This is a genomic window from Chroococcidiopsis sp. [FACHB-1243], assembly GCF_014696895.1.
In the GTDB taxonomy this organism is placed as follows: Bacteria; Cyanobacteriota; Cyanobacteriia; order Cyanobacteriales; family Chroococcidiopsidaceae; genus Chroococcidiopsis.
Map to the genome: position 1 here is coordinate 1 of NZ_JACJQX010000041.1, position 57671 is coordinate 57671.

At 42.2% G+C, this 57671-nt stretch carries 47 protein-coding genes and 1 pseudogene (1 of these 48 running past the window's edge); 15 read left to right on the top strand and 33 right to left on the bottom strand.

Annotated elements, in window-relative coordinates; all coding sequences use genetic code 11:
• The 3 genes and pseudogenes from H6G17_RS34815 to glgB form a co-directional block, all read left to right on the top strand.
• Positions 1-144, top strand: a pseudogene (locus tag H6G17_RS34815) (photosystem II q(b) protein); the annotation flags it as partial.
• 177 nt (positions 145-321) lie between these two features.
• On the top strand, positions 322-654 hold the full coding sequence (locus H6G17_RS25165) for a hypothetical protein (protein WP_192161320.1): 333 nt from the start codon (positions 322-324) through the stop codon (positions 652-654).
• Positions 655-940: 286 nt separating this feature from the next.
• Positions 941-3229, top strand: coding sequence for a 1,4-alpha-glucan branching enzyme (gene glgB, locus H6G17_RS25170; RefSeq protein WP_192161364.1), 2289 nt, complete (start codon positions 941-943; stop codon positions 3227-3229).
• An 89-nt stretch (positions 3230-3318) separates the two neighbouring features.
• On the opposite strand, the gene H6G17_RS25175 is transcribed toward glgB, so the two are convergent.
• From H6G17_RS25175 to H6G17_RS25215, 9 genes are all read right to left on the bottom strand, one after another.
• The gene (locus H6G17_RS25175) at positions 3319-3954 is read right to left on the bottom strand and encodes a prepilin-type N-terminal cleavage/methylation domain-containing protein (protein WP_192161321.1); all 636 of its coding nucleotides are present in this window, start codon (positions 3952-3954) and stop codon (positions 3319-3321) included.
• Positions 3955-3966: 12 nt separating this feature from the next.
• Positions 3967-4911, bottom strand: a complete 945-nt coding sequence (gene hpsC, locus H6G17_RS25180) for a hormogonium polysaccharide secretion pseudopilin HpsC (protein WP_347276470.1) — start codon at positions 4909-4911, stop codon at positions 3967-3969.
• Positions 4912-5097: 186 nt separating this feature from the next.
• Positions 5098-5886 (bottom strand): hormogonium polysaccharide secretion pseudopilin HpsB, encoded by a 789-nt coding sequence (gene hpsB, locus H6G17_RS25185; protein ID WP_192161323.1) that lies wholly within the window; start codon positions 5884-5886, stop codon positions 5098-5100.
• A gap of 39 nt (positions 5887-5925) precedes the next feature.
• Positions 5926-11034, bottom strand: a complete 5109-nt coding sequence (hpsA, locus tag H6G17_RS25190) for a hormogonium polysaccharide biosynthesis protein HpsA (protein ID WP_192161324.1) — start codon at positions 11032-11034, stop codon at positions 5926-5928.
• 329 nt (positions 11035-11363) lie between these two features.
• On the bottom strand, positions 11364-11906 hold the full coding sequence (locus H6G17_RS25195) for a type II secretion system protein (RefSeq protein WP_192161325.1): 543 nt from the start codon (positions 11904-11906) through the stop codon (positions 11364-11366).
• A gap of 39 nt (positions 11907-11945) precedes the next feature.
• Entirely contained in the window at positions 11946-12932 is a 987-nt protein-coding gene (locus H6G17_RS25200) for a prepilin-type N-terminal cleavage/methylation domain-containing protein (protein WP_192161326.1), read from the bottom strand.
• A gap of 86 nt (positions 12933-13018) precedes the next feature.
• Positions 13019-13720, bottom strand: a complete 702-nt coding sequence (locus H6G17_RS25205; RefSeq protein WP_199316991.1) for a prepilin-type N-terminal cleavage/methylation domain-containing protein — start codon at positions 13718-13720, stop codon at positions 13019-13021.
• Positions 13721-13746: 26 nt separating this feature from the next.
• Entirely contained in the window at positions 13747-18411 is a 4665-nt protein-coding gene (gene hpsA / locus H6G17_RS25210) for a hormogonium polysaccharide biosynthesis protein HpsA (RefSeq protein ID WP_192161327.1), read from the bottom strand.
• A 336-nt stretch (positions 18412-18747) separates the two neighbouring features.
• A complete protein-coding gene (locus H6G17_RS25215) occupies positions 18748-18909 on the bottom strand; it encodes a hypothetical protein (RefSeq protein WP_192161328.1) in 162 nt (53 codons plus the stop codon).
• Between the two features lie 50 nt (positions 18910-18959).
• Between H6G17_RS25215 and H6G17_RS25220 the strand changes: the two genes are divergently transcribed.
• Together H6G17_RS25220 and H6G17_RS25225 are read left to right on the top strand one after the other, a co-directional pair.
• Entirely contained in the window at positions 18960-19208 is a 249-nt protein-coding gene (locus H6G17_RS25220) for a hypothetical protein (protein WP_192161329.1), read from the top strand.
• A gap of 11 nt (positions 19209-19219) precedes the next feature.
• Entirely contained in the window at positions 19220-19615 is a 396-nt protein-coding gene (locus H6G17_RS25225; protein ID WP_192161330.1) for a PIN domain-containing protein, read from the top strand.
• 16 nt (positions 19616-19631) lie between these two features.
• Here H6G17_RS25225 and hoxU read toward each other — a convergent pair whose 3' ends face one another.
• The 8 genes from hoxU to H6G17_RS33595 all read right to left on the bottom strand — a co-directional run bounded on the left by hoxU (position 19632) and on the right by H6G17_RS33595 (position 27850).
• A complete protein-coding gene (gene hoxU, locus H6G17_RS25230; RefSeq protein WP_192161331.1) occupies positions 19632-20348 on the bottom strand; it encodes a bidirectional hydrogenase complex protein HoxU in 717 nt (238 codons plus the stop codon).
• Positions 20349-20455: 107 nt separating this feature from the next.
• On the bottom strand, positions 20456-21271 hold the full coding sequence (locus tag H6G17_RS25235; protein WP_192161332.1) for a DUF6544 family protein: 816 nt from the start codon (positions 21269-21271) through the stop codon (positions 20456-20458).
• Positions 21261-22892 carry an NADH-quinone oxidoreductase subunit NuoF gene (nuoF, locus tag H6G17_RS25240; RefSeq protein ID WP_192161333.1) on the bottom strand — a complete coding sequence of 544 codons (1632 nt, stop codon included), beginning with the start codon at positions 22890-22892 and terminating at the stop codon, positions 21261-21263. The genes H6G17_RS25235 and nuoF overlap by 11 nt, the downstream gene beginning before the upstream one ends.
• Before the next feature lie 99 nt (positions 22893-22991).
• Positions 22992-23519 (bottom strand): bidirectional hydrogenase complex protein HoxE, encoded by a 528-nt coding sequence (gene hoxE, locus H6G17_RS25245; protein WP_192161334.1) that lies wholly within the window; start codon positions 23517-23519, stop codon positions 22992-22994.
• Positions 23520-23542: 23 nt separating this feature from the next.
• Positions 23543-23743 carry a DUF2949 domain-containing protein gene (locus H6G17_RS25250; RefSeq protein WP_039717462.1) on the bottom strand — a complete coding sequence of 67 codons (201 nt, stop codon included), beginning with the start codon at positions 23741-23743 and terminating at the stop codon, positions 23543-23545.
• Between the two features lie 60 nt (positions 23744-23803).
• Positions 23804-26326 (bottom strand): phosphoenolpyruvate synthase, encoded by a 2523-nt coding sequence (gene ppsA / locus H6G17_RS25255; protein WP_192161335.1) that lies wholly within the window; start codon positions 26324-26326, stop codon positions 23804-23806.
• 228 nt (positions 26327-26554) lie between these two features.
• Complete coding sequence (locus tag H6G17_RS25260; protein ID WP_192161336.1) at positions 26555-27433, bottom strand: Tab2/Atab2 family RNA-binding protein; 879 nt, start codon at positions 27431-27433, stop codon at positions 26555-26557.
• A 3-nt stretch (positions 27434-27436) separates the two neighbouring features.
• Entirely contained in the window at positions 27437-27850 is a 414-nt protein-coding gene (locus tag H6G17_RS33595; protein ID WP_242038588.1) for a hypothetical protein, read from the bottom strand.
• On the opposite strand from H6G17_RS33595, the gene H6G17_RS25265 reads away from it, so the two are divergent.
• The gene (locus tag H6G17_RS25265) at positions 27807-29120 is read left to right on the top strand and encodes a glycosyl hydrolase family 57 (RefSeq protein WP_242038589.1); all 1314 of its coding nucleotides are present in this window, start codon (positions 27807-27809) and stop codon (positions 29118-29120) included. The genes H6G17_RS33595 and H6G17_RS25265 overlap by 44 nt on opposite strands.
• Here the strand turns inward: H6G17_RS25265 and H6G17_RS25270 are convergent.
• Positions 29022-29771 carry a hypothetical protein gene (locus H6G17_RS25270; RefSeq protein ID WP_192161338.1) on the bottom strand — a complete coding sequence of 250 codons (750 nt, stop codon included), beginning with the start codon at positions 29769-29771 and terminating at the stop codon, positions 29022-29024. The genes H6G17_RS25265 and H6G17_RS25270 overlap by 99 nt on opposite strands.
• A 394-nt stretch (positions 29772-30165) precedes the next feature.
• On the opposite strand from H6G17_RS25270, the gene H6G17_RS25275 reads away from it, so the two are divergent.
• Positions 30166-31404, top strand: coding sequence for a glycoside hydrolase family 10 protein (locus H6G17_RS25275; RefSeq protein ID WP_192161339.1), 1239 nt, complete (start codon positions 30166-30168; stop codon positions 31402-31404).
• A gap of 80 nt (positions 31405-31484) precedes the next feature.
• On the opposite strand, the gene H6G17_RS25280 is transcribed toward H6G17_RS25275, so the two are convergent.
• Both H6G17_RS25280 and H6G17_RS25285 read right to left on the bottom strand, forming a co-directional pair.
• On the bottom strand, positions 31485-31952 hold the full coding sequence (locus tag H6G17_RS25280) for a nucleoside 2-deoxyribosyltransferase (RefSeq protein WP_192161340.1): 468 nt from the start codon (positions 31950-31952) through the stop codon (positions 31485-31487).
• Between the two features lie 16 nt (positions 31953-31968).
• Positions 31969-32307 (bottom strand): hypothetical protein, encoded by a 339-nt coding sequence (locus H6G17_RS25285; protein ID WP_199316992.1) that lies wholly within the window; start codon positions 32305-32307, stop codon positions 31969-31971.
• Positions 32308-32450: 143 nt separating this feature from the next.
• On the opposite strand from H6G17_RS25285, the gene H6G17_RS25290 reads away from it, so the two are divergent.
• The 4 genes from H6G17_RS25290 to H6G17_RS25305 all read left to right on the top strand — a co-directional run bounded on the left by H6G17_RS25290 (position 32451) and on the right by H6G17_RS25305 (position 38183).
• Positions 32451-33470 (top strand): aldo/keto reductase, encoded by a 1020-nt coding sequence (locus tag H6G17_RS25290; RefSeq protein WP_192161341.1) that lies wholly within the window; start codon positions 32451-32453, stop codon positions 33468-33470.
• 72 nt (positions 33471-33542) lie between these two features.
• Positions 33543-33932: a nuclear transport factor 2 family protein gene (locus H6G17_RS25295; protein ID WP_192161342.1), complete on the top strand. Its 390-nt coding sequence runs from the start codon at positions 33543-33545 to the stop codon at positions 33930-33932.
• 559 nt (positions 33933-34491) lie between these two features.
• Positions 34492-35781 carry a hypothetical protein gene (locus tag H6G17_RS25300; protein WP_192161343.1) on the top strand — a complete coding sequence of 430 codons (1290 nt, stop codon included), beginning with the start codon at positions 34492-34494 and terminating at the stop codon, positions 35779-35781.
• A gap of 185 nt (positions 35782-35966) precedes the next feature.
• The gene (locus H6G17_RS25305; RefSeq protein ID WP_192161344.1) at positions 35967-38183 is read left to right on the top strand and encodes a polysaccharide biosynthesis tyrosine autokinase; all 2217 of its coding nucleotides are present in this window, start codon (positions 35967-35969) and stop codon (positions 38181-38183) included.
• A gap of 32 nt (positions 38184-38215) precedes the next feature.
• On the opposite strand, the gene H6G17_RS25310 is transcribed toward H6G17_RS25305, so the two are convergent.
• The 6 genes from H6G17_RS25310 to H6G17_RS25335 all read right to left on the bottom strand — a co-directional run bounded on the left by H6G17_RS25310 (position 38216) and on the right by H6G17_RS25335 (position 44254).
• Entirely contained in the window at positions 38216-39361 is a 1146-nt protein-coding gene (locus tag H6G17_RS25310; RefSeq protein ID WP_192161345.1) for an aminotransferase class I/II-fold pyridoxal phosphate-dependent enzyme, read from the bottom strand.
• A gap of 309 nt (positions 39362-39670) precedes the next feature.
• A complete protein-coding gene (locus H6G17_RS25315; protein ID WP_192161346.1) occupies positions 39671-40432 on the bottom strand; it encodes a class I SAM-dependent methyltransferase in 762 nt (253 codons plus the stop codon).
• Positions 40433-40457: 25 nt separating this feature from the next.
• Positions 40458-41537 carry a GNAT family N-acetyltransferase gene (locus H6G17_RS25320; RefSeq protein WP_192161347.1) on the bottom strand — a complete coding sequence of 360 codons (1080 nt, stop codon included), beginning with the start codon at positions 41535-41537 and terminating at the stop codon, positions 40458-40460.
• An 18-nt stretch (positions 41538-41555) separates the two neighbouring features.
• Positions 41556-42632, bottom strand: a complete 1077-nt coding sequence (locus H6G17_RS25325) for a GNAT family N-acetyltransferase (protein ID WP_192161348.1) — start codon at positions 42630-42632, stop codon at positions 41556-41558.
• A 65-nt stretch (positions 42633-42697) separates the two neighbouring features.
• Positions 42698-43588: a phytanoyl-CoA dioxygenase family protein gene (locus tag H6G17_RS25330; RefSeq protein WP_192161349.1), complete on the bottom strand. Its 891-nt coding sequence runs from the start codon at positions 43586-43588 to the stop codon at positions 42698-42700.
• Between the two features lie 30 nt (positions 43589-43618).
• Complete coding sequence (locus H6G17_RS25335) at positions 43619-44254, bottom strand: sugar transferase (protein ID WP_192161350.1); 636 nt, start codon at positions 44252-44254, stop codon at positions 43619-43621.
• Between the two features lie 162 nt (positions 44255-44416).
• Between H6G17_RS25335 and H6G17_RS25340 the strand changes: the two genes are divergently transcribed.
• Positions 44417-45430, top strand: coding sequence for an NAD-dependent epimerase/dehydratase family protein (locus H6G17_RS25340; RefSeq protein WP_192161351.1), 1014 nt, complete (start codon positions 44417-44419; stop codon positions 45428-45430).
• Positions 45431-45497: 67 nt separating this feature from the next.
• Complete coding sequence (locus H6G17_RS25345; protein ID WP_347276471.1) at positions 45498-46502, top strand: glycosyltransferase family 4 protein; 1005 nt, start codon at positions 45498-45500, stop codon at positions 46500-46502.
• On the opposite strand, the gene H6G17_RS25350 is transcribed toward H6G17_RS25345, so the two are convergent.
• The gene (locus H6G17_RS25350) at positions 46486-47652 is read right to left on the bottom strand and encodes a glycosyltransferase family 4 protein (RefSeq protein ID WP_192161353.1); all 1167 of its coding nucleotides are present in this window, start codon (positions 47650-47652) and stop codon (positions 46486-46488) included. The two genes, H6G17_RS25345 and H6G17_RS25350, sit on opposite strands and share 17 nt — an antisense overlap.
• An 88-nt stretch (positions 47653-47740) precedes the next feature.
• A complete protein-coding gene (locus H6G17_RS25355) occupies positions 47741-48673 on the bottom strand; it encodes an SDR family NAD(P)-dependent oxidoreductase (RefSeq protein ID WP_192161354.1) in 933 nt (310 codons plus the stop codon).
• Positions 48674-49973: 1300 nt separating this feature from the next.
• On the opposite strand from H6G17_RS25355, the gene H6G17_RS25360 reads away from it, so the two are divergent.
• Entirely contained in the window at positions 49974-51206 is a 1233-nt protein-coding gene (locus H6G17_RS25360; RefSeq protein WP_192161355.1) for a hypothetical protein, read from the top strand.
• A gap of 45 nt (positions 51207-51251) precedes the next feature.
• On the opposite strand, the gene H6G17_RS25365 is transcribed toward H6G17_RS25360, so the two are convergent.
• The 5 genes from H6G17_RS25365 to H6G17_RS25385 all read right to left on the bottom strand — a co-directional run bounded on the left by H6G17_RS25365 (position 51252) and on the right by H6G17_RS25385 (position 57309).
• Positions 51252-52313, bottom strand: coding sequence for an IS4 family transposase (locus H6G17_RS25365; protein ID WP_192161356.1), 1062 nt, complete (start codon positions 52311-52313; stop codon positions 51252-51254).
• A gap of 198 nt (positions 52314-52511) precedes the next feature.
• The gene (locus H6G17_RS25370; RefSeq protein ID WP_192161357.1) at positions 52512-53450 is read right to left on the bottom strand and encodes a glycosyltransferase family A protein; all 939 of its coding nucleotides are present in this window, start codon (positions 53448-53450) and stop codon (positions 52512-52514) included.
• Positions 53451-53589: 139 nt separating this feature from the next.
• Entirely contained in the window at positions 53590-54786 is a 1197-nt protein-coding gene (locus tag H6G17_RS25375; RefSeq protein ID WP_192161358.1) for an O-antigen ligase family protein, read from the bottom strand.
• A 49-nt stretch (positions 54787-54835) separates the two neighbouring features.
• Positions 54836-55987, bottom strand: coding sequence for a glycosyltransferase family 1 protein (locus tag H6G17_RS25380; protein ID WP_192161359.1), 1152 nt, complete (start codon positions 55985-55987; stop codon positions 54836-54838).
• Positions 55984-57309 carry an oligosaccharide flippase family protein gene (locus H6G17_RS25385; protein ID WP_192161360.1) on the bottom strand — a complete coding sequence of 442 codons (1326 nt, stop codon included), beginning with the start codon at positions 57307-57309 and terminating at the stop codon, positions 55984-55986. Before H6G17_RS25385 ends, H6G17_RS25380 begins: the two co-directional genes overlap by 4 nt.
• Positions 57310-57564: 255 nt before the next feature.
• Between H6G17_RS25385 and H6G17_RS25390 the strand changes: the two genes are divergently transcribed.
• Positions 57565-57671, top strand: partial view of a hypothetical protein gene (locus tag H6G17_RS25390; protein WP_192161361.1) — the 5' portion only. It continues 46 nt past the right edge of the window; only the first 107 of its 153 coding nucleotides appear in the window; the start codon lies at positions 57565-57567; the stop codon falls past the right edge of the window.

The window sequence follows — 57671 nt, forward strand, 5'->3', positions numbered from 1 at the left end:
GTTGACTCTCAAGGACATGCGATTGGCACATGGGCAGACATCCTCAACCGCGCTAACCTGGGTATGGAAGTAATGCACGAGCGCAATGCTCACAACTTCCCCCTCGACTTAGCTGCTGTCGAAGCTCCTTCCCTCAATGGCTAATTCGCCCTTCTAACGAAAAAGCGCCTCCCCGAAAAGGGGGGCGCTTTTTGCATTACATATACTCTCTTACCACATAAGTAATAAATACCTGCATATGTATTGCTTAGGTGTAGTGCTTAGGAGGGCAGACAAAATGCTATAAATACTCTGGTAGCAGTTTAGGGAGAAAGAGAGAGTATGGGGCTTTTGCCAGCTGGCAAACGTCAGGAGATAACTCAATTTTTAGGTGTTGGCATCGTGTTTTTTACAATCTCTGCGATCGCCCACTCTGCCTTAGCTTTACCACCACCTGAAGATACACCAGAAGAAGTCTTGCGGACGGAAATCTTTCTCACAGCGCGATCGCCTGTGGATGGCAAATCTCTAACTGCTGCCCAATACGCTCAATTACAAGCTAAATTACAAACCCGTCCCGCACCACCCACATTGAACTCTCAAGTCCGAGAAATCGTTTTTCTACTCCAACTGCGAAAGGCAATTCGGACTTTTTTACCTTTTTTGCCTATTTGAGGGAGTAGGGAGCAGGGAGCAGGGAGCAGCGAACATTTATCAGTAGAGAGTGGCTGGTGGCTGGTGGCTAGTGACTAGTGACTAGTGACTAGAATTGCTCCCTTTACCGCTCTGCTTCCTTATCTCCCTTGTCCTCTCTGCTCCCCAAAGTCTTACCTATGGTTGAGACAAAATCTGACTAAATACCGTTGCTTTGCTTGCTCATTTGCAAATAAATGTAAAGAGTGTGTATAAGTATGACGAGAGGAGTTTAGTAAATTTATTCCAGGTAGGTAGCTGCATGTCTATGACCACCATTGCACCAGAACAGGTAGATCGAATTATTTGGAACCAGCATCAAGATCCTTTTGAAGTGCTAGGCGCTCATTCCGTGGAACATGAAGGCAAAACCGTCTGGGCAGTGCGAGCATACTTACCAAATGCGAGTGCGGCGTGGGTGGTACTGCCAGAGGAAAGAAAAGAATTTCCGATGGAGACAGTGCATCATCCTCACTTTTTTGAATGCACGCTCGATCTTCCCGAACTAGCAAACTATCAGTTGCGGATTTTGGAGGGAGAACGCGAGCGTGTGATTTACGACCCCTACGCCTTTCGCTCTCCCCGCTTAACAGATTTTGATCTGCATCTATTTGCGGAAGGCAATCACCACCGCATTTATGAAAAACTAGGAGCGCACGCAACAGAAATTAACGGTGTCCAAGGCGTTTATTTCGCTGTTTGGGCTCCGAACGCGCGCAACGTGTCAGTTATTGGGGATTTTAATCATTGGGACGGACGCAAGCACCAGATGCGCAAAGGTGCTACAGGAGTATGGGAAATATTTATTCCCGAACTCAAAGTCGGCGATCGCTATAAATATGAAATAAAAAATAACGATGGTCACATCTACGAAAAGTCTGACCCTTATGGCTATCAGCAAGAACCCCGACCCAAAACCGCATCCATTGTCACAGACTTAGACGCTTATAAATGGAGCGATTTGGCATGGATGGAAAAACGCCGCCATACCGACCCCCTAACGCAGCCAATTTCCGTTTATGAAGTCCATCTAGGTTCGTGGTTGCACGCCTCCTCTGCCGAACCCCCCAAGTTGCCTAATGGGGAGACAGAACCCGTCGTCATTGTCTCGGAACTCAAACCGGGGGCGCGTTTTCTCACCTACCGAGAACTTGGCGATCGCCTGATTCCCTACGTAAAAGATTTAGGATACACCCATATTGAATTATTACCAATTGCAGAGCATCCCTTTGACGGCTCTTGGGGATATCAAGTCACTGGCTATTATGCTTGTACGTCCCGCTATGGCACGCCAGAAGACTTCATGTATTTTGTTGACCAATGCCACCAAAACGGTATTGGGGTAATTGTTGATTGGGTTCCAGGTCATTTTCCTAAAGATGGACACGGGTTAGCATTCTTTGATGGGACTCACCTCTACGAACACGCCGATCCGCGCAAGGGAGAACACAAAGAATGGGGAACTTTAGTATTCAACTACAACCGCAACGAAGTAAGAAACTTCTTGGTTGCCAATGCCTTGTTCTGGTTTGATAAGTATCACATCGACGGAATTCGGGTAGATGCCGTTGCCTCAATGCTTTACCTAAACTATTGCCGCAAAGAAGGGGAATGGTTGCCAAATCAGTATGGTGGCACGGAAAATTTAGAGGCAGCAGAGTTCCTGCGACAAACAAATCACGTTATTTTTAGTTATTTTCCTGGTATCGTCTCCATCGCGGAAGAATCTACCGCTTGGCCTATGGTATCTTGGCCAACGTATATGGGCGGATTAGGCTTTAATCTCAAGTGGAACATGGGCTGGATGCACGATATGCTGGATTACTTCAGCATGGACCCTTGGTTCCGCCAGTTCCACCAAAATAACATCACTTTCAGCATGTGGTATCACCACAGCGAAAATTACATGTTGGCTCTATCCCACGATGAAGTCGTACATGGCAAAAGTAATATCATCGGCAAAATGCCAGGGGATAGGTGGCAGAAATTCGCCAACGTCCGCTGCTTGTTTACCTTCATGTTCGTTCACCCCGGCAAAAAAACCATGTTTATGAGCATGGAGTTTGGACAGTGGAGCGAGTGGAACGTCTGGGGTGACTTAGAGTGGCAGTTGTTGCAATATGAATCACACCAACAGCTCAAGCAGTTTTTCAAAGATCTAAACCACACATATCGCTCTGAACCAGCTTTGTACAGCCAAGATTTTGCTGAAGCGGGGTTTGAGTGGATCGATTGCAGCGACAATCGCCATAGCGTAGTTGCGTTAATTCGTCGCGCCAAAGATTCAGAAGATTTTGCGATCGCAGTTTGTAACTTTACTCCTCAACCGCATTCTCACTACAGAATTGGCGTACCCGAACCAGGGTTTTACCAAGAGTTATTTAATAGCGATTCCCGCGAGTACGGCGGTAGCAACATGGGTAACTTAGGTGGCAAATGGACGGATGAATGGCAATACCACAATCATCCCTATTCCATCGATCTCTGTTTACCTCCCTTGGGCGTGCTAATTTTGAAGCTCAATCGGGAAAAAACAGCAGAGGCGATGGGTAAGTAAAAAGTCAAAAGTAAAAAGTCAAAAGTTAAAACTCATGGCAACTAACGATCGATTACCACAAATGACAAATGACAATTGAAAAATGACGTTTAATTCAGACAATTTTCATCGCTAGCCGATCGGATTGTACCCAGAAGAGTGGAGACTTTCACACAACTCCAGCGCTGTCCGCCGTTACGAGTGGCGATCGCAATTTTTCCTAACGGACTATTTGCTTCTCCGCGATAGTTAAATTGCATTCGCCATAAATTATGAGTTGGATCGAATTCTAAAGTCGTGCCATCGGGATCGTTGGCATTCACAATTGGATCGACGATGCGAACCGCTGCATCTAAGTTTTGCCAAGTTACAGCAGTCAGGTTTGTACTTGCTGGCAGAACGATCCACTGTGCTACGCCGTTATGTTCGCGAAAGCTGACTTGCCATATTACTTTATCTCGCCTAGCATTACTTTGTGCTGCCTGTAAAGAGCGCAAAATTTGGTCTTGAGCAACACTCAAACGGCGACCGTCAACAAAAGCCACCCAACTAGGAGCCGCGATCGCGCTTAAAACTCCGATAATAATGACTACAACGATGAGTTCGATCAGGGTAAATCCTCGATTCCCCCTCTCTCCCCTATCTTCAATGGAGATTCTAAGAGGAACGCGATCTGTAGGGGCGCGCAGCTGTGCGCCCCTACGAAAAATCGATGGGTGTAAAATTGACTTGGTAATTTTATTCATAACAAATTGCCACTAAAAGTTAGAGCTAGTCGTACCGCGACTTTTTACTTGTATGTTTAAACTAGGAAAATAACTAGCCTGAGTGTCACTATAAACAGCATTTTGCTCCAAACGTATTAACGCACTTCCTCTCAAATAAACTTGAGCTAAATTGCGTGATGCATCTACACAAGCATAAAAACTATTTATTTGTAAAGGATTAGCAAGTTGAGTATTATCAGGAACGAGTTGAGCATCAGAAGAAATATTTTGACAATCTAACTGTTTTGGCGTGCGATCGCTCGGACTTGGATCGACATAATCTACTAAAACTTCAATCGGATTTACTTGAGAATTGTAAGCTGTATCTGCCTTTTCCCAAGCATTCATTTTTTCCTTAAGAGTTCCCGCTTGAGAAAGATTAAATAATTGAAAACCAGGAGCGGGATTTGTCAGATAATTTCGCGAATTGCTAGTATCTCTAATCCCATCTTGTAATTCGAGTCTACCAATTCTTGCCGCTCCAGACCAAGCAGGATTATTATCTTTAATCAAGTAATAAATGACTAAAGAATAAACAAAATAATCTCTTTGACTACAAGCATCAGTTCTAGGCAACTTAGTCAAGCACCCAACTGTAGTTGTCACTCCATCTATATTAGTCACAGGACGATCTTGAGCTAAAAAAGTAGGCTTCCAAAACACAAGTACGGGGACTTTATCTCTTTCTCTAGCATGAGGTAATTGGTCTGCGATCGCCTGTATGCCATCAGCATCATAAATATAAATAGCTTCCTGTAAATCCCTAGAAATATAATCAAGTGCCAACTGTATTTCTTGTTCGCTACTAGACTTTGCCTGTTCTCTCCGCTCAGAAGTCAACATATTCGTCATAAAAGACAACAGCGAACTCAAAACAATCGAAGAAATAACAATCGACACCAAAAGCTCAATCAAGGTAAAACCATTGCAACCCAATCCTCTTCTTTTCTTTTGTTTTCTTTCTTTGCGCCTCTGCGCCTTTGCGCGACAAAAATCCAAAAATCTATGAATCATACATACAAAATAAAAGAGGAAATCTTTTAACTTTCGTACGGGCGGGTTTACCAGAAATATTTGTTGGAAGCAGAGATACTTCGTGAACCCGCCCCTACAACTTTCAACTCACTCACACCCAAGGCGATCGCAAAAATCATTAATACTTGATTCATTTGCAGCAATTTCTGTAGCTGTTTCAACCAATGGTGTTTTGAAATTACCCAACCCCCCCGAAAAAGTCAACTGCGTCCTTTGAGTATTAGCATCACTCGCAACCAAAGGTGACAGATCGCTAAAACCAGCAGCACGATAAACCCGAATCCCCAATATATAAGCTTTATCCATAGATCGATCCTCAGAACTGGCGCTGCGAAAAGCCTGAATCACCAAATCTTGTCCGCTATCGCTACTACAACCGCCACCATCTAAATCGAAACAATATAAACTTGATGTCGTATTATTCCAGCAATAAGAATTACCAACTGTAACATTCGTACAACGCAAACCACCAGAAGTAGAAGGAGGAGCTGTAGCAACAAATTGTTCGCGTTGAGAATTAAAATTTTTGTTACTATCGACTTCATTTAAGATAACTATATGCTGTGGTGGTGCAATCGTTCCCGCCTTAACTCCAGCAATATAGGTTTTTGTTGCTTGAGTTGCTAATTCTATTCGCCTTGCTTGCAGCCGATTACCAACAGCAAGGACAAACACAGGCGCGATCGCGGTCATCAAAATTGATAGGATAGCGATCGCGATTAAAGCCTCTAGGATAGTGAAGCCTGATGAAGCGGGAGTCGTAGGGGCGCACAGCTGTGCGCCCGTACTAGAGTCGGGAGTCGGGAATTGGAAACGACTTTTGACGTTTAAGTTTTGACTTTTGACTTTTGCATTAACTCGTCTTTTCTTATTCATCTCCCTTATCCCCCTTGTCCCACTTGTCCCCCTTGTCTCCTAATTCAAGTTTGCCGGATAATCGGGTGTATCGTTTTGACAAGTTGCCGGACGCTGAGTTTTATCTGAAATCGCATATTGAGTGTAGGTAGCCGTAATTTTACCAGTGCGATCGCTAGCTATGGCTGCACACAACAAAGTTTGTACCCAAGGATCGTCCCGACTGACTTCTCTAAGGAGTTCGCTAGGCTGGCTTGTCGATGGAGTCGTAAACTCTTGAGCGAATAAGTCTGAAGATTGGGATAATAAGGCAACATCAAACTGCCAGTGTCGTTCTGGTTCGCTGTAATATGGTGGCGTTCCTGTCGGTAAATCGTTATTAGCGCCACCAGTGGGATATTTATTAATGGCGTAGTCAAACCAGCTAAGATTATCGGTTGCCGTAGCCAATTCAGTAGCCGTGTCGCGACGGATCGGCATAAATGGCGCTGTAGCGTAGGCACTCCGCCGCATTTGAATAAAATTACCGTCGATTTTGACGATTCTGTTTTCCCAGTTTTCTAGAAGACGGACGAAGTTAGGCAATCCCGCTGAATCTTCTTGAGGACGACTTGGACTATTACCAGCCATAAATACAGCATTAAAAGTTGTATCTTCTGCGGCTGTTTGCAACCAGTTGGTAGCGTAACGATCTGGGTTTCCTCGATCTAGGGTTTCACTAGGAGAACCATCGGGACTGTGAATTTGTAAAACTGGTACTAATAGCGGTCGATTACCAGAAATTTCTTTAATGAATAGCGGGTTATTCGGACTATACGATTCACCTTCAGTTGGATTGACAGGGTTAGTTGTTGTTTTAAACCATAATGCATTAGGTACTTGCCGAGGTAATTCATCTGGTCTAGCGTTATTATTTCCATCAACATAGCGAAACTGTTTTACATTTCCTTGAGAATCTATTCCTAAAGGAGTTAGTTGGTTAGCATTGATTTGGTTATTTTGTTGGTTATTTTGTTGTTGGTTGTTTTGTCGATCGCTCTGTTGGTTGTTTTGTTGGTTACCTGGATTACTCTGTTGATTGTTTGAATTATTTTGTTGATTATTCTGTTGGTTGCCTGGATTACTTTGTTGGTTGTTTTGCCGATCGCTTGAATTATTCTGTTGATTATTCTGATTACTATTTTGATTTTGGTTTTGATTATTTAAGTTATCGTCTCGCTGAAAAGCCACTCGCCGAGGATAGCGCCGATCTTCTGGTTGTAAAGCAGGTAAGGCAGTAGTACCTGCCCCAAGTCGATCGGGTTTGTATCCCCCATTGGGTGGGCTACTTAGAGTTATAGCACTATTGATTTCGTTATTATTCAATTTTCTGTCACCGTCTTGGTCATACCCAATCTTCCAATCACCCTCTTGACAGGTTTCAACAGGTATCTTTTGACAAATTTCCATGACGTATTCAGGAAAGTTTGTACGCCGCTGTATAGGTGTGACTCCATTAGTTAAATAGGAACCTACATAACTATTGTCAGAATTTTTCTGATTTGGATATGGATTACCGCTACTATTTGTATCCCACCAATCAGAACTCGTAACAAAGCTGTTATCCCAAAAGCCATTATTCTTCCGGTTTTGAGACACCTTTTCGCGTTCTGTCGTAGCCTGCTGAGGATTATCTGGCGTAGTTTGTTGAGAGATAGGAAGGGCTGTATTATTGTTGAGATCGTAGTCTCCCTGATTGCGGAAACCATCTCTAAAAGAATTGGATAGCAGCGTTACAGTATCAGCAATAATAGTAGAAGATCGCCACGTATCGCCATCGCGATCGGGACATCCTGCTTTTCCAGGGCGACAGGCAAAATTTGGATTGAGATTTCCTAATCTACGAGTATAAAAATTACTCCAATTAGACCAATCTAATGTTTCTTGAAACTCTTCTAATTTTTTACTTAATGGGGTTTGATGTAGGTTGAAATCGCCTTTGATATATACAGGGAGATCGGAAACTAAAATCAATCCTTTTTCTTCCGGGCGATATCTATTATCAATATCTCGCGATAAGTCACTCCCATTAATTAAACGAATCCCATTCGGGCGACGGGTAGGGTCGAGTTTGAAATCTGTAGGACTGAGTAGCTGACTTTCAAGCCGCGCGATCGCAGATGTATCGATTGAACTTTGTACTCTAATTGAGCTGCCAGTGCTATTGGAATTATCATCAATTGCCGATAAATCATCGCGTAAGGCATCGTCACGACTGGCGTAAACTATTCCACTATTTGGTAATAAGTAATCGCTGTCAATTTGACTTGGATTGATTTTTTTACGAGTCAGCCCTAAGACTTTTTCTTTCTCTGGATCGCTATATGTTTCTTGAATTTCTCCCGTACTCAGATTGATGTCTGTCACCCTAATTTCTAATGGTTGACGCTGTTCTATATCTAAGTCGTAGCGGGGATTGCGATCGCTGTTGAGTGTAGAACTTGAAGGATTGTCTTCATCGCGGCTAATTGCTTTAATTTCTCTACTATCTAAGAAGGAAGCTTCTTGAATCGCGCCGTGGGGAATAATTGGATTATTATTGACTGGTATAATCGTTCCGTCTAAGATTTTTAAAGCACAAATTGCTGTATCAAGCGCGGCGTTATCTGATATACTTAGCGGTTTCTCGGGGTCTTCCAGCGTAACGTTAGCAGTTAATTTTTTGAGAGCATTTTGTAGTGATTGATTGACAATGCGCCCGTTAGGAAACATTATCTTTGCTTGCGATCTTAGTTCTGGTAAGTATATTCCGATCTCTCTAATCCTATCGTTATTGTTAGTATAAGGAGCTTCATAAACTATGCCATTATTTGACCTACCATTAAGGTCATTGTTATAAGGTAAAGGATTGCCACCTGCGCCCCAGGGATAACCGTTATTAGTGCCAAACTTACCATTTTTGGCTGTAGTTTCATCTGTAGGATCGTAATAACTGCTAACACAAGCAATTGGTATTTGATCGACACCCGTACTTTGGGTATAGTGATAAACTGCTGTCGCACGCATTCGCAGATTGGGAGGATTTGCTTGCTTTGGATCTTTTATCTGTTCGTCACCACCTGTCATCGGCATCATGTCAGACCAAACCAGGGTATATTTATCTATAGGTTGACCTGCAATTCTCAACCGATTATCAGGAGTAGGAAGATCTGCTCCAGAGTCTAGTTTACGGTTTGATAGATCGGGTAAAAAAGAATCGACTTGTAAAGCTGGAATGCGAGAGTTATTATCTTTGCGATCGCGGTAAATTCCCGCTCCTGTAATAATCCGTAACCCTCCGGTATTTGTGGCGGTTTGTCGTTCCCAAAATCCACCGCGTTCTGCAATTTCGCTAGTATCAAATGGCTGTACTTGGGTGCTACGATAGCGCGGCTTATCGTTAGGAGTCGTCCAGTTTATACCAGCAATTAATTGTCGATCGCGGGGTGCTGTAACATAGTTATTGCCATCTTTCCAATATGCAGGTAAGTTATTTCCTACCCGAATGCGATCGCCTAAATATCTCTCAGTTCCATCTAGCTGTTGTGCGGGAGATGTTGCTTCTAATTGGCGCGTTCTGAGTAACAATCTCGTATTATTATCTGTTGGTTCTCGCCATTCGGCAGGCGGTTCGATTGTATTTAAATTGGCAAAAATATTGTCTTGGGTGTAATCATCTAAAATGTCGTTATTTGACTCTAGAACTTCTGCATAAGGGACGCGCCGAGTTCGATGACGCAGATATCTTTCTAATTCTTCTGAGAGGACAATATATGTATTTAAGCTAGAATTTTCTTGTAAGCGTTGGCTAAAGCGATTTTTTACCTCATCAGGATATCTGTTAATTGCTAGAACTGTCTTAATTTCCGGTGGTTCTAATTCAGCACAATCTCGTCCAGCCTCGATACAAAATTCTAATGCTGCTTGTTTCATCAAGGCAAGACGTTGGTTAAACGCATCATCAGAATAGGCAATTTCTTCTCCGCCCGTTTCCTCTGTAGATTTATTATTACTGCCAATTTGAGCGGTGTTATTGCTTGGATTGTTACTATATAAATCGACAGTCACGACATTGCGATCGCTTGTATCGGTAACGCTACCATTACCAACATTACCCCCAACCGTAATTTTGCCGTTTTCTGGTTGATAGAAACAGGAATCTTGACTATCGACTTGATAAAATCTAACTGTGGCGTTGTTGCGTCCACCTACTAGTAAGTTACCATTAGTATGAATTCTGCCATTAATGCGAAAATCATTACTGGGTGACAATTCTAAATCGTCGTTGAACCATACTGCATATTGATTCAGCGGAATCAAGCTACGGTCTTGTTGATACTCTAAAGCATAAAAGCTGGTATTACCCCCTAAAGTTTCAAAGCGATCGCCTAAATTGGTATTGTCTGTAATGGGTACGCTGGCAGTGTAGACAAAAAAGCTTTTGTTTAATTTATTACTAGATTGATACCAACCATTGTCTAATATTTCTGTATCTGCATTTAAAATATCAGCACAACGACTGTTAGCAATTGGAATATTTACAGGTGGGGTTCTGGCTTCGAGAGGATTGCGTTCGCGGTTAAAATCACCTGCTTCAATGCTAGGACTGCGGAAGTAAATCCCATAAAGTGTATATGTATCAAATTTACCATTGTTGTTGGTATCGATGGGGAAACGCCAAGCAGTTGTTAAAGTTTCGTCATTTTTGATATCGGCGTTGTCTGCGGTTATGGCATTATCTTGATTAATATCAAAGCCTAGTTTCAGGCGCGTCTCATCGCCAAAAGTAAATCTAGAATTGTATTTAATCGCGTTGTAGAGAGATTGAGTGGAAGGCGTGCGGCTGGGTAGGGCAGGATCTCTCAGTAAAGCCTCAATTTTAACTTTAGCACGGGCGATCGCGGGTGCGGCTGCTTCTGCTGCTGCCTGACTGACTCTCACATTACTCGCATTGCGGGCGCGATCGAAAGACCGAATTGTCATGGCTGCGGTCATTAGTACCACTACCATCGATACCACGGCGACAGTTGGTAAAATAAAGCCAGCCTCAGCCGAACGGCGGCGTTTTTTGAGATATAAGGGTTTTAACCGTCGTCGCCTTTGCCTATGAGTCAGCGATCGCGCGATGAATTTTAGTATACGTTTTAACATTGCTGCTTTCCCACTCTAGGGGTATCTACTTAGGATTAAGTAGATAGAACGCCTAAAAGCGTTCTCCCCTGCTAGCCTGCAAAGTTATTCTATCGCGCCACATGTTCTTTGGGGCTAGTGTGTTGCATGGGTTAACTTTGTTTTAAGCTGTAGGGAAAGCGGCTGAGTATAAATAAATACTGAGGAAGAGGCGATCGCGTTGACCTGCTAAAAGTAGGATTGCTACGATAGATGAGTTTCATTAAACTAATCAAAAATAGAGGGTAGGCAATGCCTACCCCCAAAACAAATGTATTCTTTATCTAAGTACTTGGCAGTATAAGTTTAGATTAATTCACGCAGTCTCCATCTTGAGCAGTTCTCATAGCTCCTAGAAGGGTAGAAACAAAGACACAACGCTTTGCTTGACCTCCGTTACGAGTTGCTAGCGTAATCTTTCCTATCTGACCATTGCCTTTATAGTTAAACTGTGTTTTCCAAAGACTGTTGGTACTATCATACTTAAAAGTAGTCACGTCAGGATCGCTACTATTAATGGTTGTATCGACTATGCGAATTACTGGCTCTAATTTCTGCCAACTTAGTGAAGCAACAGTAGCACTTGCTGGGTGAACAGCCCACTGTACAGTACTATTATTCTCGCGAAAGCTAACTTGCCAAGTCACTTTATCCCGTTTAGCATTGTTTTGAGCTTCGCGCAAAGCGAGATACAATTTTTCTTGGGCAGCATTGAGTTGACGAGTATTAATAAATGCCACCCAACTTGGAACCATAATTGCTGCTAAAATTCCAATTATGACGGTAACTAGAAGCGTTTCTATTAGTGTAAAACCTACTATTGATTGGCTGATACAAGATGTTTTTCTGTTCATTCTTATTGTTTGATAATATTATTTAATTAAATTCAAAAGTTATTGATTAGGCACTTTATCAATCACTCCATTAACTAAAACTTGGGTTTGTAGAGTAGGTAAAAATTGATTATTACTAAAAATTCCCGGTCTGCCTACAGGATTTCCTCTTAAGAAAATAAATGTATCTTGATTAAATCCAAATTGATTCTCCTCCTTTCTCACATAAGTAAAAAAGCTTTTACTTGGAGGATTTGGTGTAGTACCATAACAGTTATACTTAGTATTATCTGGACAGTCAGGAATATTTCCATTATCAGGCTCGTCAACAAAGTCAACTAAAACATCATTTGTATCTACGGTAGGTCGAGTAGTACTCTGAAGATTATTGTCTGCTGAATCTTTGGGCCAAATCTTGAAATTAGTTTTATCTTGCACAGGATCTATATACCCTGTGGATTTGGTTAAATTAGCCATATCACTATATTTACGTAACTGATAACGTATAATTCTAGATTTACCTTTCCACTTATCATCGTTAGCTGGATTTTTTGCTTGTAGATAAACGACTAGAGTATATGTATTACGTCTAAGCAAAAGAATATCGCACTCAGTTTTTTTGAAAATTTTGTTTGTAGTATCATCCGTAAATCCTGTGCAGTTAGTAGGAGGCTTTAAACTTGCACTACTACTATCTGGATCGATAGCTTCTGGTTTCCAAAAAGCTAGAATTGGCTTTATAGATGTATCAAAATTAGGTATGTAATCTTTAATTTTTGCAGCATCATCATACACATAGACTGCTTCTTTTAAATCAGAGGCAATGTAATTCAATGCCATTTGCATTTCTGATTGAGTGGCATTACTAGCAGATTCTTGCCTATCTGTATCTAAAAGATTAATGACTAGAGATAGAGTACTTGAGATAATAATTCCAGCCATGATAAGAGATACCAAAAGTTCTGTCAGGGTGAAACCTGAAGTTTTAGACTTTTTAAGATTGAGTTGAAAAGAATTGATTAAGAACTCAAAAGAATGTAAACTCATTGATTGTTCTGCAACACTAGTTAAGCAAAATACAGTACTAGCTTAAGTAATAATACTCAAAAAATAAATTGGCAAAATACTATTAACTAAGGAGATAAAGTTAGTGCCTCTTTATACTTTTCAAAAGACTCTTTTAAGTCGCCTCTAGCAATCTGGACATTAAGGACAGAAAGAGGACTAATACTCTGCTCTCCTGTTGTTAAAGTTAAGGAAGCAGGAGTATTATTTAAAGCTGGTGTTGGCGCAGTCGAGCAGTTTTGAAAGGCTCGAAAGCTATACACCCTAACACTCATTTGGAAATTAATAAGCTTACTGTTGGCAGTTTTCCCTTCATCTCGGAAGGATTGAACTACAAAGTCGTTCGTACCATCTTTATTTACATCTATAGCTAATCCTTTAGTTATTTGATCTATATCAGATCTATTAGTGACACAGCTAGTTGGAACAGAGGTTGCAGTAATACCACTTGTACTGTCACTTTGCAAAGGTAAATCTGAATTTGTGTAATTCCCTCGTTCTACTATTAACCGAGTTCTGTCAATCTCAGCTTGGGCTAACTGCATAGCTTGTTCTACCCGTTGATTTCGTAAACGAGTAGCCGCCGCCAAAAGAATCGGTGGAGCCATCGCTGCGAGAACTATACTAACTACTAAGATTGCTACTAAGCACTCCAATATGGTTAATCCATTTTGAGGCGATTGCTTGCTTTGGCAAAACATTGCTTGCATCAATATATTGCGATCGCTATTTATCCGCTTTGTATATTTGCGCCTTTCAGCAGATATCACTTTATCTTTCCTCCCTTAAATAAGTATTACGAGCAGCTAGCACTGGAGTCGATTTGCTGTGTCCCTAGCTTGGTACAGCGCAAGTTCTTAATGTAGGGGTCGTCTACAGGTAACTCTCGGTAGAACTCGCTACGGGTATTGTTAAGAGTCACAAATCGTCGCGCCGCAGCTCCTGCTGGTGCGTATTGCAGTCCTACATCATATCCCCACAGACGATTGGGTGGTTTATAACTATAGTTATATTCGCTAGTTGAGGCTGTTGCACTTGGTTCCCAAGCATCTGGGTCATAAGGACCAGTATTAGCAGTGCTGAAATTCAACTGCAAAAAAGCTCCAGAAATATATAGATTTTTTCCGCTCCAAGATTCAAGAAATCGAGGGAAGTTATGGAGTCCTCCATAAGACTGATTTGCCTGTGAAGGCAAAATGCCTTGGATAAAAATGGCATTGATTCGGGTGGGCGAGGCTGCTGGAGTTAGGTCATCATCTCTACTTTCTGAGAAGCCACGGTATGCTAGTGGTGTGCCAGATTCTTTACCGTATTCTTGCTGGTTGCTTGTTGGGCAAGGAACAGTCGTAACTTTGCAGTAGAGTGGATAACCGGATTGATTAACTTTAATGGGAGAGTTACTTGTTTGATAAAGCTCTTCCCGAACCCAGTATTTTATATTAGAGTTTGTTGGCGACTTAGGACGGTTTTGGTTTTGATAGGAAGTATTGCTAGTGCTAGGCGATCCTGGTGTTACTTTAGTAAAGCCATCCTCGACAGTGCCATCGTTGAAATTGCTTGAAAGGGGCATAACAGCGTCAGCAACAATCTCAGTTGGTCGCCAAGTATCCTTGGTAGGATCTGCAAAATCTGAATTTATGCTCGTGCGACCGGTATAGAAGTTAGGATCGTTATTCCAATCACTAGGATTTGTCTTCGTATCGTACTGGAGTTTTTGGTTAAACTCCTCAATTAAGTTGCTGGTTGTTCCATCAGTGCTATGTAGGTTGAAGTTTCCCTGAACGTAAACGGAATTATCCGTAATGAAAGACAAGCCATATATATTATCAGCAGCCGAAATACCTGTAGCATCTCGTTTCAGAACCGCCCCGTTTCTTAAGCGGAAGCCATGTGAACGACGGTCTGGATCGGGATAATAATCAACGGGTTTAGGGCTAATACCGTTGTCAGCATTAACTGGAGGATCTTGAGGGGTGTTGGCTTTCATGCGGTAGTCAGAATTTGTTGGATCGACTTGATAAGTAGACCAAGTTGTAGATGCTGGTCTAGCTATGCCATCCTCCCGTACTGCGTCTTCGCGAAAAGCATAGACAATTCCATTTAAGGGAAGCCAAGTGTCATTTGTGACCTTATTTTTACGCAGTAAGTCTAGGTCAAAATCCAAAACCCGCACGTTCATCATTTCTCGCCCATCAAAGATACCCTTGTCGAGGAAAGGAATTGCTGCCTGATTACCGTCTGGCTTAGTAATCCGGTTGGTCGCATTAGTGAAAACTGTTCCAGAAGTTGCTGTTGGTAGACACCAATTAGCGTCTGTGCATCCTGCCGTTAAGTCTTTATTTTTAGGTCTAAGCAGAATGCCTGAAAAATCATCAGGAGCCACGGGGTTAAGGACTTGATAGTTATAGCTACCATTTACGGTAGTTTTTGTGATGTATGAATTAGGCTCATTTTTGATTCCATCTCCGTCTAGATCCTGCAAGTCAGCAATATAGGGTTCAGCAACACTTAGTGGATTATATGGTTGTGTATGGTTGTCACCAGTAGGGGTATCATCATTGCCGTCATGGTCGTGGTTAACTTTAGGGAAAAGGTAATAAAGTGACGGGTACTTGGGTTGCTCTCCCAATGAGCATAAGGCTAATGCTAAACCAGTTAGCTGCTTCTCTGGATTTACTCCCAAGTCTGTTGTGAGTTGGTCGATCTCTGCATCACTACATCCAACTCGAAACTGAAAATCTCCTTCACCAGGCACCTTGACTTCAGGTAGCAGATTGCCAAGCTGTCCAGTTATACTTTTTGAGGTAAAACCAAAGGTGCGATCGCGTTCTATCTGGAACATTGTCATCAAGAGAGTCGCTCGTCTGACTAGTTCTCTCCCAGTTGCATTAGCACCCAGTCCAGGGTTATTTTTGAATGCTGTAAAATAATCTTCTCCCGTGAACTGTTCATAATAAGTGGGATCGTAAGGAGTTGCATTACTGTTAACGAAGGCTGGGCAATTATCTGTTGTAGTAGGAGTACTATCGTTATAGTCACAAAGACCATTGGCTCCTTTGCCTATCTCTCCATTCCCACTACTAGCTGTACCATCTACGAGTTGAAATAGCTGTGTACCTAAAGCACCCAAACCTGAAGCGCCTTTGCCATTTACAATGCCAGTATAAATATCTCTGTAGTTTTGAATATTGTATGCCAGCATACCTAAAGTGGCAGCAGCCGTGTGAAGAGTAGATTTATCTGCAATACTGAGGTCTTTGCTAGGGTCGTTATAAACTGACGTACCTGCATCCAACTTGCTGATAACTCGCCGCAGGTTGGAAAAATTTCCCCACATGGTTAACTCAGGAAAAGGATGAACAATTTTTGACCCTGCTGCTTCTTGTAAAGGTGGAAAAGCACCATCAGGATCGCCAGCAAGATAAGCAAGGTTTTTTAGAGCTTTTCTGAGTGGACTGGTGGAATTATTAATTAAATTTGCAAAAGTACTTTCACTCTCGCCTGCCCCTGGCACTACTTCAAATTCCCAACCGTTGGTTCCCTGGCTTAGTGTAGTATCTGGTATGTTATCTCCATTAATATCCACGGGTGTGCCACCCAGAAAATCAATATTAAGTGTGTTTGTAGTACTTTCGTTGCTAAATGTTGTACTTTGTTGAAGACTTTTAGATGTCCCTGGATGAACCGTAGTTGCCAAAAATGCAATAGGGAAATAGCCACTATTACCTTTTTCATGATGATAAATAGCTGTAGCTTGCACTGCTGCTAAGTTGTCCCTTAATGTTCTCCGCTGACGAGCTTCATGAGTAATCGTTGTAGTAGAGGGAGGAGGATAAAGAGGATCGTTCGATCCTTCCCAGCCATAAGTGTTACCTAACTCCAGCCTCTCTCCTACTATGACGCGCAGACCATTTGCACGCGCTCTGCGCTCCCAGTAACCGTCCAACCCAAATGAATCTGAACCACTGGGGGGATCGTCTTTTGTAAGTTCCGTTACACTAGCAATCTCGTCTCCGACTTTTTTCCCACTTGGTATTTCTAATAACGGGTTATATTTTGGCTTAGGTCCGTAGCGGTTATCAGCCCGATAAGTATCATCAAGATAAGGTTGAGCTGATGTGTCATTTAAAATACGACGCTTTTTAACGAAATCCCTATCTTGCCATGCTGAATCTCTTGACCATGTAGCTGTGCTGCGATGTTTCGACTCATTTTTAGTGAAAAGAGCTATTGGATCGAGGGCAATATCTGCAACTACACCACCCGTATCAGGTGTTACAGAGTCTGTATTTGGCTTTAGTTGAGTATTACCACTTTGAGTTGGCACATTTCCCAAACCATCAAATAGATGAAACTTGGATTCGCCACTAAAAGAGTTGGATTTCATGGTTCCAGATACAATTTGTCCCTCATAATTCTCTTGTTTAGCAACAGTAACCTTAGAAGCTTCCTGAGAGTAGAGACAGGAGTTATGGGAACTTATCATGTAACCAGTAACTTTATTTGCATCCCCACCGATGATAAAGTTACCCTCCGTATGCATAGCGCCATTCAAATTAAAGGTAGGTAGTGGAAAGATTTCTAAATCATTACGAAACCAAACTGCCCATTTGTTACCCTTGTCAACTTGTCTATCTTGTTGTAGCTCAAGAGTAGTAACAGTTTTAGCTGATGTATTGTTATTAATGACAAAGGCATCAACCTGAAAATTTTTACGCAAAGTAGCACTGTTGAGTTGATACCAACCATTTTCGGGCGTTCTACTATCTGTCTTACAGCCAGATAAGCTATTTTGAAAGCTGCTAAGTGGAGCATTGCGGACAACAAGTTTAGCAGCTTTTTGTGCATCTGTACTTTTGTCAATAGTTACAGCACTAGTTCCCGTGCCACTTTCAGTTGCTGACAGAATAGAGTAAACAGTTGTGGTGTCTCCGATTTTGTTTCCACTGCTATCAACCGGAAAAGCCCAAACATTATCCAGCTTGTCATCGTTATCTATGTCAAGGCGTTTCTCATCAGGAAATGTATATGGGTGTTTAGTAGAATTCGCAGCCACACCATTAAGACCATCATTAAGCATCATGCTGGACAGCACAGCACTTGAGGGTACTCCACCAGGCAAGCGATCGTCCTGCTTGAAGAGGTACTCCAATTTTGCTTTAGCTCGGTCAATAGCAGGCGTAGCAGCGTTGTAAATTACTTTTTGTTCGCGTGCAGCTAGAACTTGATTTGTCCGGCTAAAACTGCGAAATATTAAACTGCCAACTACTAAAGCAAGAATTATTAATAATAATGCTGTAGTAGGTAATACAAAGCCAGATTTAGCAAAGCGAGGTTTTCTACCAATTACTAATAAAGTACGTAGAAACCAACTAATTAACCATTTGGGAATGGCACTAGTTAGCTTCCAGATTTGTCTAAATATATTCTGTTTAGCTCTGTGGCGCTTGCGAGTTGACATTCTTGCTTTCCTACTAGTTCTCTGAAAAATGCTGCTATGAGAGATAAAATTTAGGAATAAAACTCAATTATCGTTCTCAATTAAAAGTGAAATTTACATAAATCGCATATTTTGACCATAAAAATAGAAACAATCAATTTATAACAAGTGGCAATAAACGCCATTGTTATAGTTAGATTATTCCCTTACAGTTTTATCAGGTTAAATTGTTAGCAACCACAGCAGTACTACGAGGATATTAGTTTTTATAAATTTAAAAATTTAAGTAAAACTACGGTGACTTGGATTTGAATGGAGGTAGAGCGGTCGCAAATTGTAAATCTTAAATTTAAAACCCTATAAATTAAATTTGCTAATTCTCCTAATGCTAGCAAGCTGCTGAAGGCGCGATCGCACCTTTGCTTCAACTGCACCCAATCGCCATGTAAGTCTTTTCAAAACGGCTGCTAACTCTCCTTCTTGCCTTCCTGGCAACCGGAATACTCCTAACTCTAACACTTAGGTATAGTGGGGGTATAACTCGTTGTTAATAACTGGAACAGCTCGCGATGAAAGTTAAAGGTACAAAGCGTGGTAAAAACATTGAATTATTAGAAGAGATAAACATTCCTGATGGCACGGAAGTTCACATGGAAGTTGAGATCGAGCAGCCTTTAAGCGAACAGGAAAGACTAACTAGACTCAACCAAATATTTGGAGCATGGAAAAATCAACCCGATCTCGATACGATATTTTCTGAGATTGACACACAGCGTCATGCCGAGTGGGGTAGAGCAATAGAAACCCTTGATGAGTAAGGAAAAAATTTGTGTATTTGTTAGATACAAATATTTGTGTAGCTTTACTCAAACAGAATATTTTTGCTATTAAACAATTTAATGCCAAAGCAAGTCTTTGCTATCTTCCCACAATTGTAGTAGCTGAATTGTATAAAGGAGTCTACTGTTCTCAACGGGTACAGCAAAACTTAACTATACTAGAGCAATTTCTGAACTTGATGCCAGTTATTGAGTTTGACCGGAGTGCAGATGAAGAATTTGGCAAGATTCAAGCTGAGTTAAGAAAAATTGGCAGACCAACAGGAGAAATAGATGCAATAATTGCTGCGATCGCCCGTTCTCGACAAGATATTCTTGTAACCGATAACACGCGCCACCTTATCAATATTTCAGGCTTGCAACAAGAGAACTGGCTTGAACCTTAACAAGAAACACCCCCCGCTAAATCTGCCATTGCTGTTTCTCCCGTGCTGTCACCAGAAATTCCAATTTGGCGCGATCGCGTTTCATTTCGCCTACACTCGAACCTTGGTAGAAAAGCGCCCCTGTGGGACACGCATTCACACACTTACCGCAGGAAGTACAAGTTTGTGACGTTCCCCAAGGTTGATTCAAATCGGTAATGACGTGCGAGTTTGTGCCTCTACCTGCCATATCCCAAGTATGCGCCCCTTCGATTTCATCGCAGACTCGAATACAACGAGTGCAGAGAACGCAACGATTGTGGTCGATGCCATAGCGATCGTGAGACACATCAACTTGGCGATCGGGAAAATGATATTCTAATCGGACGTGTTCCATACCCATTTCGATCGCCAAGTCTTGCAATTCACAGTTACCATTCGCTACGCAAACCGAGCAAATGTGATTGCCTTCTGCAAACAACATTTCGACAATCGTGCGACGATAATTCTGCAACCTTGGGGTATGAGTTTTCACTTCCATCCCCTCCGCAACTTTCGCGACGCAAGCGGGTTGCAGTTTATGACTCCCAGCAATTTCTACCAAACAAAGCCGACAAGCACCAACCTCTGAAACTCCTTCTAAATAGCAAAGTGTCGGAATATGAATTCCCGCATCCCTTGCTGCCTCCAATATGGTTTGCTCCTCAAGAGCGCTGATTAATTGGTCGTTAATTGTTAAAGTTTTGACTGCCATTGCTGTAGTATCTCTATTTGAGTTATGCAACACCTGTGAAGGTTGTCATTAATCATTGGTCATTCGTCATTTGTTAGAGCGCGTTTCGATCGGCAATGCCCACCTGACTATAGAAACTCGATCGCGGCACGAAATGATTCAAAATAAGAGCTTGTACCATACCCCCAACCCGCGCTCACCTGTGAGGGAATGGTAAATCCGTCAAAACTACGCTCTGCTTGAACTTCGCCGCCAAACGGAATGTAAGCCCAACTACCATTTGGAGAGCGATCGCCCCATCGGGGTAAAGAAAATTTCAATAACTTGCCGTCAGGATCGATAACGAGTGTCAACGTTATCGGTTCGCCGTCAATTTTCAGACTTGCTTGAATCGTATTTTTGTCAATTGCCCGCCAATCTACACCTTGTTGCGGCAGTAAGGCAGAAGGTAGCCAAACAAATTCTCCTGCAAGTCGCCCAATGCTAGAGCGGTTAATATTAGGGTTGCTCGCATCGATTAAGGGGAAAAGTCCTAACAGCGAGAATTGCACTCGACCCGAACGATTAACATAATAATCGGCTCCTACCATGCGGAACAAACCGCGACCGATCGCTGCTTTCCAAATAAATCCTTGGGTGGAAAGAATTTCTGTAGCTTGCATGGGTAGCCAAGGTTTATCCTGCCCGAGTTTAAAACTACCATTCATGTTCAAGCGTACAGAGTTAGCTAGGGGAGTTCCTGGGGCGATCGCATGGAGAAAGTAGCGCTTTACAGGTTCAGGTAACGCCGTCACCATGTCCTCAGTAAAAAGCTCACCTACTGGTAATTCGAGCGATCGCTCTTTGGCGCTCATCTGTTTTGCGTTTCCCAGTTGCAAGATTGCTAAACCGAGTAAGGCGATCGCCAGCAGGACACCAATACCGAGAAACATTTTAGTAAACATTTGCCTCACCTGGTTTCTGAGTTGCAGTGTCGCTCTGCGGTTTAACCATAGTCAAATATTCATCTCGGAAATAACGCAAGGTGCTAAGTACTGGATTAGGTGCAGATTGACCCAGACCGCACAAACTGGTATTTTTCACCATGTCACACAGTTCTTCCAACAGTTCCAAATCGGTTGATGATGCCTCACCTTGCCGAATCTTGGTTAATAAACGATGTAGCTGCACAGTACCAACCCGACAAGGAATGCACTTACCGCAAGATTCATCCATGCAAAATTCCATAAAAAAGCGGGCGACATCTACCATGTTGGTCGATTCATCCATGACAATCATGCCACCGGAACCCATCATCGAACCAAGTTGAGCCAGCGATTCGTAGTCTACAGGCGTATCAAAAGCTGAAGCTGGGATGCACCCGCCTGAAGGTCCACCAGTTTGCACGGCTTTAGCCACCCCGCCACCGGGTACGCCGCCGCCCATTTGCTCGACGATTTGTTGTAAAGTCGTTCCCATCGGGACTTCAATCAAGCCCGTATTGCGAATTTTGCCTGCTAAAGCGAAGACTTTTGTACCTTGACTTTTTGCCGTACCAATACTGGCAAACCAGTCAGCACCATTACGAATAATCGGCGCGATATTAGCAAAAGTTTCGACGTTGTTAATTAGAGTCGGATTTTTCCACAAACCAGATTCAGCAGGATAAGGAGGGCGAGGACTGGGTAAACCCCGCTTGCCTTCGATCGATGCCATTAATGCAGTTTCTTCGCCACAGACATAAGCACCCGCGCCAATGCGAATATCAATTTTGAAATCAAAAGGTGAATCAAAGATTTGACTGCCTAATAAACTCAGGCGTTGAGCTTGACGAATGGCAATTTGGAGGCGGCTAATGGCAGTAGGATATTCAGCTCGAACGTAGATGTAACCTTGGTTTGCCCCGATCGCATACGCCGCGATCGCCATTCCTTCCAGCACCCGATGCGGGTCGCTTTCCAAGACACTGCGATCCATAAATGCGCCAGGATCGCCCTCATCAGCGTTGCAGATAACATACTTGCGTTCTCCCTTTGCCTTAGCCACCGTAGCCCATTTCAAACCCGTGGGATAACCAGCACCACCACGTCCCCGCAAACCACTTTGGGCGATCGCCTCTACCGTCTCGCTCGGTTGTAGATCGTGCAAGGCATGATATAAAGCCTGATAACCTTCTACGGCAATATAAGATTCAATCCGTTCTGGATCGACCTTACCGCTATTTTCTAAAACGATTGGCATCTGTTGAGTAAAAAATGGCTGGGTCAAATCGCCACGTTGCACGGTTGTTTCACCGCCATCGAGGGCAGTAATAATAGAAGGCGCATCTTTAGGAGTGACTTTTTCGTAAAGCGTGCTTTCTGCAACCTGTACTAACGGTCCTTGACTGCACAAACGCATACAACCAACACCACAAACCTGCACTTTATCCCCTAAACCCGTCTCTGTCACTACTCGTTCAAGCCTTTGTTTCACGGCTAAGGAATCAGCAGATAGACACCCCGCAGCTACGCAACAACGAATTTCTATCGGTTTTTGAGCGGCGCGTTCGTGCTGGGCAATTTCCTGTAATTGGGTTAAATCCATCTTTTAGCTGCCTCCTCACCACGACCGATTTCGACTCCACTCTGAAGTTAGAAAAGAAGTATGAGAAACTTGTGAGGATGCGATTGGCTGGCGCGAAATCTACCTGCCTTCCAGCCATTCCTTCAGGCGATCGCAAGTTGACTCTGCTGTTTGATGTCCGCACACAGTCCCGTCAAATACGACCGCAGGGGCAATACCACACGCACCCAGACAACGAGCTGTCAGTAAAGAAAGTTGTTTATCTGCCGTCGTCTCACCAGCACGAATCTTAACGTTCTGCTCGACTGCTGCCAAGATTTGTGCTGCACCCTTAACATAACAAGCAGTTCCAGTACAAACCGTACAAGTGTGAACTCCTTGGGGTGCAAGGGAAAACAAGTGATAGAACGTTGCCACACCATAAACGCGACTGGGAGGCAATTTCAAGCTGCGACTGACGTACAGCAGCACGTCATCTTCCAGATAACCGAAGAGTTCCTGTGCTTTGTGCAAGATCTCGATCAGTGCGTCTTGTCGAGCCTGATATCGCTTAATCGTGACATCTAGAAGCTTAAAACGCTTATCGCCACTGGGATGAGTCGTGACGGTGGCTCGATCTGGCACTTTTGCTGAGGAATGAGAATGCATATTTTTGTTGCTCGCAGCTCGACTTAGCTTGCCATCCAGTCAAAAATCTGCTCTAACTGCTCCAGAGAAATTAAACCGTACTGCCACAGCAGCATGGGTAAGGGACCGGGATTTTGCTCGTTCAGCCGTAGCGCCATGGCGATCGCCTTGGGTGGAATTGCCAATTTTTCTTGTAAGAAGTCGAGCAGTTGCTCTTGGTGGCTCGCGTTCATCTCTTGTTTCATCGCTCGTCGCAGTTCAGTCAAATTTTCTGTCAAGACGCGATTTGCATCTTGACAAAAACGTCAATGTGTAACTACACCCTCAACAGCAGCAACTTCCAATAAAGTTTTCAAAACGGAATCTGGGTTGAGACTGATCGAGTCAATTCCTTGTTCGACCAAGAAACGGGCAAATTCTGGATAATCGCTGGGTGCTTGACCGCAGATCCCAATCTTGCGCTGATTGTCTTTAGCTTTAGCGATCGCCATTTGTACCATCTCTTTTACGCCTGCATCGCGTTCGTCAAATAGGTGCGCGACTAAACCAGAATCGCGATCGAGTCCCAAAGTGAGTTGCGTCAAGTCATTGGAACCAATTGAGAATCCATCAAACACTTCGCTGAATTGTTTCGCCAAGATGACGTTGTTGGGAATCTCGCACATGACGTAGACTTGCAACCCATTTTCGCCCCGTTTTAAACCATATTTTTCCATCTCTGCCATCACCTTGCGTCCTTCAGCAGGTGTGCGACAGAAAGGAACCATCGGAATCACATTGGTTAAACCCATGTCATCCCGTACCGATTTCAAGGCTTGACACTCTAGGGCGAAACCTTCACGATATTTCTCGTCGTAATACCGCGAAGCCCCACGCCAGCCAATCATTGGGTTTTCTTCATCTGGCTCAAATTGCTTCCCACCGAGAAGGTTAGCGTACTCGTTGCTCTTGAAGTCAGACAGACGCACGACTACAGGTTTGGGATAAAAAGCAGCTGCGATCGTCGCTATCCCTTGAGCTAGCCGATCGACGAAGTATGATGGTTTATCTTCATATAGGTGCGTCAGAAGGGCAATTTGGTCTTTAGCAACCGCATCTTCTAACTTGTCAAAATGAATCAAAGCCAAGGGATGCACCTTAATATGATTGGCGATGATAAATTCCAATCGCGCCAAACCCACACCATCATTTGGTATGGCTGCTAGACTAAATGCTTCCGAGGGATTGCCTACATTCATCATGATTTGGGTACGCGTCCGAGGTAGGTTTTCTAACGCCACCTCTTTCACCTCATAGGGCAAAATCCCCTCGTACACCCGTCCTTCTTCCCCTTCCGCACAGGAAATCGTCACTTCCTGACCTGTTTTTAATTGGGCGATCGCATTACCAGTTCCCACAATCGCGGGAATTCCCATTTCTCGGGCGATAATTGCCGCGTGACACGTCCTTCCACCTTGATTAGTTACGATCGCGCTGGCTTTTTTCATAATCGGTTCCCAGTCGGGATCGGTCTTATATGTCACCAAAACTTCCCCTGGTTGAAAAGAGTCGAGTTTGTGGACATCCAAAATTACCCGCGCTTTACCAGTACCGATCGCCTCTCCGACTGCACGACCTCTTGCCAGTACGGGCGCATTGCTATGTGCCCCTACGAGTTGATAGCTCTTGATAGTATTGGTAGATTTTTGCGATTGTACGGTTTCGGGACGGGCTTGGACGATGAATAATTCTCCCGTCAAGCCATCTTTTGCCCACTCAATATCCATCGGGGTATAAACGCCGCGTACTGCCGAATAATGGTCTTCAATGATACAAGTCCATTGAGCTAAAATCAGAACTTCATCATCCGTGAGAGCATATTTGACTCGTTCTGATTCCGGTACGGTGACGTTTTTTGTCAGCTTGCTACCACCGACATCGTAGACCATTTTAATTTCTTTACTGCCCAAGCGTTTTTCTAAAATGGGGCGAAAACCTTGTTGCAGTGTTGGCTTAAAGACAAAATATTCGTCGGGGTTAACTGCACCTTGGACGACGTTTTCCCCTAAGCCATAGGCAGCTGTAATCAGGGCAGCATTTTTAAACCCCGTTTCCGTATCGATGGAAAACATCACCCCAGAACCCGCTAAGTCAGAACGTACCATCTTTTGTACGCCCACCGACAAGGCAATATTAAAATGGTCGAAGCCTTTAATCGTGCGATAGGAAATAGCGCGATCGGTAAACAGAGAAGCAAAACATTTATGACAAGCTTCTAGTACTGCTTGTACGCCGTGGACGTTGAGGTATGTTTCCTGCTGTCCGGCAAAACTGGCATCCGGTAAATCTTCGGCTGTAGCGCTCGAACGAACTGCTACATCAGTCTCGCCACTGGAACGCTGGCAAGATTCGCGATATTCTGGCGCGAGGCGATCGCACAAACTCGCTGACGTGTCGCCATATTTTTGACACAATTGCAAATAAGCATCCGCGATCGCGCTGGCTAATTCTGACGGAAACGGCGTATTGAGAATTAAAGCACGAGCTTGCTTACCTCGTTGCCGCAGATTATTTACATCTTCCACATCTAGATCGGCAAATAGCGATCGCAACTGCTCTTGTAAGCCTGCGCGATCGATAAAGTAGCGATAAGCATGAGCTGTTGTGGCGAAACCCGTAGGTACGTTTACGCCTTTGGATATCAGTTGTTGAATCATTTCACCTAAAGAGGCGTTTTTACCACCTACTAAAGGGATATCTGCAATGCCAACTTCCTCAAACCAAAGTATAAAGGCTTGTTCTTTAGAAATCTGTAACTGGTTTTGCCGATTTGCTGTTGATTGCAACATAGACTCAATTCCTCTCATATTTAGGTTGAGTCAATAGAAACTCGATAAGCCTTGGAAAAGCCATTGACTCTATCTACTTGCTCTACAGTTATGGGTTATATAGAAACAGTTTGAGGAAGTTGTGAGGAAAAATTTCAGTAACATTTGTAGGGGCGCACGGCTGTGCGCCCCTACAGAGCGTGTGTTTACCCAATTGAAAATCCCTATAAGTCCGGCAGAAGATTTTTTCTACTCATCTCGTAACAGCCAGAAACCAGTGTAGGTCATGCCCGAATCATCGGGTTGAACCAACAAAAAATGCAAACCTTGACTCTGTTGCTGGCGCTGTACGTAAGTTTGGGCAGATGCGATCGCCTCACGATCGGAAAAAGTCGCTACAACCCACCGATCTGCTAACCCTGCTTCTAAAACTAATCCCGCTAATTCGCCTGGAACGTAGTTGAGGGCAATCGGCTGTGCTGCTTGCAACCAACGGGCTAACTGCATGGATTTCCTTTCACCATAAATGATTACCCCTGGAACGGCAATTGTCGATGCTAAGCCTAAATTTAGGGGGAGTAGAAATTCCGGCATGTCTAAGATCGGCAGCGGACGGTCTTTAAATGCAGCTTCGAGATCTCCTGCTGGTAGACTAGCAAAACGCCAGCGATCGCCCCACAAATTTTCTGGTAGGGGGACGGGGGGTGGTTTGTCTACAGCAAGGGGGTTGTAGGCTCCATTGGTGGAATACTGGGGTATGCGCGATCGCAACCACTGTTTCAATGCCCCAGTGCGTCGCGTTGGTTCTACAGTAATACCTAGTTTTTGCCCTGCGGTGGCGATTAAACTGAAAGATTGCGGTCGAAAGACTTGGATTATATCTGGTAACTGAGATGCAGCTAATTGCAACTGTTCTACCAGCCACGATGCATTGGCTGCTGCTTGCGGGCAGATGGCTTCGTAGCGAAAATTCCCTGTGCGATGGTCGCTTCGCGTTTGCGTAGCATGGTCGAAGAGCATACCGCCTTCGGCATCGCAGATTAACAACTCCCACAAAACCTCTCCATTGTCATCTCGCCACGGGCGACGATAAAAATCAGCTTGCCAAATTGATTTGTCATTGGTCATTTGTCATGCGTCTTTGGTAATTTTGTCGTGGTTGAAGAAAGAAGGGTGTAGGGTGTAGAGTGTGGGGAGAATTCGGAATTCGGAATTCGGAATTAATGCGTGAATTTTGATTTGCTTCCTCAGCTTCGCGACTCTCTCTTCTCCCCTCTGCTTCCTGCTCGTGCGCTCCCTGATAACTGATAAGGAAAATCCTATGACGGCAACAGCTATATCAAACTTACCTGTTTTAGCAGCATCGAGGTCGGGGTTGCCAAATATTTGCGGCTGGGAGGCGGGAATTAAATCGGTAACGAACCACAATGAACCTATATTTCTACCAACCAGCAATTTACGTTTAGAAAATCTTACTGCTGGATTTGCTTGCGCCCTGCACATGCACCAACCGACAATTCCCGCAGGTGGTAACGGCGAACTCATCAGCAATTTGCAATATATGTTTGAACATCCCCATGATGGGGATAACCACAACGCCGGAGTCTTTGCCTGGTGCTACGGACGCATGGGAGAGTTTATTCCGCAGTTAATTGCTGAAGGTTGCAATCCTCGAATTATGTTGGACTATTCAGGTAATTTGTTGTGGGGATTGCAGCAAATGGGGCGAAATGATGTTCTCGACAATCTCAAACGAATAACTTGCAGTCTCCAATACCAACCTTACGTAGAATGGCTGGGGACGATGTGGAGTCATGCTGTTGTCCCTTCTACGCCAATTCCCGATCTCAAGCTGCACATTCAAGCTTGGCAGCATTATTTTGCTGCGATTTTTGGCTATGATGCTTTGCGGCGCGTCAAGGGTTTTTCTCCTCCTGAAATGCACTTACCCAACCACCCAGATACCCTATTTGAATACATCAAAGCTTTGAAAGAATGCGGTTATCGCTGGTTGATGGTACAAGAACATTCAATAGAACGTTTGGATGGTACGGGGTTGCACCACGACCAAAAATATATCCCTAACCGTTTAGTAGCGCGAAATTCACACGGTGAAACGATTAGCATTACGGCGCTGATTAAAACCCAAGGCTCGGATACGAAATTAGTTGCCCAAATGCAGCCTTATTTTGAAGCTAAAGGGCGAGGGAAGCAACAAATCGGTAACGTAACCGTACCCTCTCTCGTGACCCAAATTGCTGATGGAGAAAATGGCGGCGTGATGATGAATGAATATCCCCGCGATTTATTGCGGGTGTATCATGAAATTCGCGATGCTGGCAATAATGACGCGGGCATCATAGCACTAAATGGCACGGAATATTTGGAATTGATTGAGGCTGCTGGCGCTAATCCCGATGACTATCCAGCTTGTCAAGCGGCAAATCAACACAAAATTTGGCAGCAAGTCGATCCAGATAATGCTACTCCAGAAGCAGTAGAAAATGCGATCGCGCAATTAAAAGCAACTGACCATCAATTTCACATGGATGGTGCATCTTGGACGAACGATCTCAGCTGGGTAAAAGGCTATGAAAATATTTTAGCACCGATGAATCAACTCAGTGCAGCATTTCATGCCAAGTACGACCCACTAGTACAGCGAGATCCGACTGTAACTCAGCGTCCTGACTACCTTGAAGCCTTGTTGTATAACTTATTGTTGGAAACTAGTTGTTTCCGCTATTGGGGACAGGGAATGTGGACTGACTTTGCCCGCGAACTGTATCGACGGGGAGAAATCACAGTTCGTTAGTCTACTAGTTAAACAAGCTCGTTCAAGAGTCACACCAGTTGAACTGCTAACTTTAGCAGATGCTCCTGGTTGTTGCTTTCGGCTAGGGAAAATTTCCAGAGTACGATGGGGTATGGTCACGGCAATACCCAAAGCTGCGATCGCTAAAACAGAAACCCCTGTTAGCAACCGGACTCGATGGCGTAACTGGCGATTTTCGCGATCGAGAGTTTCTACCCGACTTAAATCGCGCTCTAGATAACGGGGTTCGTTCTGAGACACGGGACGCGGTTCATTCTCTACCAATGGTTCGGGTCGATCTTCAGCCAGCGCCACTGCAACTCGCTGAGGTTGAAAAGTAATCTTAATCAGCAACCAATTCACAATCAATTGCGGGCAGTTTCGTCTAAACCAATACCACGCTATGTTTCTAAATACTGGTTTGGATATCCGCGCTACTGATTTTGTCATCCGATTCAGCGGACGAAATTGGATCTTTTGATTGATCAGATTAACTGCACCCGCATCATAGAGACAATCGATGATTAATTTAATAGTTGCTTCTTGATCGTTGGATAAATTTTGCAGCAGTAGCAAAACATCGTGCATCCGTTCTGCTTCCATCTGCTTTTCCAGCATCCGCTCCGCGTCTTTTTTTGTAACCCCTGTCATAGGTGCGAGAATAAATATAGCTGTAGTAACATATCCACTATGATAATCTGGACACTACTGTCCTCAGAGCGATCGCGGACACATCTTGAGGAAGAAATACGTTGACTCGGATGCTTTACCTTGGCAGAACTTCAAGTTGAATTTACAGCTAATATCAAATCAAAACTAAAATATGTTTGCTGAAATACTAAGGGCAGAACTTAGTTAAATTGCGGTTGCCGCGCTTATATTATCACAATTTGCCAGCAAAAAACGCCTCTTTTTAGATGAATTTTTACGCAATCTTAATAGTTTTCAGTATGACAACGGATGGTGAGTTGGATGCTGATAAATGATGGTGGAGACAAGAACTACTACCAAAAGTGAAATTTGGCATAGCTGGCGATTCTAGCTTATGAAATTATATTTGAAATCATACGTAATCCTTAGAGAGCGGTGGCGATCGCTAAAGTATCTTGCCTTACTCTTAGGCGCATTATTAGCCGTAACAATACCGAATAGTATTTCTCCTTTGGCGATCGCTCAGCAGCCTTTTGAGGAAATTCGCGGCGTATGGATGACGAATAACGATACGAGTACCCTCATCGACCGTGACAAAATGCAAGCTGCTGTCAGCCAACTAGCGCGGCTGCACTTCAACACCATCTATCCCGTCGTCTGGAATTCTGGATACGCTCAGTACGATAGCAACGTAGCACGACAAACAGGAATTCAAACCTTCGTGCGCAAAGGTTTGCAAGGACAAGATCCTTTAGCCGATCTCGCTGCCACAGCCCATCGCCAAGGCTTACTCGTCATTCCCTGGTTTGAGTTTGGTTTCATGACTCCTCCCACTTCAGAACTGGCATTGCAACACCCGAATTGGCTAACCCAAAAACGGGATGGTAGCAAAACTTCGATTGATGTTGCGGGTGAGGTCGTATGGCTCAACCCTTTCCATCCAGAAGTCCAGCAATTCATCACCGCACTAGTACGGGAGGTCGTGACTAAGTACGATGTCGATGGGATTCAGTTTGACGACCACATGAGCTTACCGCGTGAATTTGGCTATGACAAATATACAGTTGCTTTATACAAACAGGAAACCAAGCGCAGTCCAAACCATCCCGGCGATGCAGCGTGGATGCGGTGGCGGGCTGACAAAATTACGGCATTTATGACTCAACTCAATCAAACAGTTAAGCAAAGCAAGCCCAAGGCAATTTTTGCCGTCGCCCCCAATTACTACGACTTTGCTTATAAATTCCACCTGCAAGACTGGCTAACATGGGTGCGCAACGGTATTGTTGACGAACTGATCGTGCAAGTCTACCGTCCCGAACTGCAAAGTTTTCTCCAACAACTTGCCCGCCCCGAAGTTCAGGAGGTACAACAAAAGATTCCCACTGGGATCGGCATTCTTACGGGTTTGAGAAACGATCCAGTCCCAATGCAACGAATTCAAACACAGGTGAGGGCTACACGCGATCGCGGTTTGGGAGTAGCTTTCTTCTTTTACCAAAGTCTATGGGACTACGCCCCAGAACCAAGCGAACAGCGACAGTCTTACTTTCAGGCATTGTTCCGTTCTCCCGCTTCCCGTTTTGCATCTGCACGGGCTGCTGTCGTCGAAGAACCGATTTTACAACCATGAGATTCGGGTAAAATGTATCGCGATCTGTAGGGGCGCACAGCTGTGCGCCCCTACGGATTTTTATGTGCTACGGAAGTTATCTACGTTTGCGATCGCCATTTGTACAACGCTTTATCCTGCAACTGGATTTCGTCTACCGAGGTGTAGTAATAATTTTCCCAGCCAATTTCCGGTAAGCCAGCAAAAAGCATGAGATTTAAGGGATACCGTTCGTTATCGCTACAGCGCCGGAAGTCGTCTCGGAATAAGAAAATTGCTTTATTCAGGGCGATCGCCATCCCCAACTCTACCATGACTCCTTCATCTGGTGGCGTGCCGTTGACAATCGCAAAAATGCCATCGCAGTTTTTCACATCCTGCAAATCTGCCTGCGCCACGCGATACGCCCAATTAGCCTGAGAAAAATCGATTTGATTGTTGCGGGCAAACGGTTCCCAAACTTCTATGCCCAACGCCTCCAAAGCCCGAACGATGGGAGGTAAAAGCAGCGTCTTTTGCTGCTGCGAAAATCCATAGGGACTAGCTAAATAAACGATCTTGTGCTTCACTGCCTCTACTCGCGATCTATGTCAAATATGCCGAATATAAGCGCGATCGCGGCATATTGGAATACATTCCCGTAGGAATCCGATCTAGGGATGAGGGAGAAAGAGAGTATCTCGTGCTAGCGGTACGCCGACGACTTGCCAAAATAGCACTGACAGACTGAGCATAGGCGATCGCTGTATCATCTTGCCAGCGATAAGGAAATATTATCGCTCCTCGATTCGTAGCAATTTCTACGCAAGTAGAGAAAGATAAAACATCCACAATCACAACTACATCGCTAATAGGAGCCAGTTGCATCACGCCACCGATTCCCCATTCACAGCGCAGATCGAACTCCAATTGGTTGAAAATCATCTGACAGTTATCAGTAGAGAGTGACTAGTGACTAGTGGCTAGTGAATAGACAAGATTCTGGTTCCACTAATCACCAGCCACCAGCCACTCACCAATTACCAAACTCCTGCTACCTTGTGAAATAGGACAGTAAGTGTAGCAAAATGCAATTACCAGAATCTAGTCGGTGGCAATTTACCCCAGATTTGAATATCTGCCGCATCCTCAATGGTATGTGGCAAGTATCGGGGGCGCATGGAGCGATCCAGCCAAAACAAGCGATCGCCACTATGTTTGATTATATGGACGCTGGTTTCACTACTTGGGACTTAGCAGACCACTACGGACCGGCTGAAGACTTCATCGGTGAGTTTCGCCGTCAAGCGATCGCCACGCGGGGTAAAGAGGCGCTTTCTAACCTACAAGCATTTACCAAATGGGTTCCCAGACCAGCAAAGATGACGCGGCGAGTCGTCGAGCAAAATATCGATCGCTCCCTAGCTCGAATGGGAGTAGAGACGCTAGACTTGCTACAATTCCACTGGTGGGAATACAGAGATAAAAACTACATAGATGCTCTTACTTATCTAGCAGAACTCCAGCAAGAAGGGAAAATCAAGCACTTAGCACTCACAAATTTCGACACGGAACGGTTGAAAATCATCTCAGAAGCAGGCATTAAGATTGTTTCCAACCAGGTGCAGTTCTCGCTGGTCGATCGCCGCCCTTTGATGAAGATGATTCCGTTTTGTCAAGAGCATAATATTCAACTTTTAGCTTACGGTACGCTTTGCGGCGGATTGCTATCAGAAAAATACTTAGAACAACCAGAACCGCGAGGTACGGCGTTAAACACGGCTTCCCTGCGAAAATATAAAAACATGGTAGATGCATGGGGTGGTTGGAATCTGTTCCAAGAGCTTTTAGCTGTTTTAAAACAAATAGCGGCTAAGCACGATGTCAGCATTGCTAATGTTGCAGTCCGTTACATTCTCGATCGCCCGACAGTCGCAGGGGCGATCGTTGGCACGCGGTTAGGGATATCGGAACACGTCGCCGATAATGCTAAGGTGTTTGCACTGACTTTAGATGCAGACGATACGGGTCAAATTGAAGCTGTATTGACGCGATCGCGAGATCTATTGCAGTTAATCGGCGACTGCGGCGACGAGTACCGACGTTGATCCATCAGTAGAAAGTGAGGATATTTCGCCCAGTGTTTGTATAGTGGGTGATATGGACGATATGGTGAAGCAATGACAGACGTACAAGCTGAGGTTTTGGCAGTCAATGAAAATTTTTACCGTGCTTTTGAGAAGAAAAATCTAGAAGCTATGAGTCAAGTTTGGTCGCAGGGAACTGCTAGCCACTGCATTCATCCTGGACGTAACGCCTTGCGCGGTTGGAAGCAAATTCGCGACTCTTGGGAAGTCATTTTCAAAAATACTAAATATTTAGAAATTGAAATCGAAATTATTAATACAGAAGTTCGCGATACGACTGCTTATATCTTGTTAGTCGAGCGCGTACTACAAGCTAGCAGTAACAAAACCATCAAGGCTGAATCAATCGCCACAAATATCTTCGAGAAGATGGCTGGCAAGTGGTATTTAATACACCATCATGGTAGTCCTTTAGTTAGATAGAATTTCAGGTATTTATCCCAGCGCTTAGCAAACGAACGAAACACGTTTTTCAGTGTGAAATGCAATAATTCATACCAGGGTGAATGGGTAACTATCAGCAAAATTCCCGATTTGCGAGCATGAGGTCAAATATTGCGATCGCGGCGATCGCCCAATAAATATTTCAATGGTGCAATTTCTAGCGGTAAATAATAGTTTTCTGATATAGTAAATTTTTTATAAAGATTTAGGTTAACTGGAATTCAAGTCTGGACGCAGAGTTATTGTTGGATTAAATTGTCTATATACCTCAAATGGAAAGTAGTTTGAGAAACGAAATACCTGGGGAAGATTAGATCGAGTGAAAAAAATCGATCGTCAAATAGGTGTTTCGTTTCTTTTAGTTATCGATCCAAATTAATAGTGACCGATCGCTAGCCATTTGCAATAAGTGGCGCGCGGTGAGAACTCGGAATTCGGAATTCATTGCGACTTGCAACTTGCGACTTGCTAATTGCTCCTCATCCCGAAATAGAACTCTATACTGAGAGAAGGTAGGAATGGCAATCGAGGGTAGTGTATGATTCCAAATCCCGCGATCGTGCAAGCTGTGGAACAATTGGAATATCGCGTCACGGTAGGAGACGTAGCAGCTCAGATCGGGTTAGATGTCGGTCAAGCTCAACAGGGATTACTTGCTCTAGCTAGCGATGTCGGCGGACACATGCAGGTAGCTAACTCAGGTGAAATCGCCTACCAGTTTCCGCAGAATTTGCGGGGAGTTTTGCGCAACAAATACTGGCGGTTGCGCTTGCAGGAATGGTGGCAAAAAATTTGGAAAATCCTATTTTACCTGATTCGGATTTCGTTTGGCATTGTTTTGCTTGTCTCAATCGTGCTAGTCTTCCTCACGATTGCAATTATTGTTACAGCTACAAATCGGGATGGTGACGATCGCGGCGATCGCGGCGGTGGTGGGTTCTACATGCCTTACTTTTGGATTGGTCCAGATTGGTTTTGGGTATTCTATCCAGATTACGACACCCGCTATCAACAGCGGAGACGGGAAACCAGCAATTTGAATTTTTTAGAAGCGATATTCTCGTTTCTCTTTGGTGATGGTAATCCCAATATCGATCTAGAAGATAAACGCTTCTCGCTGATTGCCGCTACAATTCGTAACAATCGAGGTGTAGTAACGGCAGAACAAATTGCTCCCTATCTTGACGACTTAGGCGAGGGATATGCCCAGGAGTACGAAGATTATATGCTGCCCGTGCTGACCAGATTCAACGGTCAACCACTTGTTAGTCCAGAAGGACATCTCGTTTACCATTTTCCAGAGTTGCAAGTTAGTGCGACTCAGCGACAATCTCGACGTGTACCAGCATTTTTGCAAGAGTTACCCTATCGTTTCAGTGCAGCTAGCTCTGGGCAAATTATGCTCGGTATTGGCTTGGGCGCGTTGAATTTTGTTGGGTTGCTAGTATTGGGTAATTTACTCGCAGATGGGTTAGCAGCAGCTCAGCTCGGTGGACTGGTTGCCTTCGTGCAGGGAGTTTATGGGTTGCTGCTCGCATACGGCGTAGGTTTTTTGCTTCTACCTCTGGTAAGATATTTTTGGGTGCAGAGGCGCAATCGCAAAATTAGCGATCGCAATCAAAGACGGCAAGCAAGAGCAAATCTGCTAGCTAGCTCCGATTTAGTCTTACAGCAAAAAATTGCTTATGCAAGTCAGTTTGCCGCTCAATCTACGATTACTAAAGACGATGTAGTCTACTCGACTGATAGCGATTTATTAGAACAAGAAAGCCAAAATCCGGCGCAAACCGATGCTGATTGGCAACGTCGTTTATCTGGCTCTCCCTAGCTCCGATTTCATGCCATCTATAGCTATCGATTTATGAATGAACATTGTTTCACGATAAAATTTTGTCGTAAAATAATAATCGATGTAGAAGAATTGAGGAGAAGGTGTTTACAACAACATTATTCAAGGTAGTATTGAATACGATATCTATTTGTTAAATTTTGTCATAAAGTTATAGCGCGCTCATGTCACTTCCTGAGTCCACAGAATCTAGTGTCAAATTACAGCAATATTGGCTGTTACTCAAACGACATTACTTACCACTATCAATCGTGTTTGGAGTAGTTGTCGCACTGACAGGTATAAGCTTAGCATTGCAAAAGCCAATATATGAAGCAGAAGGAAAGTTACTATTTAGAAAAAATAGCCCTAGTTCTTCGTATTTACCTGAAGTGAGTAAGGGTATAGGTGAATTGCAGCCATTACAAGAGCAAAATAATCCTGTAGATACAGAAGCGGAAATTATACGTTCTCTGCCTATTATAAAAAAAACGATTACGCGGTTGGAGTTGAAGGATGAATCGGGTAAAACTCTTAAACCCGAACAATTTCTCAAAAAACTAGACGTAACAGACGTGAAAAAAACGGACGTGTTGCAAATTACTTATAGGGATGCAGATCCAAACAAAGCTGCAACAGTAGTCAATACTTTAATGGGTATTTATTTAGAAAATAACTTACTTGCTAATCGCTCTGAAGCCGTTTCTGCGAGAGAGTTTGTGCAAAAACAGTTGCCCAGGGCGGAAACGAGTTTGCGTCAAAGCGAGTCAGAGTTACGTCAATTTCAAGAGCAGAATAAAGTTGTCGATCTAAATGAAGAAAAAAGAGCGGCAGTAGCAATTATTGCCGATATGCAACGCCAAGCTGCGAATGCTAATGCTGGTTTGGCAGATGCAAAAGCTCAATCTGAACTGCTGAAACAGCAATTAGGAGAAACTTTAAATAGCGCCGGAGCGGTAACTAGTGTAAGTCAATTTCCAGCCGTTCAAGGTATTTTGAAAGAGATCCAACAAATAGAATCGCAGCTTGCGGTGGAACAGAGCCGCTTTCAGGCAGATTTTCCTAATGTCGTCTCCCTCAAGCAAAAGAAAGCAAGTTTAGAGCAATTACTCAAACAACGCTTAAAACAAGTGGTAGGAGAACAAAAACTTCTTAGAGGAAATAGCTTACAAAATAGTGAATTCGATCAAAAACTGACAGAAGAGTTTGTGAGGGCAGAAGCAAGACGTTTGGGTTTATCTAGTCAACTAGCAGCAATCTCAAACGTTCAATCTTCTTATAGAGAAAGACTCGATCGATTACCTCAGTTGGAACAAGTACAACGGGCGTTAGAACGAAAAATTCAAACAGCTCAATCTACCTATTTATTACTACAGCAAAAATTACAAGAAATTCGGATTGCGGAAAATCAGAATATAGGTAATGCTCGCGTCATTTCAGCAGCCATACCACCAGAAGAAGCGGTTGCTCCCCGCAAAATGTTGTACCTGGTGACGGGAATTATGCTGGGTGGAATATTAGCAGCTGCTACTGCTTTGATATTAGAAAAACTAGATAAATCGCTCAGAAGCGTTGAGGAAGCTAGAAAAATATTTGGCTATACCTTACTGGGGATAATTCCAGCCTTGAAAAAATCTGAGAACATTTTCTTGCGCGATCGCTCCCTAGAAAGAACTACACCAGAAATTTTAGTGCAAGAGTCACTGCGATCGCCTTTCAGCCAAGCATATCGAATGCTGCAAGCTAATTTGAAATTTCTGAATTCTGATAAACAGCTTAAAGCAATTGTCGTTACGAGTTCCGTCCCTAAAGAAGGAAAATCAACGGTTGCAGCAAATTTAGCTGTCACCATCGCTCAAATGGGACGTAAGGTTTTGTTAGTCGATGCAGATATGTATCGTCCCTTGCAGCATAAAATCTGGGAATTACCCAATCACTTGGGTTTAAGTAATATTATTGTGGGTCAGACCGAACCAAAAACAGCGATCAAAAAGATTACGGCTAATCTTCACATCCTAACTTCTGGAGTGATTCCACCGAATCCCATGGCACTACTGGATTCTCAAAGGATGGCATCTCTAGTTACTGTTTTTTCAGCCAATTACGACTACACAATTATTGATACTCCTGCTTTAAATGCGGCTGCTGATGCAGCAATTTTGGGTAAAATGACCGATGGAGTTTTATTAGTTGTTCGACCTGGTGTGGTAGATACTGCTGCTGCTATCCGTGCTAAAGAATTTCTAGAAAAGTCAGGGCAATATGTCCTCGGTCAGGTAGTGAATGGATTTAATCCCGATAGCGAACAATACTACTATTATCGTTCTAGCCAGTCGGAAGAAGATGATAATGTAGCATTAGCGGAAAGTCATTCTCCTCTGAGCATTAGCAAAAAGAGATGAGGTTTTTCTGGTTCGATTGAATTTGTAACCACTCAGTTCATTTTGATGCCAACAGAGCAAATTTTAGCGATCGCCCCTACGACTCGCTCTAAATCCTCGTTGGTTAAATTAGAGCCAGAGGGAAGGCACAGACCGCAAGCAAACAGCTCTTCCGCTACCTCACCTCCAACTGTCTCGTATTGGGCAAAAGCAGGTTGGAGGTGGAGTGGTTTCCAAACTGGGCGAGTCTCAATGTGCTGCTGAGCGAGGATTTTACGGACTTGTTCTCTATCTGCACCGAAAATATGAGGATGAATCGTCATGCAGCTCAACCAGCGCGTGGCGCGACCGTAACTCGCTTCTGGCATAAATGATATTCCTGGCAGGTCGCCCAAAGCTTGCCGATAAACTTCAAAGTTGCGCCTTCTAGCTTGTACCCGTTGCTCCAGGACTTGCAATTGACCTCGACCAATTCCCGCTAATACATTGCTCAGCCGATAGTTGTAGCCAATTTCTGAGTGTTGGTAGTGGGGCGCTGGATCGCGTGCTTGAGTGGAGAGAAATCTGGCTTTGATGACAATTTCTGTCTCGTTGGACACTAACATTCCACCTCCAGATGTCGTAATGATTTTATTGCCATTGAACGAAAAAATGCCAATCTTACCGAAACTACCGGGCGATCGCCCCTTGTAAGTTGCTCCTAGAGATTCAGCTGCATCTTCAATCAACGGCACTTCGTAGCGGTTGCAGGCTGCTAAAATCGGGTCAATGTCAGCACTTTGACCGTATAGGTGGACGACAACTACAGCTTTAGGTAATTTACCCAACCGCGCCCGTTTATCCAAGGCTGCTTGTAACAATTTGGGGTTCATGTTCCATGAAGTGCGATCGCTGTCAATGAAGACAGGTTTTGCACCTAAATAGACGATGGGGTTAGCTGAAGCCGCAAAAGTGAGTGTCGAGCAAAATACCTCGTCTCCAGACTCCACTCCAACTAATTGCAAGGCTAAGTGTAAAGCCGCCGTGCCAGACACTACAGCAGCAGCATGATTGACACCAATTACATGACAAAATTCTTGTTCAAAAGCTTCTAAATGGGGACCAACGGGAGCAATCCAATTCGTATCAAATGCTTCTTTGACATACTCAATCTCTTCCCCGCTCATATGAGGAATAGAAAGCAGGATCGGTTTAATCATTTTAATAGTAATATTACTATTTGTTGCAAAAAATATTATTCCATTTTAACAATAAAGTTATTTTATCGCTATACTTAACTTCTCGTATTATTTGTTGTGTTAGCATCGATATGTATAATATTAAACCGATTTAAATGTAGGCTTTTTTACACGACTAAGAGCCTGGACTTTTTCTCAGATAGTCCTATTTATTCGTTGCCAATAGAGAATTTTAGTCACGCTAATTCTTGAACTTGCATTTGAAAAAGCAGTTACATTTGACTCATTTACGTCTTAGCTTCAACGATTAAGTTCAAACAAATATAAACTTTATTTTGTACAAACGAAATATAAACCACCTGCTAAAGGTTGTCTTGCTAATTCTTCTACGCTTGTACACATACTATTTCCTTCAATTTGGGCAGAAGAACCAACAGCAGTGACTTCAAAACCAACAGTTCTCAATAGTTGTTCTACTTCTTGTGGTCTATACCAATACACGTAAGGTTCGCGATCTAGTAAAGCAGAAAGATTCCACTTTCCTCCTAATTTAAGCCAAGGCAGATACTGAAGAGAAAGACTTTTAGCCTGCAAGCTACGCAAAATACGTAAATAGACTAAATACGGTTTGTAGATTAAAGTCTGCGCTCTCACTTCAAAGCAAAGAAATGAAAATAGTGCTGTACCACCTGGTTTTAGAATACGATATGCCTCTTCAAAAGCTTTTAGCTTTGCTTGGTCTCCATCTATAGAGCTGATGATTTGTTGGAGATATAAGATCTGGGCAAAGCTATCATCGACATAACTTAGTTTGGTGGCATCTTCTACTTCAAAAGTAATTTCGCTTGAAGGATCTTTTTGCTTTGCTTGCTCAATAAATTCAGGTACATAATCGTAACCTATGAGAGAAGTAAAGCCCATCTTTCTCATCTCTAGTAAAATTCTACCTCCTGCTGTCCCTGCTTCTACTGTCTTCAAATGTTTATCTAAGTAGTTATCAATTAAATACTTTTCTTCAAATTTTAGACCTTTTCCATATGCCCAAGTATTAAATTCTTCAGTAGATTGATAAATTTTCTTATTGTCGAGCATAAATAAATCTCTCCTTTCGATTTTTTTAAATTTGAGAAGAACGATAGGCTGGAAAGAAACTTGTCTTAAGTAGTTGTTCGGATTCAACATTCAGTTTCTTCGCTTGTAGCTCTACTAAATATTGATACTTATCTGCATCTGCGATCGAACGCAAAGTCAAAAAATTATGCTTCAGTTTAGAAAAACCCGCTTTAAAGTGGTGTAGGCTATCTTTGTTACCTCCAACACCACCCCCTAGTTGAAAAATTTTGTTACCACGTTCCTTAGCCCAGAACCGCACGCGATCGAATAAGAGTTTGCTGGGAGATTGTTTGAGGAACTCGGTTTTAGTCCCTCCTAAATGGTATTGCACTATCCCACAAATTTCTGTGAAGATGCCAGCACAAACAATTTGGTTATCGAATTCTACAATACCAAGGTGAATGTTTTCATGTAGATTAGCTAGCTCGGTAAAATAATCATAGCCAAAATAATACATTTGCTTCGCAGTTACGCGATTCATTGTTTCTTCATAGATAGAAATAAAGTCTTTTATGTAATCTTCGTACATTACTATCTTAGCGGTAAATCCAGCACGCCTACAGCGATTGATATGAGTGCGATGTTCAGAACGAGTTTGCTGCCAAATTTCTGCTTCAGAAAGCATGAGATTTATAGATACAGTCTCTCCAGTTATTTGACAAATTTGAGGAGGTAAGATTTGTTCAAAACCGTAATTGAGTATGGGGTGTAGGCGAAAGAACGCCGAACAGATGTTTTTCGATCGCAATACCTTCGCCAAATAAGATACGGCTAAATTTAAAAATTCTCCTTGTCCAAATGCTGCATCACTCAGCAAAATCCCAGGATAACCGTAGGGAGAGATTGCATCAAATATTTCTTCATGGTACGGAGCGTTTTCATATAAGTCCTGACAGCTACGTATTAAGTAAGGAATAAGAAATATTTTGTCCTGTTGAGTAATTAAAATTGCTTCTGGAATAGTTTGAGTTCTAATTGCCTCAAGCTTGAGATATTCTGGTAGATGATAAATATCATGTCTAAGTTTTTGTAATGTCTGAGACCATAATGGGTCATGTGGTTTGATAACCTGAAGATCGAACATGAGTTTTTGAACTGTGCTTTAACTGTAAGAACGATAGGCAGGAAAAAAGTCTAAGCTAAGTAGTAGTTCAGCTTGAGTATTTAAGACTTTCGCCCGTAAATTGACTAGATGATAGTACTTTTCTTCGTTTGTAATCAGTTTGAAAGTCAGAAAATCGTGTTTCTGCCTGGAAAACCCTGACTTAAAAGTATAGAGGCTGTCTGTAGTCGAACCTCCCACTCCGCCTCCTATATGTAGAAATTCATTCCCACGCTCTTTAGCCCAAAGGCGCACGTAATGTAAAAGAAAATTAAAAGGGGATTGGTGTAAATATTTGGTTTTCGTTCCTCCCAAATGAGCTTGAACAATACCACAACATTCAAAAAATAAGCTAGTACATGCGATTTCGTTATTGACTTCTACGATACCTAAATGAATGTTCTCTCCTAGTGACAATAAATCCTCAAAGTAATCGCGGCTAAAGTAATAAAATTGCCTAGCATTGACTCGATTCATTGTCTCTTCGTAAATAGCAATAAATTCGTCAATATATTGCCTAAACTCGACCATTCTGCCAGTGAAACCTAGTCGCTTGCACTTATTAATAGTGCTTTGATGTCCTTTTCTTGTGTGCGCCCAAATTTCTGATTCAGAGAGAGTAAGATTTACGGATACAGTTTTTCCACTATCTGTTAAATATTCTGAGGGAAAAATCTCCTTGAAGCGATCGCTCAAAAGGGGATGCAATCGCAAAAAAGCTGAACATACATCGCTTTTCTGCAAAAAGTACTTCAACTCATGCAGAGCAAAATCTACAAACTTTGGCGTATTTGCCGCTGCTTCACTCAACAAAATGCCCGGATAGCCATAGGGAGAGACAATATCAAAGCATTCTTCTTCAAGCAATTCTTGTGGTAGTACATCATTACACTGACGTAGTAAATAAGGTACGAAGAAAATTTTATCACTATCAGTAACCAAAAAAGCATTAGCCATTGTTTCAGTTCTGTTTGACTCAATGCCGATGTACTTAGGTAGATGATAAACATCATGGCGGAGCTGTTGCAGAACTTTATGCCACAAGGGGTCTTGTGGATCGATGATTTGAATGTTCATGTTTGTGCAAAAGTTATCAGAGCTACGACCGTGCCATACTCAGAACTGATATCCTATCTGCGCGATTAAGTCTCTATCTCCGACCAAAGTATAGGAAACAATGCTGGATCGCTAAAATCAGGATGACCGTTATGCAATTTGCGACATAAGGCTTCGTAGCCGATATGAATTTGTTCCCCTTTCTGATTCCAAAAAGGTCGATAATGGTTGCCATCGTCTTGCATATGAACTGCCATTGCTAGCCGCAAAGAGTCACTGTAATTGGGAGAGCTACCATGTATTGTCAGACAGTGATGAAAGCTAACTTGACCTTTTTGTATGGTCATTGGCACTTTTGTAATTTGTTTTCCTTGCTGGCGAAACTTTTCTTCCAGCTCATTCAAGTTCGGGTCGAAAAAATTCTTCATCAAATGAGTATCTTTCCACTTGTGGCTACCATCAATGACAATCAATGGACCGAGGGATTCATCACAGTTTTGAAAAGGAATCCAGGCGGTGAGCAATTTGTCGGAACTGCAAGTAGACCAGTATGCTTTATCAGTGTGCCAGCCTACCACTCCGTTATGACTATCCTTAATTGTTGGTAGCTTACACAGCAGCGAATCAGCGAACAGTCGAATTCTTTTTGTTCTGGATAAACGCGCGGCGATCGCCGCAATAATTGGATAAAAGCCTAGTTTGTGGAGTTGCTTGTTTTGTAAGGAAACAAATTCGTTATTCCGAATGAAGCTTTTATCTTCTGGTTTCCAGTCACTATAAGCATTTTTTCCGAGCAGTGGAGTGTCTCGCTCTCCACGATAGTATCTTTCACTACCTAAAATTGCTGTGTCGAGCAGTTCGTCTGGGAGTATCTGTTTTGAAATATACCAGCCATGTTCTTCGTAGAAAGCAATATCTGCTTCTGTTGGTAGAAGCGCTAGCTGTTCTTCCGAAAGCCGGAAGGCACAAGTTTCCATTTGCGATCGCTCCTTATAATTGTCTAATCATTAGGATGACAACTTATTTCCTTGACCTTTGAATTCTGCTGATGTGGTGTAACCTTCTTGATTAATTCCCTCTTGTTGCAGAACTTTAAACACGGTCAGAAATAAAATTTTTAAATCCAGCCACAAACTCCAGTTATCGACATACCAAACGTCGAGGACAAATTTCTCTTCCCAAGTGATGGCGTTGCGACCATTGATTTGAGCCAAACCCGTAATGCCTGGTTTCACTTCATGACGGCGAGCTTGTTCTGTAGTATAACGGTCGAGATACTTCACCAATAAGGGGCGGGGACCAATGAAACTCATGTCGCCTTTGAGCACGTTCCACAGTTGGGGCAGTTCGTCAAGGCTGGTTTGCCGCATAAATTGACCGAAAGTCGTCAGGCGCTGTTCGTCAGGAAGTAAATTTCCTTGTGCGTCTTGCTCGTCGGTCATGGTACGAAACTTGTAAAAGTTGAAAATATTACCGTCTTTACCTGGACGGGGTTGAGTGAAAATAACTGGAGAACCCATACGAAAGTGAATGGCGATCGCAACACCAATAATAATGGGAGACAATATTATCAGCGCGATCGCGGCAACAAAGCGATCGAGTAACAATTTAACTAATCGGCTTAACTGCTTGAGCCTGCGCATAAATAACAGCAGATTTACTTGAGTAGACGAAATAAATAATTAGGTATGATTTCTTCTGTCCGAACTGTAACAGAGTTTTTCTTATATTACAGTTTTTTAAGTAAAAAATAGTACTCTGTTACCTGATGGATTGTGCTATCGCCGTAAATGACGGGACTCAGTATGAACGCGATTTTGGTTACTGGAGCCACTGGCTTTGTTGCTAGCCATTTGCTACCCAGACTGCTGCAAGAGAAATTGCAGATTGTGACAGCTGTACGAAACGATTCTGCACGACTGCCAGCCAACGTTACAACCGTAAAAGTTGGTAATATTGACGGCAATACTGATTGGCATTCGGCTTTAAAGGGTATAGATATAGTCGTTCACCTAGCAGCACGCGCCCATATTCTTCAAGATAAAGCGTCCGATCCAGAAGCAGAGTTTTTGCGTGTCAATACCGAGGGAACGGTCAATCTCGTCAAGCAATCGATCGCCTCAGGGGTGAAGCGGTTCGTATTCGTAAGTTCGATTGGAGCAATGACCTCAAGTAGCGATCGCCCCCTCACGGAAAGTTCGCCCTGTCAACCAGATACGCCCTACGGTCGTAGCAAACTGCAAGCAGAACAAGCCCTAGTACAGCTTGCTAGTCAAAGTGCTATGACTTGGACAATTTTACGTCCGCCTCTAGTTTATGGTGCGGGAAATCCTGGTAATATGGAACGGTTAATTAAACTCGTTCAAACAGGTTTACCACTGCCATTTGGTGCAGTTAAAAATCATCGCAGTTTAATTTATGTGGGAAATTTAGTAGATGCGATCGCCTCTACCCTGAACCATCCCCAAGCAGCAAATCAAACATTTTTAGTCAGCGATGAAGAGGATCTTTCCACACCAGAATTAATTCAAAAAATTGCCGTCAACCTAAAGCACCCATGTAACATGCTGTCAGTTCCTCCAAGTTGGTTGCAGATGGGAGGAAAATTAGGCGATACCGTACAGAATGTTAGTAAAAAACAATTGCCTCTCAACACATCGACTGTCGATCGCCTGCTAGGAAGTTTAGCAATTGATAGTAGTTACATTCAGAAGACCCTGAACTGGCAACCCCCCTTTACAGTTGATGCAGGTTTAGCACAAACGCTGCGATCGCCAACTAAAAACAGGGAGCAGAGAGCGGGGAGCAGGGAGCAGTGATGTACAATCTCTACTTTCTACTACCTGCTCCCTTTGAAATTGTTATTTTTCACAGAGTATGACTACCATGCCTTCGATCGTGTTGTCGGTCTTCAGCTTTGGAATTAGTTTCCTGACCGTGAATTTGATTAGACAGCGCTTTCGGCAGAGCTTACTAGATATTCCGAACGAGCGCAGTTCTCACACCCAGCCTACTCCCCGTGGTGGCGGCTTAGGATTTATTATTGCCTTCGCCATTACGAGTGCGATTGCTATGGGAAATAACTATGTTCATCTGTTTGCAGACGTACCATTAAATCTTAATTTAGCGATCGTCTGGTTAATACTAATTCCACTAGCTATTGTCGGAATTATTGACGATCGCAGTAACGTTCCCGCAGGCATTCGTTATTTGGTTCAGTTGGCTGCTGCTGGAGTTGCAGTGACTTATTTTGGTGCTTTTCCTCAGCCTTGGCTGTCGCAGTTTGGAGTTGTCGGGAGTATCGTAGCAATTGTTCTCACTACAATTGGTATGACAGCGATCGTCAACTTCTACAACTTTATGGATGGGTTAGATGGAATTGTGGCTGGAACGAGTGCGATTCAATTAGGTTTTTTTGCCTTTTACCTACATCAACCCCTGTTGTGGTTTCTTGTAGCAGCGCTCGTAGGCTTTCTGTGGTGGAACTGGTCGCCAGCTAAGGTTTTTATGGGCGATGCCGGTAGTACTGTTTTAGGTGCTACGGTAGCGATCGCTTTACTGAATGCTGGCGATAGCGCACTACAGGCTTGGTCAGCCTTGGCTGTAACTCTCCCACTAGTAGGAGATGCAGTTTATACGATCGTGCGTCGGCTGTTACAGAAAGAGAACATTTTCCAAGCACATCGCAGTCATTTGTATCAAAGACTACAGCAATCTGGTTGGGCGCATGAGCGAGTTGCTGCTACGTATATGGGAATAACGCTCGCGATCGCGTTAGTTGTAGGATTTTATGGCTTAAAGGGTGCGATCGGGGGTGCGATCGGTACGGTAGCGGCAGGATTAGGCGGCGAAATTTATTTGCGATCGCGCCTTATCAAGCAGGGGTCTTAACTTCGACAATTTTTTGCCCTAATGCTTCAGCATACAGTTGTTCGTACATTTCTATAATTTTTTGCAGCTCGTACTCATTCATCCGTTCTTTACCCCGTTGACCCATGAGCTTGACTTCTTCGGGGCGATCTAGTATGTGAGCCATAGCTTCAGTCAATCCCTTTACATCCCCAACCTTGACCAAAAGACCGCAGCCTTCTGCAAGTAGATCTTGGATACCGCGAATTTTCGTGCCGATCGCCGGAGTTTCTAGACACAATGACTCCATAATGCTCCTCGGTAGTCCTTCCCGCTCAGAAGCAAGTACGGTAGCTACTGAAGCACGAATTAAAGCAGGAATGTCACGACGATAACCCAAAAAGTGTATTTGCTCGGCAATACCCAACTGGAATGCTAGCTGTTGTAATTTTGCCTGTTGCGGTCCGGTTCCAGCCAATGCCAAGTGTACGTCAGACCGTCTTAGCTTTGCCAATGCTTGCAAAATATCTTGATGTCGCTTACCAGGGTTTAGTTCAGCAATTGATAGAAAAAGTGGTGCATTCGGTGCTAACCCTAACTCCTGGCGTACCATTTGGATTTCAAGATCGCTAACAAATTTGGAACTGTAGCGATCGCAATCTACTCCAATCCCTGGAGTATAGCGGAGTCGATCGTCAGGAACAATCTGATATCGCTTGGCGGCTGCTTCATCCTCTCGGTTGATAACTATTAAGTAATCTGTCCAGGCTCCAGCCAGCTTCTCTAGGGTGAGAAAAGCGGCATTTTTTAACAGCTTCCCACCGCGATAAAAGTGAAAACCATGAGCAGTGTAAATCACCTTCGGCTGACCCCGCTTTCTTAAGTGCTTGAGAGCATATCGAGTCACAAAAGCCGCTACTGGAGTATGCACGTGAACTAGATCGTATCTTTCTTGCTCTACCACTTGTCGAATTTGTTGTGGGGCAACCATGAGATTTTGAAGTTGAAGAGGGTTGCGCGACCATTCTACTTCCCAGACGCGATCGAAAGCTTCCAAGCAATTCGTATTAGTTGAGATGCCTTGTGCCATTGCATCCACTTGCCAGCCTTTAGTGCGGAAATAGTGGACATAAGGGAAGAGAAAGGCATCAATCGTAGCTGGTACAGTGGTAACGATTAATAGTTTATTCATACTGAAATTATCTAAAATCTGTTAGTAACTTGAATAGGTTTTGGTTGAGAAAAATCTTTAATATAGACTTTAATATTAAACTAAGCTACTAAGAATTTGACTGTAATAACTCTTGTAAACCCGTGTGAATACTCGTTAGGGGAGTCCATCCTAAATTTTGCAGTGCGGTGTTATCGGCAAGGCTGTGGCGAATATCTCCAGGGCGAACCTCTTGATGGATTGGGATCAAGTGTTGTTTGCTCAAATCGTTAATTGCTTGGACAATTTCCAATAAGTTTGTTGCTATCCCTCGTCCTACGTTAAAAGTTCTTCCTGCGGCTTTTGGATGTTGCATCACTAGCAAGTTGGCACGAACCACATCAGAAACATGAACGAAATCTCGGCTTTGAAGTCCATCTCCGTATATTGTTGGAGTATTGCCTTGAAGCATTTTATTACAGAATATAGAAATCGCTCCTGAGTATGGACTGGATGGGTCTTGACGAGAACCAAAAACATTAAAGTAACGCAGACTGACAAACTCTAGACCAAAAGTTCGAGCATAAACCTGTCCCATGACTTCTGATGCCAGTTTATCTGCACCATAAGGAGTAATAGGACAAGCTTGCATTGACTCATTTTTTGGCAAAGTTGGTTCGTCACCGTATACCGCAGCACTTCCTGCAAAAATTGCACGGCGCACGCTATGTTTGCGAGCTGCTTCTAAAACATTAAGGGTTCCACCATAGTTAACTTTCCCTGTTCCTACTGGATCTTCAACGCTTTTAGGAACGCTCACAACAGCTGCTTCGTGAAATACATACTCACATCCTTCCATAGCTGCATCAACTGCTGAAAAGTCCGTGACATCACCTACACAAACCTCAAAATTATTTGAGTTAATAGAGTTAAGATTTTCGCGTTTACCAGTAGAAAGATTATCGAGAATCCGAACTTGATAACCTTCTTTAACCAGAGCTTCCACAATGTGGGAGCCTATGAAGCCACATCCACCAGTTACTAATAATGTTTCTTTACTCATTACTATCTGTTTTGCACTTCTCTAAGATTTTCCATGTGATACATATAACAAAGTTTAAGAACACGCTCTAGATACATATCTTTATAGATTCTGAGCTAGCAGTTGTAGTTATCATATTTTTGTAATCTTTTAACATCAAAAATTTTTATTGAAAATAGAATAGTTTATCAAGTTCTATAGCTTTAAAGAAAAAATAGCTTGAAGGCTTTACATCTTCATCATCAGTACAAGCTTTCAGATACTCAAAAACTTCCAGCGCCACTCAAACATAGCAAACTTTGTAAAGAAACAATATACGAAAATCATAAGTTTTGATTATCTTCGGAAGTAGCATATAAAAGCTCTTGAACATCTTAAAAACCTATCTTTTTATCTAGTCTTAGCTCAAATCTAAACCTAATCATGTCTGCACCGGAATGAGAATACCATTGCTTGCGTTAGCCACATGTTGCCAAATACTGCTCTAACGACTTCCCAGAGTCTTGAATATTGCCACTTCTGGGGGTAGTTAGATACAGTTTATTTTGGTATTAAAACTGTAGAATATCATTTACTATTGACAGCATTCACTGAGATGTATAGAGGTTCACATCGATCATACTATATAAATGTATAATACATTTGTTCTCTGAGCAATTCTCCTTTAGTGGTAGATATGGAATGAATATCTACTTCTTTTTACTCAGAATTTTCTGATGAAATTAAATACCAAGTGAGAGTTTTCTTAACATTAGCTTTCTTATCAATAGTTTCTATAGCACTCCTATTCCATGAATGAGTTTAGGGCAGACTAAAGCCTATTCCGAGCAAGATACTCATGCCACAAACTATATAGGATTGCTCTAAGTGAAAACCTTTAATTATTTTTTATCTACAAATTAATACTGATAGATAAAATCACTTACTTCTACTATAGAAATTCAATAAATAATCGACTGTAAACTATTTTAGTTGAAAACCCTCTGTAAAATCACAGGTTTTTTTCAGTTCAAAATCACAATCAAATTTTAGGTTAATCTATGTTTGACGAGCTTTACATAATAGCTTTATCCGTAAAAATCCTGTTGGGTTTAAAAAAAAATAAGACTATATTTAATTTTAGGTCGAGTTTATGTAGCTCTTGTGAAGCAGTCGCTGTTAAAACCTGAAAGCAAAACTTATTAATTATTACATGAGTTTGTACTACAAACTAACTAGTACAAAAGTTAACAAAATTTGAAAGCTTATGGATTGAATTAACGGCAATAAACTATTTATTTATCTCGATCTTTTAACCGTCATTACTTAAGGAGTGTTAAATATGAAGCACCTATATCAACAGTTGACTAATACAATGATAGTTCAAAAGCAAACTAATTACAAAAAAACTATTCTACTAGCTAGTGTTATTTCATTGCTTATCTCTTCATCAGCTGCCTGTTCTGACAAATCTCAGGTATTAATAGATGTTAAGAATGAGAATAGTAAAGCGAGTAGTAAAGTCATAGCTACTGGTAAGCCGTTTTTTCCTATTGGCGTTTATCATGTTTCATGGTACTACAGTAGCGAGCAAAGAATAAACGATTTACGAAATATAGCAGCAGCAGGTTTCAATACAATTCATGCCTCTATTAAAAGCAATGACGACCTCAATTATGATTACGAAAAATTCCTTGATGAGGCCGACAAACTTGGTGTAAAAGTTATTAGTGAGTTTGGAGTTGATCGTGTTACAGCTGTAAATAAGTTTAAAAATAAGCCAGCTGTTCTTGGCTGGAATATAGGTGATGACGCTGGTAGTCATGGAAGTGCCAGTGAGTTATTACAAGTACATAATCAAGTCAAAGCAATAGATCCTGAACATTTGACTTATACTAGTGTTGCCTTTGATGTTAATATGTCTCGTCTTAAGCAAACTTATACGAATTACGCTCATGTTGCAGATATAATAGGCGGTCAAAGCTATCCTATTGGCTTACCACTCCCCATAAACAACGTTAAAGATGTTTATAGTATTGCCCGTAGTGAGGCTACAAAATACAATCGTCCAGTTATTGCTAACTTACAAACTTTCCGTTGGAATCATATTGCCTGGAGCGAACTAGGTACGGCAAATAGACGATGGCCAAGCGCTGAAGAAGTTCGTAATATGACTTACCAAGCTCTTCTAGCTGGGGTCAAAGGGATTATATTTTATACCTATTGTGATAATGAAAACCAGCTCACGACAAAGCCAGATGTATGGAAGGAAATGAAAAATCTAGCACTTGAGATTAAGAAGTTAAGTCCTATTTTACTAAATGGAAAACGAAGAATAATTAAGACTAATACAGCGGACTTAATAGCTGGAACCTGGAGTTATCAAGGACGCACTTATGTTCTTGTAATTAATACATCAAATAGTGAGATGAAACCAGTTTCAATTCAAATACCTTCAACTATTGTAGCTGAAGCTAAACCCATGTTTTCTACTCATTCTTTAGATATGTTTGCTAAAGACGGCAGACTCTCCGGTTCGATCAAACCTCTAGAAGTGCACGTTTATAGGCTTTGACTCTAGACAATAATTTGTAACATATTGGGAATTTATAGTAATCTTCTAAGTACAGGACAAAAATTGTAACGAGTGGAGAAACTCATCAGATTTTAAGTCTAAATCGGTGACAATAGAACGAAGATAATTGAAGCCATAACGAAAAATACTCGCTTGTCGTCGTCCATGTTTCTTAATTTTGATGGGTTGATGTTGATGTAACCACTCGCCAGTTTTCACCGCCCAACATAAAGCCAAAGTCATCAAAGCTAAAAGTTTGCTTAAACGTTCTGAGTCAGTAAAATGAGTTGATTCGAGACAAAAGCCTCTAGTTTTCAACATTCCAAATAAAGTTTCAATCCCCCAACGGCGAGCATAGTCAGCAATCGCAGTAGAAGGCGAGCTATCGCAGATGATAATTAACAATTCACCATCTTCCAGACGTAAGGCACACACATAAACGAAACGACCCCAAACCCAACGACGACCTGATAAAACCTCGGATTGACTCTTTTGGAGATGGGCAAAAATAATCGTTGCACAAAGGCTTTTTTGACCATCATGTATTTTTTGATTAGCTTTGATTCTCAATCGAAAAGGAATCAGTGGTTCAAGCATTAGGTAGGTTAACCACTCCTGCCCGATAAATTCTCTATCTCCGCACAGATAAGCAACTTGAGCATCAGGAAAGATTTCGCGAAACCGCTCGAACAAATCCATTCGCTCATCACGGTTAGAATTGCCTTTTTTGGGCAGCATAGTCCAAACTAAAGGATAAGCGACCCCTTGATGTACAACTCCGAGCATCAAGATATTAAAACGAGTTTGCCCAAATGACCACTCCGCGCGGTCGAGACTCAATACCCAAGGTTGGGGAATATTCATCAATGTGACAATTATTTTAGCAATCATTGGATAATCAAGGTCAAATTTTCTGAAAAAACGTTGTAATCGTTTATAATTTGAATCGATTTTGGTTTCACTACGAAATCCTGTCGCTAGTTCTGCAAGATTGATTGTTTTGACTCTGAGTAAAGCGATAAGAAATAAGGCAAGAAAGTTTAATCTAGCTCCATGCCATCCCAAAAGAGGTTTTAAGGTTTCTCGAAGTAAGTTAATCTGATTCATGGGGTTTCTGCGATTGTCTGGTAACTTTCTATGAAACCCCTTTCTTGTCACGCTTTGCAACCTCTCTCTATTTTTTGTCCTGTACTTAGAGTAATCTTATTTAATTTTTGAAAAAACTATTGGTAACTGGGCAAGCTCAAATATAAATTGACTTTTGAATGTGGTGTAACTTCCAAGTTCAATCAGAGTTATTACGCTCTATTTAATGCCGTCAGAATTAGTTGAAAGAAAACACTTCGGCGAATTCAAAAGCTGTCCCGGATGCTGTTGGTTGATGTTGTCACTATTGCATGTATCCCACGTTGCCTCCCATTTTATTAGATCTACTTGATTGACTGGACTACCTGCTCGATGGCGTAGTAATTTGAAATTTAAGCCTGTAGCGATTGCAAAAATATCTACTAAAGCTTTTATCGCTTGTTCTACTACGCCAACAGCCAACAAATAGTCTTTTTCAAAGAAAGCTTTATTCATTAATGTAATGCAATGATGATACCGACTAGCTAATATCTTTTTTAAAGATAAAGATTCAACACGATATCCAAGTAAAATCTGAGGAAGACACGAGAAACAGCTAGTCTTATAAGTTCGCAGTAATAGATCGTAGTCTTCCATTCTAATCGCATTTTCGCGGTATTGATGAGTCAAGAACCACTCCAATTTTCCTAGCCAAGTTGGATGAGCAAGAGGAAACCCAGACCAAGGACGACTGCAAATTTCTGCATGAGATTCCGTTGCAAAAGTACATCCTCTAGAATGACCATCTTTGTCAAACACAATGGTTCGAGTTGCTAACAAATCGATATTAGGATGTTTTTCCATATATCTTACCTGGGCTTCCAGACGTTCGGGATAGGAAATATCATCACCGTCCATTCTGGCAAAATATTTTCCCTTAGCTAATGAAATCGCTTGATTTAGCCGATGGGAAAGATTCATATGTAAGCCATCTGCAATAACTGTAATCCGTGGATCTTGAAAGCTTTGAGCTACAGATAAAGTTCTGTCTTTAGAGCCATCGTCAATTATAATTAACTCCCAGTTACAATAGGTCTGATTCAAAATGGAACAAATTGCAGCTTTTAGAGTTTTTTCAGAATTCAAAACAGGTAAACCAATAGTTACTAGCGGCTGCATAATTTTTCTTCACTTTAATGAATTAGTTGGGTGTTATTACTCGACTGTTAACTTAAACAGCTAGCTATAAAAATTATTTCATAAACTACTCTGTAAAGCCATAAAAACGATTAAATATTTAGTATTTTTCGATATTCAGTTATCTAATTTTTGCTAAGACAACTCCAACTGATAGCATATAAGCAATAGTTACACTATTTCCTAAAGAACCAAACATTCCCTCGCTCATAGAAAATACCCAAAAGCACGTTGTCATCAGTAAAGGGAAAACTGCATATTTATCTTCTTCGGCATAATCTTTTAAATAATGGTATGTATATGTAAAACTAGCTATGGCTAAAAAAAACAGTAAATATGCCGCTATAATACCGTTTCTCCCTAATACATCAATTACAGTATTATGTCCTCCTAAACCAAAGTTTGAATCGAAGTAATTGTATCCATGACCTAACAAACTCATATCTTCCAAAGTCTTTAACCAAATTGTTTCTCTACTATCAAAACCGCCATACTCTTCCTTTTCAGTAAAACTGCTATATACGTTAGCCCATATTATTTGAGATTGTTCGCCAGCAAATAAAAACACTAGGCTGACAGCAGTAATCACAACAAAAAGTATTATAAACAAATGTTTCATGTATCTTTTATCGCTCTTGAACATTCTCCAAATAAATATGGCAAATATGACAAAAAATGCAATTAAGGATGTACGAGACTTAGATAGAAAGATTAAAATAAAGTTTCCTAGTAAGAGCAGAAAATAACAGTAAGTATAAGTAGTTTTCTTTTTCGCATTTAAAGCAGCAATAAGTAGAACAAATACGCCAGCAGATGTTGCTGTACAAGTCATTCCCAGTTGGTTAGAGTTGGCAAATACGCCTTGATATAAAATATTCTCAAATGGGTAAAATAATAGAGAGATAATAATATACGGAAGATGTCCTAATAAGATTGCTATTGCAATCGTTATATTAGCATTTTCTTTCATCAAATGAGGTAAAGCATTAAAAAAAACTAATGGTATACCGATCGCAAACCAAAATCCATCTCTAACAATTGTTGAGTCATTGTTAGCTAGTCCTGATATTATTAGTACAATGCTGAAAGAAGTCCAGAGCGCAATAAATGGGAACGCCCTATCATTAAATTTCCCGAGACGAAAGCGAGCTAGCATTATTAGTAACAAGCAACTCATACCAACAAGAAAGTAGCGTAGATTCATAATGTTTGGGTCGTACCCAATATCTGAGCTACCTAACCCAATCAAAGATATTCCTCCAAATAATATAGATAAAAGAATTGTTGTTAAAATCTGACGCTTGCTAAAGTTAATCATAAATACAGTTTGAGAAAATACTGCTATCTTACCATTAGAATTACATTTGCTAATTTAAGCAATTAGTGTAGTAAAATTCTAATTCTTTGACTCCTTTTACAATCTCAAACCCACTTTTCTCTACAGTTGCTAATGCTTGTAATTGGTTGATAGACTGCTTATTTTGCTTAATGTACATGACAGTATCAGCCCAAATAGAGGCTGGTTGCGACAGAGAAATTCGATGTAATAAGGGCTTCACTACATCTGCTTCTTCTGGAACAACATCTGAAAAAATACAAGGTAATCCTGCTGCCTGTGCTTCAACCAACACTAGACCCAACCCTTCGTATAGGGATGGAAAGAGAAAAATATCCATAGCACCAAGCATCAATCGAGGGACATCAGGTCGACTACCAGCAAATAAAACGCGTTCAGTTAAACCAAGTTGAGCAACTCTTTGTTGAATGACTGAACTTAGTGAGCCATCACCAACTAATAATAAATAGATGTTGGGGTCTCGCTTGACTAACTCGACGGCGATATCGATTAGAAATTGATGATTCTTCTGTTTTTCCAATCTACCTACATGACCGATGACAAAAGCATTCGCAGGTAGATTAAATTCAGTACGAACAGTAGTTGGATCGACAACATTTTGAAACGGAGTGAGGTTAATGCCACAGTAAAGAGTTTGCCAACGGGGATCGGTCTTCCAAGCTGAACCAAATAAATCTGCTGCTGCTTGACAACTAGCTCCCAGACCTTGTGTTGCGTAGCGAGCGATCCACCATTTAGTCAAAATGTAGTACAGGCGGCGACGCAATCCTGTCCTAGCTTCTATTGATGAAGTATCGATATGGCTGTGAGCAATGCGGACAGGTACACCTGCTTGCTGAGCTAAACGAAGGATGTAGCCACTAAAGTGATGAACGTGACTGTGAACTATGTCGTAGGGTCCATGCTCTCGTAAAATTCGATTGAAGTTACGAGCGTACAACCAGGGCTGCTTTTGATTCAAGCAAGGGATTATCCTACTACCAAGGGCAAGAACTTCATCATTGTAAGCACATGGCTGTAACTGGTGAACTAAAAAATCCATTTGAAAGCGATCGCGATCGATACGGCGTAGAACGTTTAGCAGCCATGTCTCAGTACCAGCTCGTTCCATCCCACCCACCACCTGGAGAATGCGGAGCGCACGTTGTTGACCTATTGTCATAGCTTCTTATCTCCTATTGGTGTGTTTTTAAGCTTGTGCAGAGCATGAAGTATAACTGTAAAAGTCAAACCAGCTTCGGCAATTGCGGCAAATAGCAACGCAATTGCGGCTCCACGCAATCCATTAGTTGGAATCAACCAGAAACTTGCTATGGCTGAGATAGCTGTAACTAGAATAAATAAAGGTATTTGAATACGAAAGTATCTAGCAGCTGTCATTGCGTAGCCTAAAAAGGAGGATAAGTAATTAACTCCAGCAACTACCATTAACAACACAAATAAATCTACTTGTTTTGCATACTCAGGTCGATAGAGAATAATAAGAATTTCTCGACCAGCAAAAAGAGCTACTAAGATACACGTTCCTCCCAGAAGTATACCTATTCCTAGCAACTTGAAGATAAGTGTGCGGAAAGCATTACTATCTCCTATTGAGTAATATTTTGCCAATTTGGGACTAGCGGACTCTCCTAATGAAGATACTAACATCCTCCCTGCTACTATTAAGTAAGATATAGCAGCAAATATACCTAAGTCTCTCTCTCCTAAATATTGCTCAATGAAATAGCGGGGAATATTGGTATTTAGAGAAATTAACATCATTACAATACCTAGAGGCAGAGAGAGCCATACAAGCTGACCTAACATTTTCATATCCCAGCGTGGCTGGAGTTTTATTTTTTCTATAACTGGTTTTTTATCTACCTCAACTTGCCTTGTTAATACTTTCTCTTTCAGTATTAATGCGCCACTACGAACATCGTATGCTATTAAGACTACAACCCAGGCAAAAGCTAATCCTACAACACCAAATAGTATGCCTCCCGTAATGTATACTCCAAAACCTAGAAAGAGAAGAGACAGAGGTCCTTTGATGATTAATGAAATGGCAATACGATCCATCCTTTCGTGCTGTTGAATCAGTCCATAAAATACATCACTGATTGATTCCACTACTTTAGCTAAGCCAATCACTAAAATAACTGCGGAAGTCTCCCAGCGATAATTTGCAAAAAAAATAATTGCTGCAATAATTGCCAGAGCTACCCCCGTGGCAAGCAGTCTGAGTCCAAGGTAGTCTCCAAAAGTATATTGGTGTTTAGCATCTGTTGCCTGAACTGCTCGCAGTTGAAGATTTGTAAACATTAAAACTGGCGCAGTAATTGCTAGTCCTAAAGTAAATTGCCCTACAACTTCTGGGCTACCAAGTTTAGCAAGGACTACTAACATTCCCCATTGGCAAGCTGAATATATAGCGTTGCCAACAAATGTCCAAGAGAAATTGCGGCGCAATGTCAGGGGCTTCTGCTGTTGAGATCCCATTACGTATATTTGTTAACTTTTATTTATGCTTATAAAGTATACCGTTTCTCATACCACAAATTTTATTCATCGAATTTGCTGTAGATTACTGTTAACGATGAAAACCTTGTAACAAAACGTTGTGCTTGCTCACAGAAAATGACTATGAAGATTGCTTACATAGCATTTTTACTGAATAGATATAGGTAAAAAGAAAGATTTAAACTAATTGAAACTACGCTTTAAAAATACTTTATTAATAAGGAGGGAATTTAGATGATTATTGTTAGTTGTGCTGCTGCTTGTATAGACTCCACCGTGTTGTCGAATTGTGAAGAGACGACAAAAGCAATGCATGTCAAAAAATGCACTTGGCAGCAAAA

Bases quoted from the DNA above. Each gene is read 5' to 3' on its own strand.
- H6G17_RS25165 (WP_192161320.1), top strand. From the start codon at position 322: ATGGGGCTTTTGCCAGCTGGCAAACGTCAGGAGATAACTCAATTTTTA.
- glgB (WP_192161364.1), top strand. From the start codon at position 941: ATGACCACCATTGCACCAGAACAGGTAGATCGAATTATTTGGAACCAG.
- H6G17_RS25175 (WP_192161321.1), bottom strand. From the start codon at position 3,954: ATGAATAAAATTACCAAGTCAATTTTACACCCATCGATTTTTCGTAGG.
- hpsB (WP_192161323.1), bottom strand. From the start codon at position 5,886: ATGAATAAGAAAAGACGAGTTAATGCAAAAGTCAAAAGTCAAAACTTA.
- hpsA (WP_192161324.1), bottom strand. From the start codon at position 11,034: ATGTTAAAACGTATACTAAAATTCATCGCGCGATCGCTGACTCATAGG.
- H6G17_RS25195 (WP_192161325.1), bottom strand. From the start codon at position 11,906: ATGAACAGAAAAACATCTTGTATCAGCCAATCAATAGTAGGTTTTACA.
- H6G17_RS25200 (WP_192161326.1), bottom strand. From the start codon at position 12,932: ATGAGTTTACATTCTTTTGAGTTCTTAATCAATTCTTTTCAACTCAAT.
- hpsA (WP_192161327.1), bottom strand. From the start codon at position 18,411: ATGTCAACTCGCAAGCGCCACAGAGCTAAACAGAATATATTTAGACAA.
- H6G17_RS25220 (WP_192161329.1), top strand. From the start codon at position 18,960: ATGAAAGTTAAAGGTACAAAGCGTGGTAAAAACATTGAATTATTAGAA.
- hoxU (WP_192161331.1), bottom strand. From the start codon at position 20,348: ATGGCAGTCAAAACTTTAACAATTAACGACCAATTAATCAGCGCTCTT.
- H6G17_RS25235 (WP_192161332.1), bottom strand. From the start codon at position 21,271: ATGTTTACTAAAATGTTTCTCGGTATTGGTGTCCTGCTGGCGATCGCC.
- nuoF (WP_192161333.1), bottom strand. From the start codon at position 22,892: ATGGATTTAACCCAATTACAGGAAATTGCCCAGCACGAACGCGCCGCT.
- hoxE (WP_192161334.1), bottom strand. From the start codon at position 23,519: ATGCATTCTCATTCCTCAGCAAAAGTGCCAGATCGAGCCACCGTCACG.
- H6G17_RS25250 (WP_039717462.1), bottom strand. From the start codon at position 23,743: ATGAAACAAGAGATGAACGCGAGCCACCAAGAGCAACTGCTCGACTTC.
- ppsA (WP_192161335.1), bottom strand. From the start codon at position 26,326: ATGTTGCAATCAACAGCAAATCGGCAAAACCAGTTACAGATTTCTAAA.
- H6G17_RS25260 (WP_192161336.1), bottom strand. From the start codon at position 27,433: ATGACCAATGACAAATCAATTTGGCAAGCTGATTTTTATCGTCGCCCG.
- H6G17_RS25265 (WP_242038589.1), top strand. From the start codon at position 27,807: ATGCACCAACCGACAATTCCCGCAGGTGGTAACGGCGAACTCATCAGC.
- H6G17_RS33595 (WP_242038588.1), bottom strand. From the start codon at position 27,850: ATGAGTTCGCCGTTACCACCTGCGGGAATTGTCGGTTGGTGCATGTGC.
- H6G17_RS25270 (WP_192161338.1), bottom strand. From the start codon at position 29,771: ATGACAGGGGTTACAAAAAAAGACGCGGAGCGGATGCTGGAAAAGCAG.
- H6G17_RS25275 (WP_192161339.1), top strand. From the start codon at position 30,166: ATGAAATTATATTTGAAATCATACGTAATCCTTAGAGAGCGGTGGCGA.
- H6G17_RS25285 (WP_199316992.1), bottom strand. From the start codon at position 32,307: ATGATTTTCAACCAATTGGAGTTCGATCTGCGCTGTGAATGGGGAATC.
- H6G17_RS25290 (WP_192161341.1), top strand. From the start codon at position 32,451: ATGCAATTACCAGAATCTAGTCGGTGGCAATTTACCCCAGATTTGAAT.
- H6G17_RS25295 (WP_192161342.1), top strand. From the start codon at position 33,543: ATGACAGACGTACAAGCTGAGGTTTTGGCAGTCAATGAAAATTTTTAC.
- H6G17_RS25300 (WP_192161343.1), top strand. From the start codon at position 34,492: ATGATTCCAAATCCCGCGATCGTGCAAGCTGTGGAACAATTGGAATAT.
- H6G17_RS25305 (WP_192161344.1), top strand. From the start codon at position 35,967: ATGTCACTTCCTGAGTCCACAGAATCTAGTGTCAAATTACAGCAATAT.
- H6G17_RS25310 (WP_192161345.1), bottom strand. From the start codon at position 39,361: ATGATTAAACCGATCCTGCTTTCTATTCCTCATATGAGCGGGGAAGAG.
- H6G17_RS25315 (WP_192161346.1), bottom strand. From the start codon at position 40,432: ATGCTCGACAATAAGAAAATTTATCAATCTACTGAAGAATTTAATACT.
- H6G17_RS25320 (WP_192161347.1), bottom strand. From the start codon at position 41,537: ATGTTCGATCTTCAGGTTATCAAACCACATGACCCATTATGGTCTCAG.
- H6G17_RS25325 (WP_192161348.1), bottom strand. From the start codon at position 42,632: ATGAACATTCAAATCATCGATCCACAAGACCCCTTGTGGCATAAAGTT.
- H6G17_RS25330 (WP_192161349.1), bottom strand. From the start codon at position 43,588: ATGGAAACTTGTGCCTTCCGGCTTTCGGAAGAACAGCTAGCGCTTCTA.
- H6G17_RS25335 (WP_192161350.1), bottom strand. From the start codon at position 44,254: ATGCGCAGGCTCAAGCAGTTAAGCCGATTAGTTAAATTGTTACTCGAT.
- H6G17_RS25340 (WP_192161351.1), top strand. From the start codon at position 44,417: ATGAACGCGATTTTGGTTACTGGAGCCACTGGCTTTGTTGCTAGCCAT.
- H6G17_RS25345 (WP_347276471.1), top strand. From the start codon at position 45,498: ATGCCTTCGATCGTGTTGTCGGTCTTCAGCTTTGGAATTAGTTTCCTG.
- H6G17_RS25350 (WP_192161353.1), bottom strand. From the start codon at position 47,652: ATGAATAAACTATTAATCGTTACCACTGTACCAGCTACGATTGATGCC.
- H6G17_RS25355 (WP_192161354.1), bottom strand. From the start codon at position 48,673: ATGAGTAAAGAAACATTATTAGTAACTGGTGGATGTGGCTTCATAGGC.
- H6G17_RS25360 (WP_192161355.1), top strand. From the start codon at position 49,974: ATGAAGCACCTATATCAACAGTTGACTAATACAATGATAGTTCAAAAG.
- H6G17_RS25365 (WP_192161356.1), bottom strand. From the start codon at position 52,313: ATGAATCAGATTAACTTACTTCGAGAAACCTTAAAACCTCTTTTGGGA.
- H6G17_RS25370 (WP_192161357.1), bottom strand. From the start codon at position 53,450: ATGCAGCCGCTAGTAACTATTGGTTTACCTGTTTTGAATTCTGAAAAA.
- H6G17_RS25375 (WP_192161358.1), bottom strand. From the start codon at position 54,786: ATGATTAACTTTAGCAAGCGTCAGATTTTAACAACAATTCTTTTATCT.
- H6G17_RS25380 (WP_192161359.1), bottom strand. From the start codon at position 55,987: ATGACAATAGGTCAACAACGTGCGCTCCGCATTCTCCAGGTGGTGGGT.
- H6G17_RS25385 (WP_192161360.1), bottom strand. From the start codon at position 57,309: ATGGGATCTCAACAGCAGAAGCCCCTGACATTGCGCCGCAATTTCTCT.